Consider the following 53,669-nt stretch of genomic DNA (forward strand, 5'->3'; position numbering starts at 1 on the left):
GCGTTCGCCGCGCGGCTTGCCGAAGGGCTCCAGGGGCACAGTCACCCGGTCAATCTATCCCGGGGAACAAAAGCGGGGTGAAGTCCGCTTATGCTGGGGGTGCGGCGACCGCCGCGACCGCGTCACCCGCCACCCGTGGGGAAAGAAGACCCGTGAACCTGTTCCGACTGGACGCCAGCATCCTGCCCGCCACCTCCGGCAGCGCCGAGATCGCCGACCTGGCCGAGGCCGAGTGGGCCGCCGCCACCTGGGCACCGACCCGCTGCCCGCCGACGCCTGGGCCGCGGCCACCACCGGCGCCGCCACCGCCGAGGAGGACCGCAGCCCGGCCCAGCGCCGGGCGCTGGCCCTGGCGGCCGACCTGGCCGCCGAACTCCAGCGGGCCGATGCCGCGATCCTGGCCGTGCCGCTGTACAACTACGGCGTCTCCCAGCACTTCAAGACCTGGGTGGACCTGGTGATCGCGGGCGCCGGCCCCGCCACCCCGCTGCTGAAGGGGACCCCCACCGTGCTGGCCACCACCCTGGGCGGCGGCTACGGCCCCGGCGCCCCCCGCGAGGGCTGGGACCACTCCACCCCCTACCTGCGCCGCGTCCTGGCCGACATCTGGCAGGCCGAGCTGACCGTCATCAAGCGCGAACTGACCCTGGCCGCGACCACCCCGGGCATGGAGGACCTCAAGGACCTCGCCGAGCAGGAGCACGCCCGCGCCCTGGCCGGCGCCCGCGAGGTCGGCCGGTCGCTCGCCGCCCGCTGAGGCGCCCCGCCCAGGGGCGGCACGGTGCGGCGGCCGGGGCGGGGCTACTCGCCTCCGCCGCCTCCGCCGTCGCCCCCTCCTCCGCCGTCGCCGCCGTCATCGCCGCCCACCACCTCGCCGCCTTCGCGGCGGGGGGAGGGGATGTGCAGGGCCAGCACCCTGCCGGTGTCGCGGATGTCGGCGGGCAGCCCCGCCACCGCGCCGCCGCCCCGGGCGTGGGTGATCCGCTGGCGCGTGGTCCGCCCCAGCTCCTCGGCCAGGCCGGCGCCTTCCAGGAAGTCCAGCAGGAGCAGGGAGCGCTCGTCCATGGGGATCCGCTCCTCGGCGACGCCCCGGAGCCGGCCGGCCAGCCAGGCGCGCACGGCGACGTCGGGGTAGTGGCGCTCCTCCTGCCCAGGTCGGGTGCCGGTGCTGCGGAACAGCAGGTGGCGCGCCACCAGCGTTCGCCGGTGCAGGAAGAGGGCGTCGTGGCGGCGCCGCCGCAGCCACGCGTTCAGCGGCACCGGCTTCGGGCGGGGGCGACGCGGGGAGGCCGCCATGTGCGCCAGGTCGGCCAGGACGGCGTCGGCCCAGGGCAGGCCGGTGGGGGTGGGGTCCAGCAGGTGGATCAGGCCCACCCGGAAGTGGACCGGCACGCCCAGTACGCGCCGGCGCAGGGGGCCGACCCGCAGTCGGCGGCGCAGCGCCAGCTCGCCCAGTTCCGCGACCGCGCCCACGACCGCGGCCTGGTCGTAGTCGTGGACGTCGCCGTAGCGGTGGTGGGCCAGCAGGAGCGCCTCCTCGGGCAGGGAGAGGCCGGGCGGGGGAGGGGTCATCGCCACCGCGCCCGCCGCGCGTGCGCCCGCCGGCGCCGCCCCACCCTCACCCGGCGCGGCCTCCGCCTCGCCCGCCGGCGGGTCCTCGTCGGCGTCGTGCCAGTGCGCGCGCAGGGGGAACGCGCAGTACCAGCCGAGCCAGCCGCCCACCGCCAGCGCTCCGACGGCGTTCAGGACCTCGCCCCGGACCAGCATGACGATCCCGCCGATGAGCAGGCCCAGCGTCACCGGCACCAGCAGGGCCATGGCCAGCACCACCAGGGTGCGGGTCATGACCCTGCCCGCGCCCGCGGCGGCCTGCCCCGCGGCCGCCATGACCTCCCAGGAGCCCGGCGGCACCCCGGGCGGGGGCGCGGGCGCGGGCACCGGCGATGCGGGGGGCGCCGACGGCCGGGACGCCCCGGGAGCGGCGGGGGCGGCTGAGGCGGAGGGCGTGGCCGGGGGCCGGACGGCCGGGACCTCGGGCGGCGCGATCCTCCCCAGCAGGGCCCGCACGCCCGTCCAGGCGAAGAACCCCGCCGCGACCCACAGCGCCAGGGCGGCGAGCAGGCCGTCGGTGTCGGCGACCAGGTACCAGGCGAACGCGCCCCCTGCCCCCGCCAGCCCGAACAGGACCAGCCCGAGCGTGATCCGGAACCTCCGCATGCGCACCCTCCCCCGAGTGGGACTCGCACGGTTGGACGCGCGGCGGCGGCCCCGCGGTTCGCGGGGCGGCGGCCGGAACCGGCGGGTTTTGCGGAAACGGCAACGGCATTTGTCAGAAGCGCGCGCCGCCGCCGAATATGCGTTCAGCGCACCGGCATGAAGGAGGAGCGACACGATGAACATTAACGCGGAGGCGGGGCCGCGCCCGGCGGGCGACGTCGACGGCGCCGAATACGACGTGGTCGTGGTGGGCGGCGGCGCCGCCGGACTGGCGGGCGCCGTGGCCCTGGCAAGGGCGCGGCGCTCGGTCCTGGTGGTCGACGCCGGGCAGCCGCGCAACGCCCCGGCCGAGGGCATCCACGTCTACCTGGGCAGCGAGGGCCGCCCGCCCGCCCGGTTCCTGGCCAAGGGCCGCGCCGAGGTCGCCGCCTACGGCGGCGAGGTGGTGGCCGGCCGGGTGGAGGAGGTCCGGCGCCGCCCCGAGGGCGGCTTCACCGTGGCCGTGGCGGGCGGTGCGGCGGTGGGCGCGCGGCGGCTGCTGGTGGCCACCGGCCTGGTGGACGAACTGCCGCCCATCGCCGGCCTGGCCGAGCGCTGGGGCCGCGACGTCCTGCACTGCCCCTACTGCCACGGCTACGAGGTGCGCGACCAGGCCATCGGCGTGGTGGCCACCGGCCCGCTCTCGGTGCACCAGGCCCTGCTGTGGCGGCAGTGGAGTGCCGACGTGGTGCTGTTCACCAACGGCGCCCTCCAGGTCGGCGCGGCCGACGCCGAGCGGCTGGCCGCCCGCGGCATCACCGTGGTCGAGGGCGAGATCGCCGCCGTGGAGGTCCACGACGACCACCTGAGCGGGGTGCGCCTGGCCGACGGCCGCGTGGTGGCCCGCCAGGCACTGGCCGTGGGCGCCCAGGGGCGGGCGCGCGCCGACGTCCCGGCCGGCCTGGACCTGCCCGTCACCGAGGTCGCACGCGAGGGCCACGTGATGGGCACCCAGGTCAGCGCCGACCCCATGGGCGCCACCGGGGTGCCCGGGGTGTGGGTGGCCGGCAACGTCGCCAACGTGGTCGAGCAGGTCATCGGCTCGGCGGCGGCGGGCGTGCGCGCCGGCGCGGCCATCAACGCCGACCTGGTCGAGGAGGACACCGAGGCGGCCCTGGCCGCCTACCGCGCCGACCCGCTGTCGGCGCGCGGCGAGGCCGCGGCCGCCGCGCGCGTCGCGGGCGACGCCCGGCACGGCCTGTGACACCCGCCGCCCCCCAGACCCCGCACGACGGAAGGACACCGACCATGCACAAGCACACCGCCGCCGACGAGGACCACGCGGCCACCTGGGACGCCCGCTACCGCGAGAGCGACCGCCTGTGGAGCGGCGAGCCCAACGCCGCCCTGGTGCGCGAGGCCGCCGACCTGCCCCCGGGCACGGCCCTGGACCTGGGCTCGGGCGAGGGCGGCGACGCCATCTGGCTGGCCCGCCGGGGGTGGCGGGTGACCGGGGTGGACATCTCCCGGGTGGCCCTGGAGCGCGCCGCCGCCCACGTGCGCGCGGCCGGGGTGGCCGACCGCGTGGAGTTGCTGCGCCGCGACCTGGGCGCGGAGTTCCCCGAGGGGCGGTTCGACCTGGTCTCGGCGCACTTCCTGCACGCCCACGGGGGCCTGCCCCGCGAGGCCGTCCTGCGCCGCGCCGCCGAGGCGGTGGCGCCGGGCGGGGTGCTGCTGGTGGTGGGCCACTCGCGCAACGCCCACCAGCACCACCTGGCCGAGGCGCACGTGGTGCTGCCCACGGCCGAGGAGGACCTGGCGGTCCTGGAACTGGCCGAGGGGGAGTGGGAGGTGCTGGCGTGCGAGGAGTACGAGCACGCCTACACCGGCGCCGAGGGGGAGTCCACCCGGGTGGACACCGTGGTCAAGGTGCGCCGGCGCGCCGCCTGAGCGCCGCGCCCCGGTGCGGGCGGGCCGGCGCGCCGGCCCGCCCGCGCGCGTGTCAGCCGGCGGCGCGGTCGTAGGTGAGGAAGGCCGCGCCGCTGTCGAGGACGCGGTGGTGGGCCAGGTGCCACATCCGCGGCTCGAAGCCGGCCTTGCGGCCGAACAGGGGCACCCCGGCCCCGATGGTCATGGCCGACAGCTTCACGACCAGCCGGTCGATCTCGCCGTAGAGGGACCCGGCCAGGGCGCCGCCGCCCACCAGCCAGATGTCCTTGCCCTGCTGCGCCTTGAGGTCGCGCACGGCGGCCACCGGGTCGCCGGCCACGACCTCGACCCCGGAGTCGGGGTCGGCGCGCAGGGAGGAGGAGAACACCACGTGGCGCAGGTGGGGGTAGGCGTTGGCGATGCCGGCCGCCAGGCCCACCTCGTAGCTGTTGCGGCCCTCCACCACGGTGTCGAAGTGGGTGCCCGGGTCGGTGACGCCCAGGGCGGCGCGGGCCGGGGCGGGCAGGGTCTCGGGGTACTCGGCCGTGAGGTAGGCGGCGTAGTCCTGGGGGATGGGCCAGAAGCCGTCGGGGCCGGTGGGGTCGGCGCCGTCGGGGCCGGCGATGAACCCGTCGAGGCTGGCGGCGATGAAGTAGACGAGTTTGCGCATAGGATCGACCCCAATTGTTGTACTGCGGTTGAAGTGGTCTCAATGTAGTACTACACCCGGAGTGGCGTCAAGTGGGAAAACCGGTGGCCCTCGCCGGCCCCGCCGCCCTACACTCCCCAGCCGAGCGCCCGCACCCGGACCGAAAGGGGCAGCCCGTGGAGCCCGTGCCGCCTCCAGGCCAGGCCCGCCAGGCGGTGGAGGTGCTGCACGGCGTGCTGGGCGGTGCCCTGGCAGGCGCCTACCTGCACGGCTCGGCCGTACTGGGCGGGCTGGGCCCCCACAGTGACATCGACGTGTTCGCCGTGGTCGACCGGCCCACCACCCGCCCCGAGCGCCGCGCCCTGGTCGCCGGGCTCATGCCCCTCTCCGGCACACCGGCCCGCCCCGTGGAGGTCACCGTCGTGGCCGCCGCCCACGCCCGCCCCTGGCGCTATCCGCCGCTCCAGGAGTTCCAGTACGGGGAGTGGCTGCGCGCCGACTACGAGCGCGGCCACGTCCCCGACCCCCGGCCCGACCCCGACCTGGCGCCGCTGACCGCCCTGGTACTGAGCCACGGCCGCCCCCTCCACGGCCCCCCGCCCGCCGCCCTGCTCGACCCCGTGCCCCGCGCCGACCTGCGCCGCGCCCTGGCCGCCGGAGTGCCCGACCTGCTGGCCGACCTGGAGGAGGACACCCGCAACGCCGTCCTCACCCTGGCCCGGGTGTGGACCACCCTGGCCACCGGCGAGATCCGCTCCAAGGACGGCGCCGCCGCCTGGGCGCTGGAGCGCCTGCCCGCCCGGCACCGGCCCGTGCTGGCGCGCGCCCGCGCCGCCTACCGCGGCGAGCACCCCGACCACTGGGCCGACCTCGCCCCCGCGCTGCGCCCCTACGCCGACCACCTCGCCGGCGTGATCGCGGACCTGGCCCCCGCCGGCACCGGCGCGCCGGGCACCTGAGCCCGCCGCCGACCCGGGCTAGGCTGGCGCCGGTGCCGCGCGGCGCCCCACCGCCGGCCCGCCGGACCGCGACGGAAAGGACCTTTGTGACCGACCAGCTCGCCCCGATGCCCGCCGACTGGCAGCGCGCCCTGGCGATCGTCGCCCACCCCGACGACCTGGAGTACGGCGCCGCCTCGGCGATCGCCCAGTGGACCGCCCAGGGCCGCGAGGTCGCCTACGTCCTGGCCACCCGCGGCGAGGCCGGGATCGCCACCCTGGAACCGGAGAAGGCGGCCCCGCTGCGCGAGCGCGAGCAGCGCGCCAGCGCCGCCGTGGTGGGGGTCTCCTCGGTGGAGTTCCTCGACCACCCCGACGGCGTCCTGGAGTACGGTCCCGCGCTGCGCCGCGACATGGCCGCCGCCATCCGCCGCCACCGCCCCGAACTGGTCATCACCCTCAACCACCGCGACACCTTCGGCGGCACCTTCTGGAACAGCCCCGACCACAAGGCGGTGGGCCGCGCGGTGCTGGACGCCGTGGCCGACGCCGGCAACCGGTGGATCTTCCCCGACCTGGCCGAATCCGGCCTGGAGCCGTGGGAGGGCGTGCGGTGGGTGGCGGTGGCCGCCTCGCCCCGGCCCACCCACGCCGTGGCCGCCGAACCGGGCATGGAGCAGGCGGTGCGCTCGCTGCTGGAGCACCGCGCCTACATCGAGGCCCTCACCGACACCGACCCCGAGACCTACGCTCGGGAGTTTTTGGCCCAGACCACCGGCGGCGCCGCCGCGCGCTTCGGCGGCCGGCCCGCCGTGACGTTCGAGGTCTTCGCCTTCTGAGGCCGCGCCCCGGCGCCGGGTTCGGCCCCGGCGCCGGACGCGTTTCAGCCGCGGCGGGGCGCGCGGGCCACCGCCTTGAAGAAGGTGTAGTGGAACGTGCCGCCGTCCTCGGCGGTGCGCAGCAGGTCGGCCACGCCGCCGTCGAACTCGGCCGCGCTCAGCCGGCCCTCGGCCAGCACCGGCTCGCGCACCGCCGCCATCACCGGCGTGAACGTGCCGCGCACGAACCCGTTGACCAGGGCGGGACGGGTGGCGTCGGCGTAGACGGTGCGCGGGCGCACCGCCACCTCGGCGAAGCCGGCGCCGGCCAACAGCGGCTGGAGCCGGCGCCCGATCAGCGCGTCGCCCCCGGCCGCCGCCTGGAGGCGCGCCTGGGCGGCCACCACCGCCTCGGCGCGGGGGCTGGGCGGGTGGAAGACCGCCGACCCGTGGTCGCCCTCGATGACGGTGAGGGTGCCGCCCGGGCGCAGCACCCGGGCCAGCGCCGCCAGCGCGCCGCGCGGGTCGGCCACGTGCTCCAGGACGAAGCAGACGAAGACGTGGTCGAAGGCGGCGTCGGGGAAGGGCGGGTCGAACAGGTCGGCCCGGCACCAGCGCACGCGCGCGCCCGGGGCGGCGGCCGCCACGCGCTCGCGGGCCCGGCGCAGCGACACCGCCGAGCGGTCCAGGGCGGTGAGGTCGATGCCGGGGCTGCGGGCGAGCAGGTGCGCGGTCTGGGCGCCCACCCCGCAGCCCGCCTCCAGCACACGGCTGCCGGGCGGGTAGGCGGTGCCCTCGTGGAGGAGGCCGGCCAGGGTGTCGGCCTGGTCGCCCAGCCGCCGGGCCTCGTGGTCGGAGTAGCCGTGCACGTAGTCGACCGCCATCGCGATCGCCCCCTTTACCGTCCTGGTCGCGTGGTGCCCGGACGCGTTGGGCGGCCGGGCGATCACCACTGTGCTGGCACTATGGACCAATGAACAGGTCCAAATGCGCACCAAATGAGGGGGCCAAACCGGAGGGGGACGTCCCGGAGGAGGTCGTCCCCGAAGCGACCGGGCCGGAGGAGGGTGAGGGGTCCACGCCGTCGGGGGCCGACTTCCTGCAACTGGACCCCGCCCAGGCGCCCCGGGGCGGGCGCGCCGACTGGCTGGCCGAGCGGCTGCGCGCGGCCATCGGCGACGGCCGGCTGCCGGTGGGCGCCCGCCTGCCCCCCACCCGGGTGCTGGCCGCCGACCTGCGCCTCTCACGCGGCGTGGTGACCGCCGCCTACCAGCGGCTGGTGGAGGACGGCCACGTCGCCGGGCGCGGCCGGGCCGGCACCGTCGTGGTGGCCGCACCCCCCACCACGGGCGCCGCCGCGCCCGCGCCCGCCCCGCCGCCCGAGGCCGCGCAGCCGGCCGACCCCTTCGCGGGCGAGCCCGACGGCGCGGTGTTCGAGCGGCTGCGCGGCGCCCCGGCGCGCATCGACCTCACCCCGGGCGTGCCCGACCTGGCGGCGTTCCCCCGCGCGGCCTGGCTGCGCGCCGAACGCGCGGTGCTGGCCCGCTTGTCGGCGGCCGACCTGGGCTATGGCGACCCGCGCGGCGCCCCGGCGCTGCGTGCGGCCGTGGTGCGCTGGCTGGCCCGCAACCGTGGGGTGCGCGCCGATCCGGGCGAGGTGATCGTGGTCTCGGGGGTCGCCCAGGCGCTGGGCCTGGTCGCCCAGGTGCTGGGGGAGGAGGGGGTGAGGCGGGTGGGCGTGGAGGACCCCGGCTCCCTGGGGGTGCGCCAGCACCTGGCCCGCGCGGGCATGGCGGTGGCGCCCCTGCCGGTGGACGCCGAGGGTGTGTCGGCCACCGCGCTGGCGGAGTCGGGGGTGGGGGCGGCGGTGCTCACCCCGGCCCACCAGTTCCCCACCGGGGTGGTGCTCAGCGCCGCGCGGCGCGGCGCGCTGGCCCGGTGGGCGCGCGGCGGCGGGATCGTCGTGGAGGACGACTACGACGCCGAGCACCGCTACGGCCGCCCGCCGGCGCCGGCGCTGCGCTCGGTGCTGCCCGAGAGCACCTGCTACACCGGCAGCGTCTCCAAGCTGCTGGCGCCGGCGCTGCGACTGGGCTGGCTGCTGGTACCGCCCCGGCTGCACGCGGCGGCGGTGGCCGCCAAGCGGTTCGCCGACCTGGGCAGCGCGGTGCTGCCGCAACTGGTGCTGGCCCACCTGATGGACTCCGGCGACCTGGAGCGCCACTTGCGGACGGTGCGGCGCCGCCACCGGCGCCGCCGCGACGCCATGGTCGCGGCCCTGGCCGCCCACCTGCCCGACGCCGCCGTGCACGGGGCCGCGGCGGGCCTGCACCTGCTGGTCACGCTGCCGCCCGGGGCGGCCGACACCGCGCTGGCCTCGGCCTGCCTGGAGCGCGGGGTGAAGGTCCAGCCGCTGTCCTGGCACACCCAGCGCCCTCAGCCTCCGGGCCTGGTCCTGGGCTACGGCGCCCGGACCGCCACCGAGATCACCGAGGGCGTCGCCGCAGTCGGCGCGGCGCTGCGCGCCCTGCGCCCTCGGCGCGGCGGACGGGACAACGGGCAGGGGTAACTCCGCCACGCGTACGGCCCGCGCCCCCCGCACGGTCCGGTGGCCACCCGCCGTCGCCGCCGCGTCGCACGCCTCGGCCACCCGCCGCCCTCGGCGCCACCTCACCCACCCCGGCCACCCCCATCAGGACCGATGCCCGCCCGCCGGGGGACGGGCCGGTGAGCGGGTGGCCGTTACGCTGAACCCATGACGGGGCGACCGCGCAGTGCGGCCGCGCGGGCGGCCATCCTGCGGGCGGCGCTGGCGGAACTGGGGGAGCGCGGGTATGCCGCGCTGACCGTGGAGGGCATCGCCGCCCGCGCGGGCGCGGGCAAGCAGACCATCTACCGCTGGTGGCCCTCCAAGGCCGACGTGGTGCTGGACGCGCTGCTGGAGACGGCCGCCGAGCGCATCGCCGTGCCCGACGAGGGCTCGCTGCGGGCCGATCTGGACGCCTTCCTCGCCGCCACCTTCAGCCAGAGCGGGCAGCACGGCGTGCTGACCGGGCTCATGGCCCAGTCAGTACTGGACCCCGCCTTCGCCCAGGCGTTTCGCGAGCGGTTCCTGGCCAGCCGCCGCGCCGCGCTGCGCGGTCTGCTGGAGCGCGCCCGGGCGCGCGGCGAGGTCGACGCCGGTGCCGACCTGGACCTGCTCGTCGATGTCGTCTACGGCACCCTGTGGTACCGGATGCTGGTCGGCCACGCCCCTCTCGACGCCGAGGCCGGGCGCCGCCTGGCCGCCCTGGTGACCGACGCCGCGCGCCCGGGGCGCCCCGGCTGAGCCGGGGAAGCGCGCGACCGCGACGGGAGGGCGGGCGCACGGTGTCGCCCGCCACACCAGGCGCCGGTTGACCTCAACCTTGGTTGAGGCGGAAGGCTGGCCGCCATGGACAACGCAGTCACCGCCACCGCCGCCGCACCCGCCCGCGACGCCGACATCGCCGCGCTCACCGAGGTCGTCGCCGCCGTCGAGCACGCCCAGAACAACGAGCTTCCCGAGGAGTTCATCGGCCTGTTCCGCGCCGACGCGGTGTGGACCACCGGCCACGGCAAGCTCCTGGTCGGCCGCGACGCCATCGCCGCGTTCACCCGCCAGGTCCTGCCCGGGGCCTTCGGCCGGGACGGATCGGTCACCTTCGAGGTCGCCCACGTGCTGTTCCTGCGCCCCGACGTGGCCGCCGTCAAGGTCCGCCAGCGCTACTACACCAGGCGCCGGGGCGAGCCCGAACTGGACAGCGAGGGCACGCCGCTGTTCGTGATGACCAAGGAGGACGGCCGCTGGCTGCTCACCGCCTGCCAGAACACGGTCGTCCACGACGCCTGAGTCGCCGCCGAGGGGCCGCCCGGCCGCTGCCCCGGTCCCCGCCCCGGGGCTCACCGCGCGGCGGTGAAGTCCGGCGCGGGGGTGCCGGGGTGTCCCGCCCACGCGACGGGGCGGGCAGCCGGGGCGGCGGCGGGGGAGGGCAGCACCAGCGCCCGGCCGAAGCCGGCGGTGACGTGGGCCAGCACCCGCATCAGCGCCGGCAGCGTCACCGCCGCGAAGGCGCCCAGGCCGACGTTGACGGCCATCTCCACGGCCTCGCCCGACCCCAGGCCCGTCAGCTCGGCCAGCCCCCGGACGCCGGGGCCGTCGGGCAGCGCCCAGGAGTACAGCGGGAAGGCGAGCCCGGCCAGGGCCACCGCCCACCACGCCACGGCCAGGCAGAAGGTCGCCACCGCAACCGGGAACCGCAGCAGGACCCCCAGCGCGTCCAGCCAGCTCTGCCCGCACAGCAGCGGCGCCATCAGCCGCCGCCACGCCCCGGCCCCGGCCGGGGCCGCGCGGTGCGCCACGGCCGGCAGCGGCAGCCCCAGCGCCTCGGCGGCCATGGCGCGGTCCACCGCCGCGAACCCTCGGGCCACCAGCAGCGTCAGCGCCAGCACGAGCAGCCCCAGCACCACCACCAGGGTGCCCGCCCCCAGCGCGAGGCCCGTGACCAGCAGGCAGAAGGCCACCACCGACAACGGCAGCGACAGCAGGGTGTAGCGGGTGTCGGCGCCCAGGCGCCGCAGCAGTGCGTTCATGACCTCAAGGCTTCCACCGCGCGGCCGCCGGCGCAGGGGCCCGCGCCCCTCGAAGGGGGGTGGTGCGGGCTCCACCCCGCACCGGCGAACGGGGGCTGTCCTAGGCTGCTGCGGTGACACACGACACCACCCACCCCTCCCCCCGCCCCGGTGCGCCCGCCGCCCCCGCCGCCCCCGTGCGCTGGGGCGTCCTGGGCACCGGCGCCATCGCCCACCGGTTCATGACCGGCCTGCGCGCCCTGCCCGACGCCCAGGTGGCCGCCGTGGGCTCGCGCGGCGCCGCCACCGCCGCGGAGTTCGCCCGCACCTGGGACATCCCCCGCGCCCACGCCTCCTACGCCGACCTGGCCGCCGACCCCGGGGTCGACGTCGTCTACGTCGCCACCCCCCACAGCGTCCACCGCGACGCCGCCGTACTGTGCCTGGAGGCCGGCCGGCACGTGCTGTGCGAGAAGCCGCTGGCCGTCAACGCCGCCCAAGCCGAGCAGATGGTCCAGGCCGCGCGCGGCGCCGGGCGCTTCCTGATGGAGGCGATGTGGACCCGCTTCGCCCCGGCGATGGTGCGGGTGCGCGAACTGGTCGCCGAGGGCGCCATCGGCGAGGTGCGCATGGTCAGCGCCACCATCGGCGGCAGCGTGCCCTACGACCCCCGCAGTCGGCTGTTCGACCCCGCCCTGGCCGGGGGCGCCCTGCTGGACGTGGGCGTCTACCCGGTGGCGCTGGCCGGCGAGTTCCTCGGCGAGATCACCGGGGTGGAGGCGCGCGCCACGCCGGCGCCCACCGGGGTGGACGCCCAGGTGGCCGTGGTGCTCACCGGCGCCGGCGGCGCCCTGGGCCTGCTGGGCTGCTCGGTGCAGGCGCACATCCCCCGCCGCGCCGCCATTGTGGGCACCTCGGGCAGCATCGAACTGGCCGACTGGTACTGCCCCACAGGGCTGGTGCTGCACCGCGCCGGCGCGGAGTCGGAGGAGATGGCCTTCCCCCACATCGCCAACGGGTTCGAGTACGAGGCGGCGGAGGTGCAGGCGCGGCTGCGCGCCGGTGAGCTGGAGAGCCCGCTGATGAGCTGGGACGAGAGCCTGCGTATCGCCCGGGTGCTGGACGAGGTGCGGGCGCGGGTGGGCGTGGTCTACCCCGGCGAGTAGGGCGCGGCCCCGGCCGATCGCCCGGGGCGGCACCGCGGCGCCGCGCACGCCCGGCACCTCCGGCTCGGCACCGTGGGCCCGGCCGGCGGCCGGTCTCACGGTGCCGAGCCGCGCAGGAACAGGTCGACGGCGGTGGCGATGAGGTGGTCGAGCCGGCCGGCGGGGACCAGGCCCGTGTTGACCAGGGTGGTGATGCCGTTGACGGTGGCGAACAGGATGAGCCCGGCCTCCTGAGGATCCCCCTCCCTCAGGAGGCCCCGCTGCTGCCCCTCGCTGATCAGCGCGAGGATCGGCGCGAACGCCTCATCGGAGGCGCGGGCCACGCCCGGCGCCTCGGGGTGGTGCTTGGTGGAGTTCATCAACTCCAGCAGCGCGGGGTTGCCGGTCGCGAAGTGGGCGAACGCCGACGCCGCGCCGCGCAGTCGCGCGCAGAACTCGTCGGGGGTCTCGGCCAGCGCGCCGCGGATGTCCTGGCCCAACCGGGCGAAGCCGACCTCGGCCAGGGCGGTGAGCAGCTCCTGGCGGTCGGCGAAGTGCCGGCGCGGCGCCGCGTGGCTGACGCCGACCTCCCGGGCCAGGTCGCGCAGCGAAAGCTGGGCCACCCCGTGGTCGCGGACGCTGCGTTCGGCGGCCTCCAGCAGGGCGGCGCGCAGTCCGCCGTGGTGATACCTGCGTTCCTCCGTCTGGTGGGGCATGGCCCGCATCGTACCGCCCTCATCCCCCAATGTATCCGTTGACAACATTGTTGTCAGTGACTACTTTGCGGTCATGACCTCCTTCACCCTCGGCGACATCCCGGACATGACCGGACGCACCGTCGTCGTCACCGGCGCCAACAGCGGCATCGGCCGCGCCACCGCCGCGGCGCTGGCCGAGCGCGGCGCCCGCGTCGTCCTGGCCGTGCGCGACGAGCGGAAGGGCCGCGCCGCGGCCGCCGCCATGGCCGGGCACACCGAGGTGCGCCGGCTCGACCTGGCCGACCTCGCCTCGGTGCGCGCGTTCGCCCGCGACTTCACCGACCCCCTCGACCTGCTGGTCAACAACGCCGGCGTCACGGTCCCCTCACTGGCGCGCACCGCCGACGGCTTCGAGCGGCAGTTCGGCACCAACCACCTGGGCCACTTCGCGCTGACCAACCTGCTGCTGCCCCGCCTGCGCGGCCGCGTCGTCACCGTCTCCTCGCTGGCCCACCTCATGGGGTCGATCGACTTCGCCGACCTGAACTGGCACCGGCGCGGCTACCGCGCCTACCCGGCCTACGCCCAGTCCAAGCTCGCCAACCTGCTGTTCGCCGACGAGCTGAGCCGGCGCCTGGCGGCGGCCGCCTCGCCGGTGGTCTCGACCGCGGCCCACCCGGGCATCGCGGCGACCAACCTGGTGAACGAGGCGGGCGGCCGCACCCTGCGGTTCCGGCTGGAGAAGGCGCTGATGGGCGCGGTGGCCCACAGCGCCCGGGCCGGGGCGCTGCCCACGCTGTGCGCCGCCGTCGCCGAGGTCCCCTCGGGCGGCTACATCGGCCCCCGGCGCCTGATGGGCATGCGCGGGGCGCCCGCCCCGGCCCGCCGCGCGGCATCGGCCCGCGACGCCGACACCGCCCGGCGGCTGTGGCGCGTCTCGGAGGAGCTGACCGGCACCGCCTTCCCCCTGTGACCCGCCTGCCGCGACCCCCGCCCCCACCGGCGGCCGCCCACCCACCACGACCCCGAGGAGACCCGCGCATGACACCGCACGCCGACCGCGCCGACATCATCGAACTCTTCGGCCGCTACGCCGACATCGCCGACACCGGGGACTTCGACGCCCTGCCCCGCCTGGTGCACACCGACCCCTTCACCGTCGACTTCTCCTCGGTCGCGGGCATCCCGCCGACGCAGACGCCGCTGGACGCCTACGCCGAGGTCCTGCGCCGCTCCTTCGCGCCGTTCGCCGCCACCCACCACGCCATCACCGGCCACGTCATCGACCTCGACGGCGACCGGGCGCGGGCCCGCGCCCACGTGCGCGCCGAGCACTGGCTGCCCGAGGAGGCCGCCCAGGGCGGCCCCAACCGGTGGCTGGTCGTGGGCTTCTACGACAACGAGGCGGTGCGCACCGGCGAGGGCTGGCGGTTCAGCCGCGTCGCGCTCAGAGCCGTCTACCAGGAGAACGCCCACCTGCTGGGCGGCGCCGCCGGGCACCCCTCAAAGCACCTCTGAGGGCGGCGGGGCGCCGCCCGGCACGGGGTAGCGCCGGCGCACCAGGCCCACCGTGCGCGGCCCCGCACCACCGCCCCGTGCCGGGCGCCTAGGGCACCGGTTGGGGAGCCGCCTCGACGTCGGGGGCGGTGTCGGGCTCGGGGGCGTGGGCGCGGCGGTGCTGCTGGGGGCTGACCCCGTAGCGGCGCTTGAACGCCGCGCTCAGCGCGAAGGGGGTGGCATAGCCCACCCGGCGCGCGACGGCGGTGACCGTGACCTCGGGTTCGCGCAGCAGGTCGGCGGCCAGCGCCAGGCGCCACCCGGTGAGGTAGGCCATCGGCGGTTCGCCCACCACCTCGGCGAAGCGGCGGGCCAGGGTGGCGCGCGAGACCCCCGTGCGCGCCGCCAGGTCGGCCACCGTCCAGGGGCGGGCGGGCTCCTCGTGCAGCAGCCGCAGCGCCGGGCCCACCACCGGGTCGCCCTGGGCGCGGTACCAGGCCGGGGCCTCGGGCGCGGGCCGGGAGAACCAGGCGCGCACCGCCGAGATCAGCAGCAGGTCCAGCAGCCGGTCCAGCACGACCTCCTGGCCGGGCTCGTCGCGGTCGATCTCCTCGTCCAGCACCCCCACCAGCGGCGAGCGCCACGCCCCGGCGCCCAGCACCACCGCCGGCGGCAGCGCGGTGAGGATGCGCCGGCCCACCTCGGTGCCCAGGTTGTAGGTGCCCACCAGCAGCCGCGCCGCGCCCTGGGGGTTGGTGCCCCAGGTGCGCGTGCCCAGCCACGTGGTCTCGGCCAGGGGGCCGCCGTCGGCGGCGGCGCAGTGCTGGGCGGAGGTGTGGGGCCCCTGGGGGCCGATGACCACCCGCACGGGGGTGTCGGGGGAGTCGGCGAAGGTGTAGGGGTGGGGGCCGCGCAGCAGCGCCACGTCACCCGGCCCCAGGTCCTGGGGCGCGGTACCGGCGGCGCGCAGGTGGGCGCGCCCGTGCACGACCGCCACCAGCGACAGCGGCGCGCGGTCGGCCACGCGGATGGACCAGGGCGGGTCCACCGCCACGCGCAGCAGGAACGCCCCGCGCGCACGGGGGCCGTCGAGCAGGCCGGCCAAGGGGTCCATGGCCGCAAGCTTAGACGCGCGCGTATGGCGGTGAGCGGGTGCGCCATGTCGCCGCGGCGGCCTGACCCGCTTGACTGGGGGACATGACGACGACTTCCACCCCATCCGACACCGCCGGGCCCGCCCCGGACCGCCCCGTCCTGGTCCTGGGCGGCACCGGCAAGACCGGCCGCCGCGTCGCCGCCGCCCTGCGGGCGGCGGGGGCCGCCGTGGCCATCGGCTCGCGCTCGGGCACCCCGCCCTTCGACTGGACCGACGAGTCCACCTGGCCGGCGGTGCTGGCCGGCGCCGGCTCGGCCTACGTGGCCTACTCTCCCGACGCCGGGTTCCCCGGCGCCGCCGAGGTCATCGGCCGCTTCGCCCACCGCGCCGCCGACTCAGGGGTGGGCCGCCTGGTGCTGCTGGCCGGGCGCAACGAGGAGGGCGCGCTGCGCAGCGAGGAGGCGATGCGCGCGGCCGGGGTGCCCTGGACGGTGGTGCGCGCCGCGTTCTTCGCGCAGAACTTCAGTGAGGACTTCATGGTGGAGCAGGTGCGCGCGGGCGAACTCGCGATGCCCGCCGCCGACGTGCCCGAGCCCTTCGTCGACGCCCAGGACGTGGCCGACGTCGCCGCCGCGGCCCTGCTGGAGGAGGGCCACACCGGCCGCGTCTATGAGGTGACCGGGCCGCGCCTGCTCACCTTCACCCAGGCGCTGGCCGAGATCAGTGCCGTCACCGGCCGCCCGGTGGCCTACCGGGCGCTGGATCCGCAGGAGTACGTCGCGGCCATGGTCGCCGGGGGTGCGCCCGAGGAGCTGGCCCGCCCGCTGACCGGGGTGTTCACCGAGATCCTGGACGGGCGCAACGCCCACCTGGGCGGCGGGGTGCGCGAGGCGCTGGGGCGCGAGCCGCGCGACTTCGCCGACTACGCCGCCCGCGCCGCCGCGGCGGGGGCCTGGGCGTCGGCGGGCGAGCCGGCGGAGGCCGGCCGTGGCTGAGGTGGCGCGCACCGGTGTGCTGGTGGCGGCGATGGTGGCCACGGGCTGGTTCGCCGGGCTGTTCTTCGCCTTCCAGATCGCGGTGATGCCGGGGCTGGCCCGCTGCGGCGACCGGGTGTTCGTGTCGGCGATGCGGGCGATGAACACCGCGATCCTCAACCCGCTGTTCGCGGTGGCGTTCGTCGGCTCGCCACTGGCGCTGGCGGCGGCGGGCCTGCTGCACCTGGCCCCGGCCCAGCGCCCGGCGCTGGTGTGGATCGCGGCGGCGTTCGTGCTGGTGGTGGGCGTGGTCGTGGTGACGATGACCCGCAACGTCCCCCTCAACGACGCCCTGGAGCGCGAGGGCGCCGCCGCCGAGGACGACGAGGCCGCCGCCGCTGCGGTACGCCGCCGCTTCGCCGGCCCCTGGACGCGCTGGAACGCCCTGCGCACCGCCGCCTCGGCCCTGGCGCTGGCCTGCCTGGCGGCGGCGCTGGCCGCCTAGGCGCGCCCGCCGGGCGCTCAGGCGTGGGGGTTGGCGGTGCGGTTGTAGTGGTCGGCGATCTCGTCGCTGGTGGTGATCCAGGCCTCGGGCTGGGCGGTGAGGTAGGCCAGCGCCTGGTCCAGGTACTTGGCGCGGAACGCCTGGCCGGTGACGAAGGGGTGCAGCGCCAGCGCCATCACCCGCCCGCCGGTGCGGGCCTCGGCGCGCAACTGGTCGAACTGGTCCTTGACGACCTGGACGAACTCCGGCCCGGTCAGCCCCCGGGGGAAGAGCATCAGGTCGTTGAGCTCAACGCTGTAGGGGACGCTGATCAGCCCGGGCACCTTTAGCGGGTAGGGCTGGTCGTCGTTGGTCCAGTCCAGCACGTAGTCCAGGCCCAGTTCGGCGAGCAGGCCGGGGGTGTGGAAGGTCTCGGTGAGGCCGGGGCCCATCCAGCCGCGGGGGCGGCGCCCGGTGGCGCCGGCGATGGTGTCGACCACCTCGGCGAGGAAAACGCGCTCCTCCTCGGGCTCCATGCCCGCCTGCGGGATCGAGTTGGTGCGCCCGTGCGCCAACCAGGCCCAGCCGCGTTCCACCCCGGCCCTGACGATCTGGGGGTTGTGGTGGACCACGTCGGAGTTGAGCAGTGCGCTGGCCCGCACACCGTTGCGGTCCAGGATCTCCATGATGCGCCAGACCCCCACCCGGGCGCCGTAGTCGCGCCAGCCGTAGTTGAGGGCGTCGGGCACCAGGTCAGCGGTTCCGGCCCAGATGCTGGTGGAGGGGCGGTCGATGAGGAAGTGCTCGATGTTGAGGCCGACGTAGACGGCCACCCTGGCGCCGCCCGGCCAGCTCAGCGGCGGGCGCTCGGTGATGGGGCTGTAGTCGAAGAGGACGTTGTCGTGTGCCATGGCTTCATGCTGGTCGGGGGACGCGGGGGGGAACAAGATCGACCTGCTCTATGATCGGTGCGCCCCGTTCACCGATCACGCCGGGAGTGTAATGTGGAGCGGCACGAGATCGAGGCGTTCCTGGTCTTGGCCGAGGAACTGCACTTTCGGCGCACCGCCGAGCGGCTCGGCCTGGCCCAGGGCCGGGTGAGCCAGACCATCAAGAAGCTGGAGCGGCGGCTGGGCGTGCAGCTGTTCGAGCGCACCAGCCGCCGGGTGGCGCTGACCCCGGCCGGCGCGCGGCTGCGCGACGACCTGGCCCCGGCCTACCTGCGCGTCCGCCAGGCGGTGGCGCGGGCGGTGGCCGCCGGCAAAGGCTTCACCGGTGAGCTGCACGCGGGCTTCTCTTCCCAGTGGGCCGGCGACCTGCTGTACCAGGCCGCCGAGGTCTTCACCAAAGCCCACCCCGAGTGCGCGGTGCGCGTCCACGAGGTGCCGCTGACCGACCCCTTCGCCGCGCTACGGGCCGGGCAGGTGGACCTGCAGCTCACCGAGTTCCCCGTGGCCGAGCCCGACCTGGAGGCCGGCCCGGTGGTGTTCTCCGAGCCGCGCGCCCTGCTGGTGCCCCACCGCCACCCCTTCGCCCGGCGGGCGTCGGTGTCCTTGGAGGACCTGGCCCGCACCCCGCTGGTGACCCTGTCGGGCGACATCCCCGACTACTGGCGCGAGCACCACTACCCCTCGCGCACGCCCCAGGGGCGCACCGTGGTCCACGGCACCGCCGCCGACTCCTGGGCCGAGGTGCTGGCCCTGGTGGCCACCGGGCGCGGCGTCTCCCCGGCGGCGCTGCGCGCCGCCCAGTACCACTCGCGCCCGTGCCTGGCGTTCGTACCGCTGCGCGACGCGCCGCCGGTGGAGTACGGGCTGGTGTGGCCCCGCCGGTGCCGCACCGCGCGGGTGCGCGCCTTCTGCGCCACCGTGCTGGAGCGGCGCGCGGCTCAGGACGACACCCCCGCCCCCGCGTCCCCGACCGGCGAGGGCGTGCCCGCCGGCGCCCGCCCGCTCACTCTGAGCCGGTGAGGGGCAGCCGCAGCGCCGAGGGGCGGACGGGGTCGTGCAGGACCTCTACCTCAACGGGGCGCATCTGGGTGCCCAAGCGCCGGCCGGTGCCCAGGTTGCGGTCGTAGCGGGGGAAGGCGCCCCCGGCCAGCAGCAGCGCCAGGCGGTGCCCGGCGGCGAAGCGGTGGGCCAGGGGCCACATGTCCACCTCGGCCACCCGCACGCGGCCGGGCTCGGCGGGGGGCAGGCGCACGATGCCGTCGCTGACGTGGGTCATGGCCCCCTGGGGGTCCACGTCGCACAGCCGCGCGTAGACGTCGGCGCTGGGGCCGTCGGCGCGCACCGCCACGGCGGCGCTGAGGCGGCCCCGGGCGGTGAGGCCGCGCTCCAGGCGGGGACCGGTGAAGGTCAGCACGTCGGGGCGCTGGGCCAGGGGGCGGCTGTCGGGGGCGCCGCCGCCGTAGAGGACGGGCCCGCCCAGCGCGGGGGTGGGGTCGGCGGGGTCGTAGCAAAAGCGCGAGGGCGGGGCGGGTGCGGCGGGCGGGCGGGTGTCCAGCCGCCCGCCGGGGTGCAGGTGCCAGGCGCGGTGGGCGGCGCCGGCGCCGGGCCAGTCGGGCAGGTCGGTCCAGCCCCCGGCGCCGGTGACGAACACCCGCACCGCAGGCGGGGCCGGGGCCTCGGCGCCGCGCAGGGCGTGGTCGAGCACGGCGAAGGCCGCCTCGCGGTACTCAGGCGTGAACAGCCCCCACCCGTGGGGCCAGGGCCCCACCAGCAGCCGCACGTCGCGTCCCGCCGCGCGCAGCGCCGCGTACCCCTCCAGCACCCCCGGCAGGAACACGTCGTGCCAGCCGCCGGCCAGGTGGACCAGGGGCGGCAGGTGGGCGGCGTTGGCGCGATGGTCGCAGGCCGCCCAGGCGGGGCCGGGCCCGCTGTTGGCCACCCACTCCTGGAAGAAGGCGATGGGCCGCCCGGCGGCGGCGCGGTCGGCTTGGTCCAGGGGCAGGTGCGCGGCGGCGCGGGGCGCGCGGCGGGCGGCGGCGCGGGTGGCGTGCAGGCCGCGCCAGGTGCCCGGGTCGGTGCGCCCGCCGGTGACGCGGCGGGTCTGGTCGGCCCACCGCAGCCAGTCGCCCAAGGCGAAGGCGCCGCCCCGGTAGAGGGCGCCGGCGTAGAACTCGGGCGGGGCGTCCTGGATGAGGGCGGCCCGCCACTCGGGCACGGGGCGCCGCGCCATCTCCCACTGGGCGTAGCCCAGGAAGCTGGCGCCCCAGGTGGCGAAGGCGCCGGGGAACCAGGGCTGGGCGCGCAGCCACTCCAGCAGGGCGTCGGTGTCGCCGGGGTGCAGCCGCCAGCCGGTGAAGCGGCCGCTGGAGCCGCCGGTGCCGCGCAGGCTGACGGCCAGCGCCTGGTAGCCGCGCTCGGCCAGCAGCCGCATCAGCCAGGTCAGGGGGCGCCGGCCGTAGGGGGTGCGCAGCAGGACGAGGGGGGCGGAGGGGGCGTCGGCGGGGTGGGCGCGATCGGCGCGCAGCCGGCCGCCCTCGGGCAGGGGGACGGCCAGGCCGCGGTGCAGGCGCACGCCGCCGCGCGCGGTGGGGCGGCCGAAGGCGCTGCGCAGGGACAACCGGGCTCCTGACGGAAGGGGGGCGGGCGCCGGGGCGCGGGCGCGGGGGTGTCAGCCGCGGGCGGTGCGGGCGGGCTCGGCCAGGACGGTGTCGAGCAGGCCGGGGAAGCGGGACTCCAGGTCGTCGCGGCGCAGGGTGATGTAGAGGCGGCGGCCGTCGCGGCGCTGGCGGATGACGCCGCTCTCGCGCAGGGTGCGCCAGTGGTGGGTCATGGAGGACTTGGGGACCTCGGGCACCACCTCGCCGCAGAACCGCTCCTGTCCGGAGGCCAGGGCGCGGGCGATGCGGATGCGCACGGGGTGGCCCAGGGCGGCGAGCACGTCGACCAGCTCGATGTCGGCGGTGTCGGGGTGGTGGAGCGCGGCCATGGTGCCACTGTACGCCGCTGCCGTGGCGGCGGCCGGGGGCGGCGGTTGACACCCCCGCCCAACTGTACGAGGATCACGTACCAACCAAATATACGAATTTCCCGTACTTTCGTACATTCGGTTTTCCCCGGTCCGCGCCCCGGACCGCCCGACCCGACCCCTGAGGACCCCATGGCCGCCGCCGCACCCGCCCCCCACCCCGACCCGCTGGCCGACCCCCTCTCCGACGCCGCCCTGGCCACCTCGCTGGAGGGCGGCTTCACCAGCCGCCACGCCGACGCCGGACCCGTGCGCCTGCACTACGTCGAGGGCGGCGCCGGCACCCCCGTGCTGCTGCTGGGCGGCTGGCCCCAGACCTGGTGGCAGTGGCGCCGCCTCATGCCCGGCCTGGCCCGCCGCCACCGCGTCCTGGCCGTGGACCTGCGCGGCATGGGCGCCTCGGCCAAGCCCGCCGCCGGCTACGACAAGAAGACGATGGCCGGCGACATCCGCGCCCTGTGCGAAGCCCTGGACCTGGGCCCGGTGCACGTGGTGGGCCACGACATCGGCGCCATGGTCGGCTACGCCCTGGCCGTGGAGCACCCCGCCGCCGTGGCGCGCCTGGCCCTGCTCGACGTGCCCCACCCCCACCCCGGCTGGCTCACGATGCCGCTGCTGCCCGGCGACCCCGACCAGGCCAACGCCCCCGCCGCCGGGCGCGAGGGCGCGTTCCTGTGGTGGTTCGCCCTCAACCAGGTGCGCGGCCTGCCCGAGCGGCTGCTGGCGGGGCAGGGCATGCGCGCGGTGGTGGACTGGCTGGCCGACTACCTGGCCGCGGACCCCGCCGCGCTGGACGAGCGGGCGCGCCGCGTCTACGCCCGCGCCTACGCCGACCCCGAGGCGATCCGCGCGGGCAACGCCTGGTACCAGGCGTTTGGCACCGACATCGCCCACTCCCGCGCCCACACCCCGGTGCGCGTGCCCCTGCTGGCGCTGGGCGGGGAGCGGGGCAACCACGCCGACCTGGCGCGGTGGGCACCGGGCGCGGGCACCGACGTGCGCGTGGCCGCCATCGCCGACTGCGGCCACTACCTGCCCGAGGAGCGGCCCCAGGAGGTGCTGGCGGCTCTGGCCGGCTTCCTGGACTGAGGTCCCCGACCCCGCACCGGGGCGGGGCGGCTAGCGGTAGGAGTCCACCAGGCGGGCCAGGTGGCGCCCGGCGATGCGCAGCGGCTCCTCGCTGCGCGCGACCTGGGCCGCCATCTCGGCCCCCTCCAGGGTGTTGACCACGGTGTGGGCCAGGTCGGCGGCGTGCTCGGGGGCCAGGCCGCCGGTCGCCAGCCGGTCGGCGACCAGGGCGCGCCAGTGGGCGAACGCCTCGGCGGCGGCGCGCTGGATGTCGGGCAGTTGCCCGGCGCTCTCCAGGGCGGCGGTGGTCACCGGGCAGCCGTCCAGCCAGTCCGACTCGCGCAGGCCCCGCGCCAGCTCCTCGGCGCAGGCGGCCACCGCCTCGGCGGGGTCGTCGTGGCGGGCCAGCACCTCGCCCAGCAGGTCGGCGAACTCGGCGTCGCCGTGGCGGATGGCCGCCACCGCCAGTTCGCGCTTGCCCCCGGGGAAGAAGTGGTAGACCGACCCGAGCGTGGCCTGGGAGGCCCGGGAGATCTCCTTGAGTCCGGTGGCGGTGTAGCCCTGGCGCTGGAGCAGCCGGGAGGTGGCCCGGACGATGCGCTCGCGGGTGCCGGCGGCGTGCGGGGGAGTCATACCGCCATCCTACTGAATAGAACGTTCACTCTAGAGGTGTGCTAGCGTCACCCTTGCCTGATTAGAACGTTCTTTCTAGGAGCATCCATGAACGCGCCCGCACCCGCCGTCACCGTCATCGGCCTGGGACCCATGGGCCACGCCATGGCGGCGGCCTACCTGGAGCACGGCTACGCCGTGACCGTGTGGAACCGCACGCCCGCCCGCGCCGACGACCTGGTCGCCCGCGGCGCCCACCGCGCCGCCACCCCCGCCCAGGCCCTGGAGGCCAACCCGCTGACCGTGCTCAGCCTCACCGACTACGACGCCCTGGACGCCGTGCTGGAGCAGGCCGCCCACGCCGACCTGACCGGGCGCACACTGGCCAACCTCACCTCCGACACCCCCGCGCGCGCCCGCGCCGCCGCCGCCCGCCTGGCCGAGCGCGGCGCCGCCCACATCACCGGCGGCGTCCAGGTGCCCCCGCCCCTCATCGCCACCCCCGGCGCCACCGCCTACTACAGCGGCCCACCCGAGGCCGTGGAGGCCCACCGCGCCGCCCTGGAGGTGCTCACCGAGGTGGACTACCTGGGCGCCGACCCCGGTCTGGCCGCCCTGTACTACCAGATCGGCATGGACATGTTCTGGACGGCGCTGGTGGGCTACGTCCACGCCCAGGCGGTGGCCCGCGCCAACGGCATCAGCGCCGCCGACTTCCTGCCCCACGCCCGCAAGACCCTGGACATGGGCTACTTCCTGGACTTCTACGCCCCCCGCATCGACGCCGCCCACCACGTGGGCGACGTCGACCGCATCACCATGGGCGCGGCCAGCATGGCCCACGTCGCCGACACCGCCGCCGAGGCCGGGGTGGACACCGCCCTGCCCCAGGCGGTGCTGGCGGCGTTTAGCCGGGCCGTGGAGCAGGGCCGCGGCGCCGACAGCCTCACCCGGCTGATCGACGTCCTGGGCGCGGCGGACTAGCCCCGGGCGGCGGCCCGGCCCCCGGCGCGGCGCCGCACCACCGGGCGCCGCACCGCCGGGGCGCCCTCCAGTTCCAGCAGGAAGCGTTTGCTCTCCAGCCCGCCGCCGTAACCGGTCAGGTCGCCGTCACTGCCCACCACCCGGTGGCAGGGCACCACGATGCCCACGGGGTTGCGGCCGTTGGCCGCGCCCACCGCCCGCACCGCCGCCGGGCGGCCCACATCGGCCGCCAACTGGGCGTAGGTGCGGGTGGCGCCGTAGGGGATGGCCAGCAGCGCCCGCCACACCGCGCGCTGGAAGTCGGTGCCCGCCAGCGCCAGGGGAGCGGTGAAGGCGGGGCGCCGCCCAGCGAAGTAGTCCTCCAGCCACGCGGCCACCGGCGCCAGCAGGCCCTCCCGGCGCGGACCGAAGGACTCCTGGGGCGGGCGGTGGCGCTGGCCCGCCATGTAGAGGCCGGCCAGCGCCACGCCCTCGGCCACGAGGGTGAGCGGGCCCAGCGGGCTGTCCACCACGGTGTGGGCGCGCGGACCGGGGCCGGCGGGGCTGCTGTGTCGCATAGGCATGCCGGCATTGTGGCGCGAGCGCGCCGGCGGCGCTGGCGGGAATCGGACGCCGCCGTGGCGGGTCCGCCCCGCACGGCTTCCCGGCCTGGCGCCCGCGCCCGGCCGGACTCAGCCGCCGGTCGCGGGCGCCAGGCCGGCGGCGAAGGCGCGCAGGGCGGCGGCGGTGGCCTCGTCGGCCGGGAAGAACGACTCGATGACCAGTTCGGAGACGGTGACGTCCAGCGGGGTGCCAAACGTCGCCACCGTACTGAGGAACCGCAGCTCGCCGCCGCGTGCGCGCAGGCGCAGCGGCAGCGCCACCTCCCCGGCGGGCAGCGCCTCGGGGTCGGGCTCGTCTTCCGTGCCGGGGTAGTCCGACAGCTCCCGGTGCAGGGCGCGCAGGTCCTCGTCGGCGGTGTGGTCGATCTGGCGGTGCAGGCGGTGCAGCAGGTGGGCACGCCACTCGCCGAGGTTGGCGATGTTGGGCGCCAGGCCGCGCGGGTGCAGGCTCAGCCGCAGCACGTTGACGGGCGGCTCCAGCAGTTCGGGGTCCACCCCCTCCAGCAGCACGGCGACGCTGGCGTTGGCCTCCAGCAGGGTCCAGGCGCGGTCGACCACGACGGCCGGGGAGGGCTCGTGGCCCTTGAGGATGACGCCCAGCGCCTCGCGCACCGGCGCCATCGGCCGGCCCTCCAGGGGCTGGGCGGAGTAGACGGGGGCGTACCCGGCGGCCAGCAGCAGGTGGTTGCGTTCGCGCAGGGGCACCTCCATGCAGGCGCTCAGCCGCAGCACCATCTGGCGGCTGGGCCGGGAGCGCCCGGTCTCCACGAAGCTGAGGTGGCGCGCGGAGATGTCGGCGGCGATGGACAGGTCCAACTGGCTGATGCGCCGCCGCTCGCGCCACTGGCGCAGGAGCGCTCCAATGCTGCTGCCGGTGCTGCCGGTGGTGGCGTTGCTGGTGCTGTAGCGCTGGTCGGCCGCCGTGGTGGTCACCGCCGCCCCTTCCCCCTGGTCGCCGCCGCACGGCCGGACCCGACCGCGCGCCGACCAGCATGACCGACGGGAGCGCACCGCGTCGATTACCCCCGGGGTAAGCGTCCTTCGGACACCCCGGTTACGCGGCCGCGCTGGCCGCCCCCGCGCGCCTGAGCGGGGGCACCGAGGTGAGGCGCAGGTTCGGGCTCGCTGCCGTCGTTCCTCGGGGCGGATGGCCGGGGTGGCGACGTGGGCGGCGACGGCGGCGGGACCGTTTTCACGGGCGACGGGATGCGGCTTTCCGTCAGATCGGCGATTCGCAGTCGCACCTCGTCGCGAAAGAGGCTGCTTTCGTCTCACCATGTGAGATCCGTGAGGACCGGTGTACCATTTGCCCAGGTTTGGGAACGGGGCGGTGACGGCAATCGCGGGTGAATGCGGGGATCGGCAGCCAAGAGGCCCCGCGCCTGAGCCGCATTCGCCTGCGGAGGCCGCCCCCGCGCCGAGCCGGTGCCGCCCGCCCGAACCACCCGCCGCCCCGTCGCTTACTTCGGCCACTGGTGCGCGGTCCGACGTCCGCCCGCCCGACCATCCGCTGCCGTCGCTGCCCCCGTTGCCCGCCCAACCACCGGTGCGCGGCCCGATGATTGCCGCCCTGGGCCGTCCGCCGCCCTCGCCGCCTCTGTCATCATGGGCGGCGATCGGCCACCACGGGCGGGCGGAGGTGCGCATGGCCGAACCGCTGCGCGAGGACGACCCCACCCGCGTCGGCCCCTACCGCCTGGAGGGCCGTCTGGGCGGCGGCGGCATGGGGCGGGTCTACCTGGGCCGTTCCCCGGGCGGGCTGCGGGTGGCCGTCAAGGTCGTCCGCCCCGAACTGGCCGAGGACGCCGGGTTCCGCCACCGCTTCGCCCAGGAGGTGCGGGCCGCGCGCCGGGTCGGCGGGTTCCACACCGCCCAGGTCGTGGCCGCCGACACCGACGCCCCGCGCCCATGGCTGGCCACCGCCTACATCCCCGGCCCCTCCCTGCACGAGGCCGTCGAGCGGTTCGGCCCCCTGCCCGCCGCCGCCGTCGCCCTCACCGGCGCCGGACTGGCCGAAGGGCTGGCCGCCGTGCACGCCCGCGACCTCGTCCACCGCGACCTCAAACCGGCCAACGTGCTGCTGGCCCACGACGGGCCGCGCCTCATCGACTTCGGCATCGCCCGCGCCCTGGACACCGCCTCCGCCACCGTCTCGCGCACCCTGCTGGGCACCCCGGCGTTCATGTCGCCCGAGCAGGCGCGCGGCCAGGCGGCCGGGCCGCCCAGCGACGTGTTCTCCCTGGGCGGGGTCCTGGCCTACGCCGCCACCGGGCGCGGCCCCTTCGGCACCGGCCCCGCCCACGCCCTGCTCTACCGGGTCACCAGCGAGGAGCCCGACCTCACCGGCGTGCCCGAGGAGCTGGTCGGGCTGATCGGCGCCTGCCTGGCCAAGGACCCCGGCGCGCGGCCCGCCGTGGCGGCGCTGACGGGCGACTTCGCCGCCCTGGCCGGTCCCGCCGCCCCGGGCGGTGCGCGCACCGGCTGGCTGCCCGAGGACGTGACCGAGGTCATCCGCCGGTGCGAGACCCTGGTGATGACCGCTCCCGTGCGGGGCCGCACGCCCCGGAAGGGGTGGTTCGCCCGCCGGCGCGGCGCCTCCGGTGCCACCGGCGCCGCCCCCGCCGCCGGCACCGGCCCCCGGCGCGGGGGCACCCGGCTGGAGGTGGCCAACCTCGGCGGAACCGAACTGGTGGTGGTCATCGACGGCGCGGCCGTGGGCGCGGTGGAAGCGGGCGCCCAGGAGTCCTTCCCGCTGGCCCCCGGCGAGCACACCCTTCAGGCCCGGGCGGCGGGCGGGGCCACGGCGCTGCGCCGCCTCACCCTGGAGCCGGGCGGGACCGCGCGCGCCGCCTTCGAGGCCCCCGGGGGCGGTACCGCGCCCCACCACGTCGAGACGGCGGTGTTCACGCCCTCGCGCGGCGCGGCGGTCGCGGGCGCCACCGGCCGGTTCACGGCGGGCAGCACCGGGCTGGGGGCGGGCGTGGGCGCCGCGATGGGCGCGTTCTTCTTCGTCAGCGACATGCTCTCAGGGCAGGGCGGCCTCAACGAGTACGGGTGGGCGGGGATCTTCATCGCGGCCCCGGCGGTGGCCGTGATCGTGGGCGTCCTCTTCGGCGCGGGCGGCATCCTGTTCGGCGCCCTGTCGGGGCTGTCGGAGACCCGTGGCGGCGCGGCCCGGGACCCCCGGCACCGCCTCGCCCTGGACGCCACCCGGTTGAGCTTCCGGCGCGGCGCCGAGGGCGCGGCCCTCCACGTGGCCTGGGCGGGCGTGGAGCGGGTGGGCCTGGTGGAGGACCCGCGCGGTGCCGCCCTGGTCGTCTGGTACGCCCCGGGCCGCACCCCGCCCGCCGGCGCGGAGCGGCTCGACGGCGGCGCGGTGGTGTGCCGCCTGCGGGAGGTCGGCGCCGCGGGGGCGTCCCAGCGCCGCCGGCTGCGGGCGGCCCTGCGCTGGTTCGCCGGGCGGCGCTATGCGCAGGCCGACGCCTAGCGGCGGAGCGGGGCAGGCGGCGGCGCCCGGGTGGGGTGCGCGGCCGGTGAGGACGGCGGCCGGGCGCGGGGGCGGTTTCCGTTTCGCGTTTCCTTGGTTGCGAGGCGTTGGTTGCGGACTCTCGGTGGAGTCGCCGGCCGCGCCCGGACGGTGCGGAACCCCGGCGTACCCGCCTCCGCACCCGCGAGCGCGCCCTGACCTGGGCCGAAGGCGAGGCCGCCCCTGCCGCCTCCGCGTTCGCTAGGCGTCCCCCGCCGGCAGGGCGCCGCCCAGGGTGGCGGCCACGGCCTGGGCGAGAACCTCGGGCGGGGGCGGGCCGGCGTGGCGGTCGGCGAAGAGGAGGTGGGCGGCGCCGATCAGGGCGGGCGCCAGGGCGGCGGTGTCGGCCCCGGCGGCGACGCGGCCGCGGCGCTGCTCCTCAGCGAGGTAGGCGCCCACCATCTGGGCCGCCTCGTTCAGCAGCGGGATCCCGGCGGGGGTGGTGGTGCGCAGCAGGGCGCGCAGCCCGTCGCGCGAGACGACCAGGCCCACCACCGCCACGGCCACCGGGTCCATGAGGTCGCCCAGCGCGCGGGTGAGGTTGGCGGTCACGGTGGCGCTGCCCGCCGCGCCGCGCAGCGCCTCGGACACCGGCTCCAGGCGGGCGATGCGCCGGCGCACCAGTTCGGCCAGGAAGGCGTCGAAGTCGGCGAAGTGCCGGTGCAGGACGCCTTTGGCCAGCCCGGCCTCGGCGGTGACGGCGCGGCTGGTCAGCGCGCTGGGGCCCTCGCGCACCAGGACGCGCTCGGCCGCGGCCAGCAGGCGTTCGCGGGCGTCGTGCAGGGCCACCCCGGTGGGCATGGCGCTTCCTTTCTCGGCGGCCGGCTCGGCGGCCCCCTGGACGAGTGGGCAATCGCCCATTTAGAGTGGGCGCATGGTCACTCTACCTTCGCAGGGCGGCTCCGCCCTGCCCCCCGCCCACCAGGCCCGCGACATGGCCCAGTCCTTCGGATCCGACGCCGAGCGCTACGACCGCGCCCGCCCCGCCTACCCCCCGGCCCTCATCAGCGCCGTCGTGGCCGCCAGCCCCGGCCCCGACGTGCTGGACGTGGGGATCGGCACCGGGATCGCCGCCCGGCAGTTCGCGGCCGCCGGCTGCCGGGTGCTGGGCGTGGAGGTCGACGAGCGGATGGCCGCCTGGGCGCGGCGGCGCGGCCAGGAGGTCGAGGTGGCGGCGTTTGAGGACTGGGACGCGGCCGGGCGCACCTTCGACGCGGTGGTCGCCGCCCAGACCTGGCACTGGATCGACCCGGCGGCCGGGGCGGCCAAGGCGGCCCGCGTCCTGCGCCCCGGGGGCCGCCTGGCGGTGTTCTGGAACGCCGAGCGGCCCCCCGAAGACCTGGCGGCCGCCTTCACCCGCGTCTACGCCCGCCTGCTGCCCGACTCCCCGCTGGCCCGCCGCCACGCCGGCGGCGGGGACTACGGGCCGCTGTGCGATGCCGCCGCCCAGGGCATGGACACCTCGGGCGCCTTCGGCGAGGTCCAGCGGTGGTCCTTCCCCTGGGAGCGGCGCTACACCCGCCAGGAGTACCTGGACCTGCTGCCCACCAGCGGCGTGCTGGCGCGCCTGCCCGAGCCGGAGCGCCGCCCGGTGCTGGAGGCCGTGGGCGCGGCGATCGACGCGGCCGGCGGCGCGTTCACCATGGGCTACACCGCCCAGGTCGCCACGGCCGCCCGCACCCCGGCCCCCTGACCGCCCCCACCGGCACGCGCGAACCCGCCGCCACCACCCTCCAGGGCTGAACCCCGGGGCGCTCAGTCCCCGGGGCGGGCCGATCACCCGCCGGGCTCCGGTTCCTCTGGCCCGGCGGCCGCCGCCAGCCGCCGGGCCAGCACCCGGCAGCGCTCGGCCGCCTCCGGGGGCTCCAGTGCCTCGAAGTCGTGGCCCAGCACCAGCATGTGGGCGATGACCCGGTCCAGCCCGGCCGCGCCGCTGAGCACCTCGCAGCGCCGGGGTCCGCGCTCGCGCACCACCGCGGCCGAGGCCGGTACCTGGGCGCGCACCTGCTCGGCGGGGGCGTGCACGAGGAACCGGGCGCTGTGGGGGTAGGCGCGGGCGGCCACCCCCTCCTGCACGTAGCGCGCCGCCTCGGGCGCTGGGCGCGGGGTGAACCGCCAGGTCCGCGCGCGCACCCGGCTCATCCGGTCCACCCGGAAGCTGCGCCAGTCCCGGCGGCCCAGGTCATAGGCCAGCAGGTACCAGCGCCGCTCGGAGGCGACCAGCCGGTAGGGCTCCACGCGGCGGCGCTCGGCCCCGCCCCCGCCGGCGCCGGAGTAGTCGAACTCGACCTCCACCTCGTCGCGGCAGGCCCGGGCCAGGACCATGAGCACCTCGGCCGCCACCGCCGGGGGCGCCCCGAAGGTCTCGGCCGCCCCGCGCAGCGCCCGCACCTGGGCGCGCAGCCGCGCGGGCAGCACCCGGTCCAGCTTGGTCAGCGCCCCCAGCGCGGCCTCACCCGCCCCGCCGGCGCCCCCGCCGGCCGCGGCCAGCAGCGCCGCGACCGTGGCCAGCGCCTCCTCGTCGTCCAGCAGCAGCGGCGGCAGGTCGCGCCCGGCCCCCAACCGGTAGCCGCCGCCCATCCCCTGCCCGGCGTGCACGGGGTAGCCCAGCGCGCGCAGCCGCTCCACGTCGCGGCGCACGGTGCGCGGGGTGACCCCCAGCCGCTCGGCGAGTTCGGGGCCGCTCCACACCCGCCGCGCCTGGAGCAGGCCCAGCAGCCTCAGCACCCGCTCGGTGGTGCCGCGTTCGCCCCCCTCGGCCGCGCCCATGGCGCCACCCTGCCACACAAGCGGACCGTTCCTGTCCTCCAGGGGTGCCACGCTGGCACTATGGACGCAGACGAAGGCGGCGCGGCGCCGCCCTGCGCCCCGTCCACCGCCACCGCGAACGGAGCCCCACGATGACCCGCCACATCCAGATCACCTTCGACGCCCGCGACCCCTGGGGGCTGTCGGCCTTCTGGTGCCAGGCGCTGGGCTATGTGCACCCGGCCCCGCCCGGGGTGGAGCTGGAGGAGGGCGCCGACGCGCGGGCGGCCTGGGACGCGTTCCTGGGGCGGGTGGGCGTGCCCGCCGAGCAGCGCGAGGAGAAGTCGGCCGCCGAGGACCCCCAGGGGCAGGGGCCGCGGCTGTTCTTCCAGCGGGTGCCCGAGGGCAAGACCGCCAAGAACCGCGTGCACCTGGACGTGCGCGCGGCCCCGGGCCTGCACGGCCAGGAGCGGATGGCGGCGCTGGAGGCCGAGTGCGCGCGGCTGGTGGCGCTGGGCGCGGCGCGGCTGCGCCGAGTGGAGCCCGAGCCGCCGCTCAGCGCCGGGTTCATCGTGATGGCCGACCCCGAGGGCAACGAGTTCTGCCTGGACTGAGATACCGGCCCCCCGGGGGGTGCGCGCCCCTGGGTGTGCGCGCCGCCCCCGGGGGGCTCAGGCCGCCGGCGGCGCGGCGGCCGTTGCCAGCGCCGGGCCGCTCACCACCTCCGCCCGGGGTCGAGGGCCCGGCGGGTGGCGTCGTCCATGAAGTCCTCGACGTCCTGGTTGGCGATCGAGAGGTTGACCAGCATGGACCCGACCGTGCCGGGGTCCACCCGGAAGGCGCACCCGATGGGGCCGTCCACGGGCACGGCCAGGAGCCGGTGGGCGGGGTCGCGCATGGCGGCCGCGTCGGCGATGACCACGACCTGGTCGGCCTCGCCGAGCACCGCCATCACCTGCTCGAAGGTCGCGCCCTCAAACACCGGGTCCTCCACCACCTCCAGGTAGTCGGTGAAGTCCTCGATGGGGCCGCGGTCGCCCGGCCGGTAGACCGCCTCCAGCAGCGCCTCCCAGGCGGCGTCGTCGCCGAAGTCGGTGCGCACGATCAGGTCGGTGTCGTCCTGGGGGAGCAGGGGCAGCGCCCGGGCCGGCGGCGTGTAGCGGGGCAGGAGGTCCAGCCGCTCCAGGTAGTGGCCCACCGGGTCGGGCAGGCCGGCCTCCCACACATCGAGGTCCTCGCCCTCCTCGGGCGCCCACTCCGGGGGGATGGGCGCCCACTCCGTGTAGTCCTCGAAGGTCAGGGCCAGCTCGCAGTGCACCATGAGGTAGGCCAGGGCGGCGCCCCGGGGCGTGATCCGGAACAGGGCGGGGTCCGCGCCGGGGCGAAACGCCCGCAGCGGGCGCAGGCCGGGGGTGGCCGCGGTCCGGTCGGTGGCCATCAGCACCAGGTCGGGGACCCACGTGGCCGCCGCGCTTAGGGCCGCGTTGACCTCCTCGGGCGTGGCCCCGCGCCAGGCGGGGGCCTCGACCACCACCAGGCGCCGGGGGATCGCGCCCTCCTGCGGGGCGGGGGCCGGGGCGGCGCCGCCCGCAACGGTGACCATGCCGGGCAGTTCGCCCATGCGCTCCAGCATGTCGCGCCAGGCGGCGTCGTCGTGGTCGGTGCGCAGGAGCAGCATGCCGGGCACGCGGGTGCCCTCATCGGCCGGGGGCAGGGGAAGTGCGGGAGGCATCGGCAGACCTCGCGGTGAGGGGGCGGGTAGACCGTCTGTTTCTATCCGCCCCCGGTGACAGAAACCCGCCCGGCGCCGCCGTGCCACCGCCCGCAGCCGCCCCGCCCGGTTCCCGCCCCGCCCGCGCGGTGGCCCCCGGGCCGCACCCGCCCGCCCCGGTCCGGCGCACCCCCGGTGATCGGGCATGATGCTGCCAGGAGAGCCGCGCGCCGGGCACACCGGCGGCGGCCGGGCAGTCGCGCGCGGCGGCGCGCGGGGAAGGCGGTGCGGGGGCGGTGGGGGAGCGGGGCGGCACCGGGCCGGGCGTCCTGGCGCGCGCCGCGCGCACGGGCACCGGTGTGCTGGCGGGCGCCCTCACCGGCGCCGCCGGAGCCCTGTGGCTGGTCGCGGCCGCCGCGCTGGGCGCCGCATGCGCCTGGCCCCCCGCCCGCGAGCGCGCCCGCGCCTGGCTGGCCGCGGGCACCGCCGCTGTCCTGGCCCTGGAGCGGCGCCGCCTGGAGGCGCTGCTGGGCCGCGCGGTGGCCCCCGCCGGCCGCACTGGGCGCGCCCTGGCCTACCTGGCCCTGCGTGCCGCCACCACCGCCCTGGCCGCGCCCCTGCTGGCCGGGACGCTGATCCTGGCCGCACTCACGCTGGGCGGATCGCTGTTCGAGGCGGCCACCGGCACCGCCACCATCGTGGACCTGTCCCTGCCGTGGGTTCGGCTGAGCACCCTCAGCGTCACCATGGGCCTGGGGGTGGGGCTGCTGCTGGCGCTGGCCGTGGCGGCGGCCGGGGCGGGGTGGGCGGCCCTGGACCGGGCGGCGGCCGGGCGCCTGCTGGGCCCCAGCGCCGCCGACCTGCTGGCGCTGCGGGTGGCCGAGCTGAGCGCCACCCGCGCCGGGGTGCTGCGCGCCATCGACGCCGAGCGCCGCCGCATCGAGCGCGACCTGCACGACGGCGCCCAGCAGCGCGTGGTGGCCCTGGCGATGCTGCTGGGCCGCGCCCGGCGCGGCGCCGTCTCCGCTGGGGGCACCGACCTGCTGGAGCAGGCGCACCGGGAGGCCCAGCGCCTGGCCGCCGAGCTGCGCGAGGTCGCCTGGAAGGTCTACCCCACCGCCCTGGACGAACTGGGCCTGCACGCGGCCCTGCGGGGGGTGGCCGAGCGCTCGGTGCTGCCGGTGGAGCTGGACTACCGGGTGGCGGCGCCGCTGGCGCCGGAGGTGGAGACGGCGGTGTACTTCGTGGCGCGCGAGGCCATCACCAACGCCGCCAAGCACGCCCGCGCCCGGTGTGTGGCGGTGGCCGTGCGCACCACCGGCTCCGAGGTGGAGCTGGTGGGGCGCGTCGACGGGGGGGGCGGGGCCGGTGGGGGCGGCAGCGGGCGGGGGGGGGGGGGCGGCGCCCCCCCCGGCCCGGTGGTGGTCGGGGGGGGGGCGCGACGACGGGGTGGGCGGGGCCGATGCGCGCGGCAGCGGACTGGTGGGCCTGGCCCGGCGGGTGGCGGCCCTGGACGGCCGCCTGGAGGTCGACAGCCCCGCCGGCGGCCCCACCGTCCTCACCGCGCGCCTGCCCACCGAGGTGAGGGAGGAGGGCTAGGGCGCGGTCGCCGCCGGGCCGGGCCCGCCCGGGGTGCCCGGGCCGGGCGCGGCCGCGCCGCCGCCCCCGGCCCCCTCCTCCTTCTCCTCATCGGGGTCGTGGAGCATGCCCGGCTCGGTACGGGCCACGATGCGGGTGCCCACCAGGTCGCCGGTGACGTTGCACATGGTGCGCACCATGTCCAGCACCGCGTCGATGCCGGCCACCAGCGCCACCGCCGCGAACGGCAGCCCGGCCTGGGTGATGGTCAGCGACAGCATGATCAGCCCGGCGCCGGGCACCCCGGCGGTGCCGATGGAGGCCACCACGCCCACCAGCACCACCATCGCCAACTGCTCCAGGCTGAGCTGCACCCCGGCGACGTTGGCGACGAACACCGTGGCCGCGCCGACGTAGATGGCGGTGCCGTCCATGTTGACGGTGGCCCCCAGCGGCAGGGTGAAGCTGGAGACGCCCTCGTCCACGCCCATGCGCCCGGCGCAGCGGGTGGACACCGGCAGGGTGCCGTTGCTGGAGCGGGTGACGAACGCCATCACCATCGCCTCGCGCGCGGCGGCGAAGAACCGCAGCACCGGCACCCGGAACAGGGCCAGCAGCAGCGCGTAGACCACCACCTGCACCCCCACCCCGCCGTAGACCACCCCGGTCAGCTCCAGCAGCGGCAGCAGCGCCTGGGGCCCGGTCTGGCCCAGCACCACGGCGATCAGCGCGAACACGCCCACCGGGGCGTACTCCAGCACCCCGCGCACCACCCGGAACACCAGCTCCACGCCGGCCTCCACCGCGCGCGCCAGCAACTCGCCCATGGCGGCCGTGCGCTCATCGGTGGCGGCGCGCATGAACGCCAGCGCCAGCCCGGCGGTGACGGCCGCGAACATCACCGCCAGCACGTTGCCCTCGGCCAGGGCGGCGAAGGGGTTGTCGGGGACGATGTTGAGCAGGGTCTCGGTGACGGGCGGCGCGGGCTCGGGGTCCTCACCGCCCGCCGGCGGCTCCAGGCCCGCCCCCGGGGCCGCGGCCAGCCCCAGCCCCAGTCCCACCACGACCGCCACGGCCGAGGTGAGCAGGTAGTACACCATGATCTTGGCGCCGATGCGGCCCAGGCGGGCCGGGCTCAGCGAGGACACCCCGGCGATCAGGGTGAGCAGGATCAGCGGCATCACCAGCATCTGGAGCAGCCGCAGGAACACCTCGCCCAGCGGTTGGATCACCGTGATGGGCTCGCCCACGGCCAGCCCGGCGACGGCGCCGGCCACCAGGGCCACGGCCATCTTCCAGATGAGGGGGATGTCCAGGTAGCGCCGCCACAGCGAGCGGCGGGCGGGCGCGGGGCCGGCGGCGGGCGGTGCGGGGGAGGGGATCATGGTCGCCTTCCTGGGTGCAGACGGGCACGCATGCCCGGTGCGCGCGGGGCCGGTGGGCCGCCGGTCGCGCCGGGTTGCCTTGCTGCCTTCCCTCCCGCGGCCCTGCGCCACGCACCCGCCGCCCAATCGCTACCGATCCTTGACCGTGCGTGGGCGCCCGTGCGCCCCGCGCGCCCGGCGCGGGCGCATCTCAGGGGCGGCGGCGGGTGCGGTAGGAGCGCATCTTGTGGCGGGCGCCGCAGATCTCCATGGAGCACCAGGTGCCGTTGTTGGCGGGGGAGCGGTCGTAGAAGACGAAGCGGCACTCGGGCGCCCGGCAGACCTTGAGGCGGGCGCGGCGCCCGGTGAGGTCGGCGGCGGCCAGGCAGGCCAGCGCCCGCGCGGCCACCCCGTCGGCCGCATCGCCCTCGCCCTCCCCGACATCCGCGCCGCCCCCGGCGGCGGGCGGGTCCAGGTCCACCTGGCCGGGGCCGCTCCAGCGCGGGGGGCCGAGCAGGTCGCGGGCGTGGCGGGTGAGGGCCGCGCGCGCCTGGGCGTCGGCGGGGTCGGCGAGGTAGGCGCGCACGTCCTCGCGCACCGCGACCAGGCGCGCCAACCGCTGGGGCGAGGGCACCTGGGCCGGCTCGGGCGCCGCCGAGGGGGTGCGTGCGGCCAGCCAGGCGGCGGCGCGGTCGGGCCGGGCCAGGGTGTCGGTGCCGTGCAGGAACGCCGCGGTGTTGCACAGCTCCTCCACGGCGCGCAGGTCCTCAGGTGCGGGCGGGCGGGTGTAGGCGGCCATCCCCCAACGTTACCGACTGCGGAAGAACACTGGTAACGTTACCGGCATAGCTATCCAACCGGTAACACGGAGGCGGGAGCCATGGACCCCACACCCCTCAACCAAACTCTGGACACCCCCCAGGGCACCGTGCGCTGGACGCGCCTGGGCCAGGGGCCCGCCGTGGTCCTCGTCCACGGCACCCCCTTCTCCTCGGCTGTCTGGCACGACATCGCCCCCGCCCTGGCCCGCACCCGCACCGTCTACCTGTGGGACCTGCCCGGGTTCGGCGCCTCGGACCAGCACCCCGGCCAGGACGTGTCCCTGGCCGCCGGCCAGGCCGCCCTCACCCGCCTGCTGGCCCACTGGGACCTGCCCGCACCGCCCGCCGTCATCGCCCACGACATCGGCGGCGCGGTCGCCCTGCGCACCGCCCTGCTCGACGGCGTGGCCTATGAGCGCCTGGCCCTGCTGGACGCGGTGGCCACCGGCACCTGGGGCACCGACCTGTTCCGCCTCGTCGCCGCCCACGCCGACACCTTCGCCGCCCTGCCCGCCCCCATGCACGAGGGCCTGGTGCGCGCCTACATCGCCGGGGCCTCCCACCGCGGCCTGCACCCCCGCACCGCCGACACCCTGGCCGCCCCCTGGCTCACCGAGCGGGGCCGCCCCGCGTTCTACCGCCAGATCGCCCAGGCCCAGGAGCGCCACACCCGCCAGATCGAACCGCTGCTGGGCGGCCTCGCGTGCCCGGCCGCCGTGGTGTGGGGCCGCCAGGACACCTGGCTGCCCCTGGAGCACGGCCGCCGCCTGGCCGACGCCCTGCCCCACGCCCGCCTGGAGGTCATCGAGGACGCCGGCCACCTGGTGCAGGCCGACGCCCCCGCCCGGCTCACCGCCCTGCTGCTGGACTTCCTGGCCGGCTGAGCCCCCGGCCCGCACCGGCGCCGGCGCGGGAGCGGACGGAAAACCGGGTGCGTCTCGGGTGCGGGGCACGCCAGGATGCCCCCATGCCCGCCACACCCGCACCCGCGCCCGCGCCCGCCGAACGGCCCGTCGCCCTGGTCACCGGCGCCGGGCGCACCCGCGGCATCGGCGCCGCCATCGCCCGCGACCTGGCCGCCCACGGATACGACGTCGCCTTCACCCACTGGAGCGCCTACGACGCCCGCATGCCCTGGGGCGCCCAACCCGGCGCCGCCCAGGCCATCGCCGCCGACATCACCGCCGCCGGCGCCCGCGCCCTGCCCATCGAGGCCGACCTGGCCGACCCCGACACCCCCGACCACCTCATCGCCCGCACCGCCCACCACCTGGCACCCCCCACCGCCCTGGTCATGGCCCACTGCGAATCGGTGGACTCCGCCATCGACACCACCACCCCCGACAGCTTCGACCGCCACATGGCCGTCAACGCCCGCGCCGCCTGGCTGCTCATCCGCGCCTACGCCCGCGCCTTCACCGGCCCCCACGGCATGGGCCGTATCATCGCCCTCACCAGCGACCACACCGCCCACAACCTGCCCTACGGCGCCAGCAAGGGCGCCCTGGACCGCATCACCCTGGCCGCCGCCCGCGAATTGGCCCACCTGGGGGTGTGCGCCAACGTCGTCAACCCCGGCCCCGTCGACACCGGCTGGATGAGCCCCGAACTGGCCCAGCGCATGCGCGCGGCCACCCCCCTGGGCCGCCTGGGCACCCCCGCCGACTGCGCCAACCTCGTCACGTTCCTGTGCTCGCCCCAGGGCGGCTGGATCAACGGCCAACTCCTGCACAGCAACGGCGGCCTGGCACCTTAGCCGCACCGCCCACCGGCGCCGCGTGCGATCATGGGATGCTGTGTCGCTGCGTGAACTCCTGGTCCTGGGCACCGCCGGCGCGGTGCCCACCCCGCGCCGCAACCACAACGGCTACGCCCTGCGGTTCGACACCCACACCATCGTGTTCGACCCCGGCGAGGGCACCCAGCGCCAGATGCGCCTGGCCGGGCTCAGCGCCCACGCCATCACCCGCATCTGCCTCACCCACTTCCACGGCGACCACTGCCTGGGCGTGCCCGGCCTCATCCAGCGCATCGCCCGCGACCAGGTGCCCCACCCTGTGCGCGCCGCCTTCCCCGCCGAGGGCACGGGCTACTGGCACCGGCTGCGCCACGCCACCCCCTACACCGGCCGGCCCGCGCTCATCGCCCAGCCCCTCAGCGGCCCCCACCCCCGCCTGGAGGGCGAGGACGACCTCACCCTCACCGCCCGCCCGCTGCGCCACTCGGTGCCCTGCTACGGCTACCGCGTCGCCGAACCCGACGGCTGGACCATGCTGCCCCACCTGCTGGCCCGCCACGGCATCACCGGACCCGACGTGGGCCGCCTCAAAGCCCAGGGCCACCTGGACACCCCGCGCGGGCGCGTGCGCCTGGCCGACTGCGCCCGCCCCCGCCGCGGCCAGGTGGTGGCCTTCGTCATGGACACCGCGCCCTGCCCCGAGGCGGTGGACCTGGCGCGCGGCGCCGACCTGCTGGTCATCGAGTCCACCTACCTGGAGTCCGAGGCCGAACTGGCCGCCGCCTACGGCCACCTCACCGCCGCCCAGGCCGGGCGCATCGCCGCCCAGGCCGGCGTGCGCACCCTGGTGCTGACCCACATCTCCGAGCGCTACGAGCCGGGCGACGACCCGCGCTTCCTGGCCGAGGCCGCCGCCCACTTCAGCGGCACCCTCCACCTGGCCGCCGACCTGGACCGCATCCCGCTGCCCCCGCGCCGCTGACCCCGCCCCCGCGCGCGGAGGTCCGTCAGGCCCCGCGCGCGGCCCGGCGCAGCCGCGAGCGCACCGCCCGCTGGGCCACCGGCCCCAACTCGTTGAGCGCCTCGGCCATCGCCCCCAACTGCTCCAGCGCCCCCAGCGCCCGCTCGGCCCCCTCGGCGTCAGCGCCCTCATACAGCTCCAGCCCCACGAACCCGGCCGCCAGCGCCCGCGCCAGACCCCCCACGTCCACCAGCCCCGCCACCGGGGTGGGCGCCAGCACCCGCTCCAGCACCGCCTCCAGCTCCTCGGCCCACAACTCCAGCCCCGCCGCGCTGGCCTGGGCCAGGCGCGGGTTGGCCTGGGCGGCGGCCAGGAGCTGGGCCAGCGCCCCCACGGTGCCGGCGGCCCGCTCGCGGGCGTGCACGCGCCGCCCCACCTCAAGCAGCTCACCCAGGGTGGCCGCCGCCTCCAGCTCACCGCGGTAGGACTCCACCCGCTGGCGGGCGCCGTGGCGGCAGGCCGCCGCCAGCAGCTCCTCCACGCTGCCGAAGTGGTAGAAGATCAGCGCCTGGTTGACCCCGGCCGCCGCCGCCACGCCGCGCGCCGACGTCTTGGCCAGACCCGACTCCACCAGGCACCGCAGGGCGCCCTCCAGGAGCCGGGTGCGGGTCTCCTCGCTCATGCCCGGCACTATACGCGCCGCTCCTCGCGCCGGGGCCGCACGCCCGGACCCGGCCGGTGGCGCTCCAGCGCCACGTAGCGCACCGTGAACGACCCCTCGTAGCCGAACACCGCGCCCAGCACCGGGTGGCTCACCCGCACGCTCACCCGGAAGCACCCGGCCGCCTCGTCGTAGGACTCGCGCACCAGCGCCGCGCCGCTGAGCAGGCCCGGCAGGCCCACGTCCAGCGGCCCCTCGCGCAGCCGCTGGGCGCCCGAGCGGATCACCAGCGCCCCATGGGCGTCCACGCCGGGGTGCAGATCCACCGCCAGGTGGTGGTGGGTGCCCAGGTAGTCCACGACGCACCCGCGCTCGGGGCTGTAGACCATGGCGGCGTCGAAGCGCCGCGCGCCGCCGGGCAGGGCGAAGGTCCGCACGAACGACACCGCCTGGCGCCCGAAGGAGTCGCGGTAGGGCGTGTTCTCGATGGTGAAGGCCACGCCGCGCCCGGTGCGCGGCACCAGGATGTTGCGCAGCGCCCCCACCAGCAAGAACGGCTGCACCCAGGCCCCGCCGCGCCAGATCCGGTCCATGGTGCCCCGCCCCAGGCACGCCTCACCGGTGGCCAGGCCGGTGGAGAAGCGCCGCCGCAGGCGGGGGTGCAGCCGGTCGAAGTCGGCGCCCAGCGCGCGGCGAAACAGCGGCTCCTCCGCACCCGCGGGCGCGGCCCCGGGCGCGCTCACCGCCGGCCTGCGTCCGCGCCGCCCGCGCCGGCCGCGCCGGCCGGGGCGGGAGAGGCGGGGCGCTCGGGGCGGCGCCGGCAGCGCCGGGCCGCCGGGGTGCCCGGTGCGGGCGGCACCAGCCACACCGCCGCCGCACCGGCCAGGGCCAGCGGCCAGGGCGCCCCCGCCGCCAGCACCGCGCACGCGCCCGCCCGGACGCCGGCCTCGGCCACGGCGCGCACCGCCAGCGCCTCCGGAGTGGTGCCGCGCTCGCACCACAGCCGCAGCCGGTCGAAGGACCAGGCGGTGGCCCAGCCCAAGAGCGGCCCCAGCAGCCACCGGTCGGCCAGGCGGCCGGCGGTGCCCCCGCGCACCCGGTAGCGGTAGGCGGTGGCGAAGTCCACGCCGCCGCCCTCCAGCGGGGTGTAGCGCCAGTGGCCGGCGCCCGAGGCGATGGGGCAGTGGCGCTGGTGGCTCCAGAACCGCAGCGCCGAGACGGCCGCGCCCGCGCTTCGGCGTTCGGCGGTGGTGCGGGCGTGGCCGGTGAGGGTCAGGGGCGGGCGCCCGGTGGTGTAGGTGAACCGCTGGGCGCCCTCGGGGTCGGCTCCGGGGTCGGGGGTGATGGCGGTGAACCGCAGGTCCCAGCGCTGGTGCTGGGCCAGGTCGCGGGTGCGCCGCCACACCAAGTCCAGGGGCGCCTGGATGCGGGTGGCGATGTAGAGGTGCACGGGGGAGGGCCTCCTCGCGGAGTTGAGCGAGTGCTTTGAGCGATTGCTCAAGTGGGAGCCTACGCCGGTTTGAGCATCCGCTCAATCCCTGCGGTGGGGGCGCCCGGCGGCACGCGCGGGCGCATCGCGGGTAGGAGGGGAGGGCAGGCGCGGACACGGCGACGGCGAAAGGGGGAGCGGCATGGACGGCGAACCGGCCGAACTGGAGGAGCGCGGGTGGCGGGCCCTGGCCCAGGGCGGCGCGGCGGCCGCCGGCTTCTACCGCGAGGTGCTCGACGCCGACCCCCTCATGCTCCTGCCCGGCGGGCTGCGCCTGGCCGGGCGCGAGGCCGTCATCGCCGCCATGGGCGGCCCGCCCTGGAGCACCTACCGCCTGGAGGAGATAGACGTACTGCGCCCCGCGCCCGACACCGCCGTGGTCGCCTACGCCGCCACCGCCCAAAGAGGCGCCGCACCCGCCTACTCCGCCCTCATCAGCAGCCTCTACGTGCGCCGCGCGGGCGCCTGGCGCCTGGCCTTCCACCAGCAGACGCCCCGCTGAGCACCCCGCACCGCCCCCGCACCGCCGCCGCGCGGGGGAGAGGGGGGGAGCGGGGGAGCACCGGTGTGGCGGAGCCCACCCCCACCCCGTTTTGGAACCACCAGTGCAAAACCTGCTAGGGTCACCGCCATGGCCCGACCCAAGACCTTCGACGAGGACCAGGCCCTCGAAGCCGCCATGCACACCTTCTGGGCCAACGGCTATGAGGCCACCACCACCCAGGACCTGTGCGAGGCCACCGGCCTGGCCCGCAGCAGCATCTACAACACCTTCACCAGCAAGCCCGACCTCTTCCGCCGCGCCCTGGCCCGCTACATCCAGCAGACCACCCACGCCCAGACCGCCGTCCTGGAGGACGAGCACCGCCCCGCCCTGGAGCGCCTGCGCACCCTGCTGGACATGATCGTCGACGCCGAGACCGCCCACCGCCCCCAGGGCCGCAGCCGGGGCTGCCTGACCGTCAACACCACCGTGGAGCGCGCCGGGCGCGACGCCCCCACCGACCAGATGCTGGACCGCGACCGGCAGCGGCGCCTGGAGTCGCTGCGCGCCGCCCTCGCCGCCGGCCAGCGCGCCGGCGAGATCACCACCCGGCGCACCCCCGACCAGGCCGCCCAGTTCCTCAACGCCGTCATCGCCGGCATGCGCGTGGCCGGCCAGGGCGGCGCCGACCGCGCCACCCTGGAGTCCATCGCCGCCACCGCCCTGGACGCCCTCACCCCCTGACCCCCCGCCCCGCGCGCCCACCCCCGCTCCCACCGCCCACCCCGCCCGCCCCCGCGGCCCACGCACCGGGCGGTGCCCGACCACGCCCCAATTCTGAACCGAACAGTCCAAAACAGGTGCGGCCCCCACCCACCCCGACCCCCCAAGGAGCCCCATGCCCCGCGCCGTCCACATCCTGGCCCTCGGCATCTTCGCCATGGTCACCAGCGAATTCGCCGTCGCCGGACTCATGCCCCACATCGCCCGCGACCTGGACGCCACCATCCCCCAGATCGGCTACCTCATCACCGTCTTCGCCCTGGCCATGGCCCTGGGCGGCCCCCTCCTCACCCTCGCCCTCCTGCGCCTGCGCCCCCGCACCGCACTCCTGGCCCTCTTCGCCCTCTTCCTCACCGGCAACATCCTCGCCGCCACCGCCACCGACTACACCACCATGGCCGCCGCCCGCATCATCACCGGCGCCGCCTCCCAAGCCTTCTTCGGCGCCGCCCTCTCCCTGGGCGGCCAGCTCGCCCCCACCCACCTGCGCGGCCGCGCCATCGCCCACATCCTCAACGGCCTCATGCTCGGCACCCTCCTGGGCCTGCCCGCCGCCACCCTCATCGGCGAACACCACGGCTGGCGCGCCGCCTTCTGGGCCATCTCCGCCCTCACCCTCGCCGCCGCCACCGCCACCCTCGCCCTCGTCCCCAACGGCCAGACCACCACACCCCCCGGCGGCCTGCGCACCGAACTCCGCGCCCTCACCCGCCCCCGCCTCTGGCTCGCCCTGGCCACCAGCACCCTCATCATCGGCGCCACCTTCTCCGCCTTCAGCTACCTCACCCCCATCCTCACCCAGGCCACCGGCCTGGCCCCCGCCACCGTCCCCTGGCTCCTGGCCGCCTACGGCGCCGCCACCGTCATCGGCAACACCGTCGTCGGCCGCCTCGCCGACCGCCACACCCTGCCCGTCCTGCTCACCGGACTGGCCGCCAACACCGCCTTCCTCACCGCCTTCGCCCTCCTGGCCCACCACCCCATCCCCGCCGTCACCGCCATGCTCGGCATCGGCCTGGTCGGCGTCACCATGAACCCCGCCATGGTCACCCGCGTCCAGCGCACCGCCAACGACCGCCCCCTCATCACCACCGTCCACTCCTCCTTCATCACCCTGGGCGTCATCATCGGCTCCGCCGCCGGCGGCCTGGCCATCACCACCCACGGCCTCACCGGCCCCCTCTGGCTCGGCGCCGCCCTCGCCCTCACCGGAATCGCCACCCTCATCCCCGACCTCACCCGACCCACCACCACACCCCCCACCACCGCGTCCGCACCCGCACCCCGCTGACCCGCCGGCGGGGGCCGCACCCACCCCGCGACCCCCGCCCCACCACCCCCAATGCTTTACTCAGCCCCATGAGCCACCCCTACACCACCAGCACCGCCTTCCTCGAAGCCCTCACCCACACCGGCGTCCAATACCTCTTCGCCAACCTCGGCAGCGACCACCCCGGCCTCGTCGAGGCCTACGCCCGCGCCCGCGCCGACGGCACCGACCACCGCTTCCCCCGCCTCATCATCTGCCCCCACGAAAGCGTCGCCTTCTCCGCCGCCCAAGGCCACGCACAAATCAGCGGACGCCCCCAAGCCGTCATCGTCCACGTCGAATGCGGCACCCAAAACATCGGCGGCATGATCCACAACGCCGCCAAAGGCCGCGTCCCCGTCCTCGTCTTCGCCGGCGCCTCACCCGCCACCCAGCACGGCGAACACACCGGCAGCCGCAACGAGTTCATCCAGTGGATCCAAGACGTCCACGACCAGCGCGGCATCGTCCGCGGCTACACCAAGTACGACAACGAGATCCGCACCGGCGCCAACGTCAAGCAGATCGTCCACCGCGCCATGCAGATCGCCACCAGCCACCCCGCCGGCCCCGTCTACCTCGTCGGCGCCCGCGAAGTCATGGAAGCCCCCCTCGACCCCCACACCGCCGACAACCCCGCCTACCACCTCACCCGCTACACCCCCACCGCACCCCCAGCCCTGGACCCCGCCACCACCGACACCATCGCCCACGCCCTGGCCACCGCCCACAACCCCCTCATCGTCACCTCCTACCTCGGCCGCAACCCCGACGCCGTCCCCGCCCTCACCCGACTGGCCGAACACCTCGCCATCCCGGTCCTGGAATCGGTCCCCATGCGGCTCAACTTCCCCGCCGACCACCCCCTCCACGCCGGCTACCAGTGGAACACCCAGACCCCCAACCCCGTCCTCACCCGCGCCGACACCATCCTCGCCATCGACACCGACGTCCCCTGGATCCCCCTCAACAACGCCCCCCACCCCCACGCCCGCATCTTCGCCATCGACACCGACCCCCTCAAAGAGCAGATGCCCCTCTGGCACATCCCCGCCGAGGTCTTCGCCCGCGCCGACGCCGCCACCGCCCTGGACCAGCTCACCGACCACATCCGCCACCACCACACCGTGCCCACCGACACCGTCGAGCAGCGCCGCAGCGCCCTGGCCGCCGAACACGCCGCCCGCCGCGCCGACCTGTCCGCACGCGAGCAGCAGGACGCGCCCCCCGGCACCGTCAACCCCGCCACCCTCGTCGCCCACCTGCGCGACCTGCTCGCCCAGCAGCAGGAAGAGGCCATCGTCCTCACCGAGGCCATCTCCAACTACCTCACCGTCAACGAGCACCTGCGCGCCAACCGCCCCGGCTCCCTCATCGGCTCCGGCGGCGGCTCCCTGGGCTGGCACGCCGGCGCCGCCATCGGCGCCAAACTCGCCCGCCCCGACGCCCTCGTCGTCAGCCTCGTGGGCGACGGCTCCTACCTCTTCGGCGTCCCCGCCTCCGCCCAATGGGTCGCCCGCCGCTACAACACCCCCACCCTCACCGTCATCTTCGACAACCGCGGCTGGAAGTCCCCCAAACTCTCCACCCTGGGCGTCCACCCCGACGGCGCCGCCGCCCACCACGACGACTTCAACGTCTCCTTCGAACCCGAGGCCGACCTGCCCGGCATCGCCGCGGCCGCCGGCGGCGCCCACGCCCGCACCGTCACCAGCGCCCAGGAGCTGCCCACCGCCCTCAAAGAGGCCCTGGAGGCCGTGCGGTCGGGCCGCTCGGCCGTACTCAGCGTGCACGTCCCCGCCGTCTGAGCCCCGGGGGAGAGGCCCCAAGATCCCCCCACGCCCTCAGAAGGCCGGCAGGGGCGTCGCCCACCCGCACCGGCGGCGCCCCGCAGCACCCGCGCCGAGCGCCCGCACGCGGGCGCGGCCCCGCGCACGCGCGGCGGGGGAGCGGCGCCCCTGGCCGGAGCGGGTGGACCGCTCGACAACCGCGCCGACCGCGCCCCGCGCGGCGGGGGAGCGGCACCACCCGGCCCGCGCCCCGCACCGCGCCCGCTACGGTCCCACCGGCGCCCCGGACGCCATGGCCTCGGCGATCCACGCGTAGGGCAGCGCCTCCGGGTCCTCCTGCGGCGCGTCCCCGTTGATCACCCCCACCAGCTCCATGTACCGGCCGTGGGTATCGCCGTAGACCGGCTCGGTCGAAGCGGCGTCCTCCTCGGCGATCCGCCGCAGCAGCTCGGGCACCTGCCGGTACATCTCCGCCATCCGGTCGCGCAACTGGGGCGTCAACCGGGCGCCCGACACCGCCGCGGCCCCCTCCATGAACCGCGTCACCGCCTGCTGCGCCCGCGCCGAGCGCGGTGACTCCCCGGCGCGGTAGGCCGCCAGCACCTCCTCCACCAGCGCCGTCCCGCTGCCGTACATGAACTCCTGGAACGCCGCACCGGCCACCACCCGCCCCTCACCGCTGGAGTAGGTGCGCTCCAGGTAGGACCGCACCGCCGCGCGGAATTTCGCATCGCCCACCAGGTCGGCCAACTCGATCCACGCCTCCAACTGGGCGGCGGTGGGCTCCTCGGGCAGCACCGGGCGCATCCTGCGCAACCGCTCCACGAATCCCTCGGGGACGCTCAGGCCCGCGCCCACCTCGTTCCAGAAGTCGTCGATCACCCGCTCGCGCTCCTCATCGGTCATCGACACCAGCTTGTGCATCAGGTCGGCCTGGGCGGGGGTGGCGCCCTGGCGGATCAGCGTGCGCAGCACCGCCCGCCGCGCCCGCAGGACGCGCTCCTGGCCCTCCACCACCTCCAGGTGGGTGGTGAGCAGGTCGTGCAGCGTCGTCCCGCCCTCCAGCAGGCGGCGGATGTGCTCCAGGTCGGTGTCCAGCTCGCGCAGGGTCCGCACCAGTTCCAGGCGGGCGATGGCGCCGATGTCATACATCCGGTGCCCGGCCGCGTTCACACCCGCCGGCGCCACGATCCCGGCATCGGCGTAGAACCGCACGGCGCTCACGCTCAGGCCGCTGCGGTGGGCGGCGTCTCCGATGGGGTACAGCTCCTCGTCGCTCATGAGGGCCACTGTGCCGCCTCAAGCCGCTTGAGGCGCAAGTCCGCGGTGGGGGAGAGGCGGCACCCCGCGAGAAGCGTACGTTTCCGCCATGTGGAAACAGGGGTGCGGCGGCGGGAGGCCGGGGGAGCGGCGGCCGGAGACAGACCTGGAGGGTGCATGCGAAGCGGTGGTGATCACCGGGGGCCGGGGATGCCGTTCGCGTTCGAACACCGGCGGCGCGCGCTGTTCGACCGGGCCGATCCGGGAGCGGAGGCCAGAACCGGCGCCGGCGCGCCGCGGCCGCCCGACGACAGGGCGATCCACGGGCGGCGCGAACCGGTGAGCCGCCGGAGCGCGCGGTCGACGGCGCCCGGACCTCCGGTGCGGCGCGACCGAGCGCAGCGCGAGCGCCACGGGGAGCGCCACGGAAGGTTGTGCCGCGCCGACGGGGGACCCGGGGGAGGCCGGTTCGACCCGATAACAGCCTCAACTTTACATAATGTGCATTATCGGCGCTTTGTCGGAGGGTGCGGAGAGGGGCTGCAACGGGCGCAAACCCCGCACATGTCCCGCACGTACACCCCACGGCCCCGGCATCGCGCCGGATCGACCCCGGCGGCCGCGCCGGTGCGCTCGCAGCCCGCGCGGGCCGCACACCTGAGAGCCGAAACAACACGTGACGCCTTCGGTGACGCCCGGACCGGCGCCCGGATGATCTTGGCGGTTCAGGGCAACCGGATGGCGATGGTTCGCGCGAATCCAACGCCGACCGACCACCGAACTCGACCGGATTCGGCCCTTCGGCGGCTTTCCGCTCCCGGATACCGGCCGCCGGCGCCCACCGAAGCCCTCGCGGCGGCCGCGACCAGCCCGCGTCGGAACCCGCCGGCCCTGGCTGGGCCCCGGCGCGTGCGGCGGTCCCCGACCGGGCCGCGCCGCCCGGCCGCATGACCCGAGCATTGCCCATATTTGATGCATAAAATGCGTTATGCATCATTTTGGGGGATTTTGGACCGGTTTGCACCACCGGGATTCCGCGCCCACCGCTCACCCGGCCCGGCCTCGCGGACCACCCCGCCCCCTCAGCGACGACGCCCGGCCACCGCCCCCTCCGGCTCCGGCGGCCCACGCCCCCACACCGCGGCCCAGCGACGCCCACTCCCCCGCCCGCGTTGCCCCGCCCACCCAGATCACCACGTAACGGCCACAAGCGGTCACGACTTGGTCAAAACCCAGTAAGCCCCGCCCCGCCGGGGGATCCTCAAGAAGTGTCCAACAGCACCAGCACCTCGCCCGGCGACCGCGCCGCCGAGGACCCGCCGCCCCGCGACCCCTCCGCCGCCTCCACCCCCGCTGACCAGGACGTCCCCGCCGCCGCCCCCCTGCCCCCCGCACCCGGCGACCCCGACCACCACACGCCCCCACCGCCGCCGGCGCCCCAACCCCCGCCCCGGACACCCGCGCCCACCCGCACCACGGCCCCCACCCCGGCCGCCCGCACCCCGACCCCGCGGCTCCACGGCATCGACCTGGCCCGCGGCCTCGCCGTCCTGGGCATGTTCGTCATCCACGTCGGCATCGGCTGGACACTGCCCGACGGCACCAACCCCCTCACCGACCTCGTCTCCGGCCGCGCCGCCGCCCTCTTCGCCCTCCTCGCCGGCGTCTCCATCGCCCTCATCTCCGGCGGCCCCACCCCCGCCACCGGCCACGCCATGGGCATCGCCCTGTGGCGCGTGGTCATCCGCGGCCTGGCGATGCTCCCCCTGGGCGTCGCCCTCACCATGCTCGACACCCCCATCGCCGTCATCCTCGCCTACTACGCCGTCTTCTTCGTCCTGGCCGTCCCCCTCATCGACGAACGCTGGCGCATCGTCGCCGGCTGCGCCGCCGCCCTCGCCCTCGCCGGCCCCACCGCCTCCTTCTGGCTGCGCCGCATGATCGACCAAGGACCCCTGCGCGACGCCGCCGCCACCCTCAACACCTACGACCCCCTCGTCGCCTGGTCGGGCAGCGGCCTCCTCGACCTCCTGCTCACCGGCTCCTACCCCGCCCTCACCTGGCTCCCCTACGTCCTGGCCGGACTCGCCATCGGCCGCCTCAACCTGCGCTCCATCCGCGTACGCGCCACCCTCACCGCCGCCGGCGCCGCCCTGGCCGCCACCGCCTACACCGCCTCCTGGGCCGCCATGGACCTCATGGGCGGCCGCCAACGCCTCGACGCCACCTACAACGCCGCCGCCATGGCCGACCACGGCGGCCACCCCGACACCGCCTCCGCCTTCGCCACCGGCTTCACCGGCACCATCCCCACCCACGACTGGGTGTGGCTGCTCACCGCACTCCCCCACAGCGGCACCCCCCTGGAGATCCTCGGCGCCGGCGGCACCGCCATCGCCGCCCTGGGCCTGTGCCTGCTCCTGGGCGACCTCCTGCGCGTCCCCGCCTACCCCATCGCCTCCGTGGGCGCCCTCGCCCTCACCGTCTACGTCGCCCACGTCCTGCTCATCTGGGCCGCCGAAACCGCCCTCCTGGAGGCCACCCCCCTCGCCTTCCTCACCGCCGACCTGCCCGCCACCGTCCTGTGGGGCTCCCTTGCCCTGGCCACCCTCTGGCGGCTCCTCCTGGGCCGCGGCCCCCTCGAAGGCCCCCTGCACGCCCTCTCCACCTGGGCCGCCCGCCGCATCCCCTGAAAACACCCGCGAACCGGCCCGCCCCCGGCACGCCGCACGTGAACCCCCCGCCCCCATCGGGAATGCTGGACCCCATGACCGCCAGCCCCCTCACCGTCGGCGACGCCGTCGAGGACTACCTCATCGCCCGCCAACCCGCCAAGCCCTCCCCCCACACCATCGCCGCCTACCGCCGCGACCTCACCACCGTCCTGCGCCTGGCCGCCCACGCCCACAACACCCACCCCGATCAGCTCCTGCTCACCGACCTCACCCCCGCCCTCCTGCGCCGCGCCTTCGCCGCCTTCGCCGCCGACCGCGCCCCCTCCAGCGTCGTCCGCGCCTGGTCCACCTGGAACGGGTTCTTCGGCCACCTCGTCGCACAAGGCACCGTCGAGGGCAACCCCATGCCCGCCGTCGACCGCCCCCGCCTCAAACCCCACCAGCCCAAACCCCTCATGGGCGAAGACACCCCCGAACAACTCCTCGCCGCCCTGGCCGCCGGGTGCCGCCGCGCCCGCGACCCCTGGCCCCAACGCGACTTCGCCGTCCTGGCCCTGGCCCTGCTCACCGGCCTGCGCTCGGCCGAAATGCTCAGCCTGCGCATCGACTCCATCTCCGGACGCCCCGGCGAACGCCGCATCCGCGTCCACGGCAAAGGCGGCACCACCCGCTCCCTGCCCATCGAACCCCCGCTGGAAGCCCTCATCGACGACTACCTCGCCACCCGCACCCAGCGCTTCTCCACCCGCCTGCACGGCGCCGACCCCCTCCTGGTCGACAACCGCGGCAACGCCCTGCGACGCGGCGGCCTGCAATACCTCGTCCGCCAGTGCTACAAGCACGCCGGCATCCACGACCGCGTCGCCCGCGGCACCCTCGTCCACGCCCTGCGCCACACCTTCGCCACCCGCCTCGCCGAAGACGGCGCCTCGGTCACCGAGATCATGCACCTGCTGGGCCACACCTCCATCACCTCCTCCCAGACCTACATCGACACCACCGCCGCCGCCCAGCGCGAGGCCGCCCGCGCCAACCGCACCTACACCGCCCTGCGCCGCCTCACCCAACCCCCCGAACCCGCCACCCGCACCGACCCCGCCCCCCGCTGACCACCGCCCCACCACACCCATTGGCTACTCTTTCCGACGTGTCCGCGACGATGACGATCTCCACGGTCAACGTGAACGGGTTGCGCGCCGCCGCCAAGAAGGGCTTCACCGCCTGGCTGGCCGCCACCGACGCCCACGCCGTGTGCCTCCAGGAGACCCGCGCCACCCGCGACCAGCTCCCACCCGACCTGGCCCGGCCCCCCGGCTGGCACCTCCTGCTCGCCCCCGCCGCCGACCGCGGTCGCGCCGGCGTCGCCCTCTACACCCGCCAACCGGCCCAGGCCCACCGCATCGGCTTCGACGCCGGCGAGTTCGCCCACTCCGGCCGCTACCTCGAAGCCGACCTCGGCCCCCTCACCCTGGCCAGCCTCTACCTGCCCTCCGGCGACGCCGGCACCCCCCGCCAGGACGAGAAGCACCGCTTCATGGACGCCTTCCTGCCCTACCTGGCCCGCCGCGCCCGCGACGTCCAGGCCCAGGGCCGCCACCTGCTGGTCTGCGGCGACTTCAACATCGCCCACCGCCCCGCCGACCTGAAGAACTGGCGCAACAACCGCACCCACTCGGGGTTCCTGCCCGAGGAGCGCGCCTGGTTCGACCGCCTGCTGACCGAGGCCGGCTACACCGACGTGGTGCGGGCGCTGCACCCCGACGCCGAGGGCCCCTACTCGTGGTGGTCCTACCGCGGCCGGGCCTTCGACAACGACACCGGCTGGCGCATCGACTACCACCTGGCCACCCCCGGCCTGGCCGCCACCGCCGCCGACGCCCGGGTCGAACGCGCCGCCTCCTATGACCTGCGCTGGTCCGACCACGCCCCCGTCACCGTGACCTACACGCCATGAGCGCCGCCGACCCGCGCGAGGCCCGCGCCCCCGAACCCGCCGCCCAGCGCTCCGCCGCCGCCGAGGAGCCTCCTGAGAGCCTGCCCATCGTGCTGGTGCACGGGCTGCGGATCTCGGCGAGCATGTGGCGGCCCCAACTGGAGGAGCTGACGCGCCAGGGGCGGCGCGCCATCGCCTGCGACCTGCCCGGGCACGGCACCCGCCGGGGTGAGCCCTTCACCCTGGGCAGCGCCGTTCAGGCGGTGGTGGACACCGTGGAGTCGCTGGGGCCGCGCGCCTTGGTGGTGGGGTTGAGCATGGGCGGGTTCGTGTCCATCGCCACGGCCGCGGCGATCCCCCACCGGGTGGCGGGGCTGGTGGCGGCCGGGTGCACGGCCCGCCCCGACCAGACGCTGAGCCAGGTGTACCGGATCCCCACGGCGCTGCTGGACCGGCTGCCCGACCGGGGGCAGTCGGTCAACGAGCGGTTCCACCGGCTGCTGCTGCGGGGCGAGGGCGCCCAGGCGGTCCTGGACGGGGGGCTGGCGATGGAGGCGGCGCGCGACGCGATCGACGAGATCACCGACATGGACGTGCTGGGGGCGCTGGGGTCCTATCCGGGGCCGGTGTGGCTGGTCAACGGGTCGCGCGACCACTTCCGCATCCATGAGAAGCGGTTCCTGGACGCGTGTGCGGACGGGCGGCTGATCAACGTGCCGCGGGCCGGGCACATGGTTAACCTGGACCAGCCGGAGAACTTCACGAAGATCATCGCCGATGCGGCGGATGTGGCGCTGCTGCGCCGGCGCCACGCACGGGCTGATCCGGTGGAGCCGTCGCGGCTGTCGCGGGGCACTCCCCCGCCGCCGGAGGCCGGCGAGCGCTGAGGGGGCGGGGTGGAGACCGCCCCGGGATAACCACACCGGTCGGTATAATCGGGGTGGCCCTGTCCCGCCCACCGACCGCGAGGCCGCCCATGCCCACCCCGCCCACCCCGCCCACCGCGCGCCCGCTAACCCCCGCCGCCCGGCGCGTCCTGGACTCCGCGCACGAGCTGTTCTACACGCGCGGCATCAACACCGTCGGTATGGACCTGCTGGCCGAGCACGCCGGCATCACCAAGAAGACCATCTACGACCGGTTCGGCTCCAAGGACGCGCTCGTCGTCGCCTACCTGAGCGAGCGCGACCGGCGCTGGCGCGCCTACCTGAACGGCCGCCTGGCGCCCCTGCCCGACGCCCGCGCCCGCGTCCTGGCCACCTACGACGCCCTGGGCGAGTGGCTGGCCGGGCACGGCCGGCGCGGCTGCGCCATGGTCAACGCCTGCGCCGAACTGCCCGACCCCGAGCACCCCGGCCGGCGGGTGGCCCGCGAGCAGAAGGAGTGGACGCGCGGGCTGTACCGGGACCTGGCCGCCGGCACGGGCGCGGCCGACCCCGGACCGCTGGGCGACGCCCTGCTGATGCTGCACGAGGGCGCCACCGTGGCCTTCACCGTGCTGGGCGCGACGGACTCGGCCGCCACCGCCCGCCGTGCCGCTGACGCCCTACTCCCCTCATCTTGAGGAGGTGGGTGGTGGGGAGGGCTGGTGTTTCGGAGGTTGGTTTTTGGTATTGGCATATTGGTTCTACTTTTAAACGGACGCCTTTACGGCGTAGATTCCTAAATGAACGATTCCGGGGCGGGATGTCCCGTTTCCTGTGCCGGCACACTCACCCTCCCCACGCACACCCCCGCCGTCCCTCCTCTCCGCCTCCCCCCTGTGCGGCCGCCCCGGGCTCCCCCACCTCGCGGGACGCCGTGCTCCCGGCCCCTCTCCCCCACGTGCGCGGACGGCGGTGCGGCGGGGCGGTGTGCACTCCCCCGCCGCACCGCCCAAACTCTTTTACTCTGCTAAAAGATTCGGTGGTCGGCGGGTCCGGGCAGTTGCAGCACCTTGCCGTCGGATTCCCGGCGCGGCGGGCTGATGCCCTGGTAGTAGGGCGTGATGGCCAGATGCGCCGCCGCGACGAGCACCGCGAGGCCGCCCAGGATGCCCAGCACCACCCCCACGACCACGGCGGCCTGGCCCGCGAGGACGGCGGCCGCGAGCAGGAGCGCGCCGGCGCCCAGCCCCGCCAGTCCCTGGAGTGTGCGCCGGCGGCGGACCACGGTCGTGAGGTCGCTCAGGCTGCACACCTCCACGGTGAACCTCTGGCCGCAGACGTGGCAGGTGAGGGGATGGGCGGCCCAACCGGTGGCGGGGCGCTGGACCTGGGTGACGGCGGCGTTGGTGATGTCGTTGGCGCGCCCTGCGTGGGCCAGGCGCAGGGTGGCGACGGGTGCGGGGCGAGGGGGCATCGTCGGGTGACCTCCGTGTCGGGGGGTCCCCGCCGCGGGCGGTCCGCGGGGGGCGGTACCGGGGCGGGTTCAGCGTAGGGGGCGGCGGAGGGGCGGTCCAAGCCGGCGGGCCGCGCCCGGGGGCATCGCCACCGTTCGCCGCGCTCCTCCGCGCCCCGCGCATCAACGCGCCGGCGGGTCCTCCTCCGCCTCCCGCGGCGGCCCGGCGCCGGCGTCGCCCTCCCCGGGCCGCCGGGGCTCCTC

At 76.6% G+C, this 53,669-nt stretch carries 56 protein-coding genes and 1 pseudogene (2 of these 57 running past the window's edge); 33 read left to right on the plus strand and 24 right to left on the minus strand.

What is annotated here, in order from left to right; all coding sequences use genetic code 11:
- Positions 1 to 45, minus strand: partial view of a TetR/AcrR family transcriptional regulator gene (locus LG943_RS03335; RefSeq protein WP_270070663.1) — the 5' end (the start) only. Its footprint begins 570 nt before the window's first position; the window shows 45 of its 615 coding nt (coding positions 1-45); its start codon is at positions 43 to 45; its stop codon lies off the left edge, out of view.
- A gap of 187 nt (positions 46 to 232) precedes the next feature.
- Here LG943_RS03335 and LG943_RS03340 point away from each other — a divergent pair, with 187 nt between their 5' ends.
- Positions 233 to 757, plus strand: coding sequence for an NAD(P)H-dependent oxidoreductase (locus LG943_RS03340; RefSeq protein ID WP_270070664.1), 525 nt, complete (start codon positions 233 to 235; stop codon positions 755 to 757).
- A 44-nt stretch (positions 758 to 801) separates the two neighbouring features.
- Here LG943_RS03340 and LG943_RS03345 read toward each other — a convergent pair whose 3' ends face one another.
- Entirely contained in the window at positions 802 to 2,217 is a 1,416-nt protein-coding gene (locus LG943_RS03345) for a GPP34 family phosphoprotein (protein ID WP_270070665.1), read from the minus strand.
- Positions 2,218 to 2,392: 175 nt separating this feature from the next.
- On the opposite strand from LG943_RS03345, the gene LG943_RS03350 reads away from it, so the two are divergent.
- Both LG943_RS03350 and LG943_RS03355 read left to right on the plus strand, forming a co-directional pair.
- On the plus strand, positions 2,393 to 3,460 hold the full coding sequence (locus LG943_RS03350; protein ID WP_270070666.1) for an NAD(P)/FAD-dependent oxidoreductase: 1,068 nt from the start codon (positions 2,393 to 2,395) through the stop codon (positions 3,458 to 3,460).
- Between the two features lie 44 nt (positions 3,461 to 3,504).
- Positions 3,505 to 4,146: an SAM-dependent methyltransferase gene (locus tag LG943_RS03355; protein ID WP_270070667.1), complete on the plus strand. Its 642-nt coding sequence runs from the start codon at positions 3,505 to 3,507 to the stop codon at positions 4,144 to 4,146.
- Positions 4,147 to 4,198: 52 nt separating this feature from the next.
- Here LG943_RS03355 and LG943_RS03360 read toward each other — a convergent pair whose 3' ends face one another.
- Complete coding sequence (locus tag LG943_RS03360; protein ID WP_270070668.1) at positions 4,199 to 4,795, minus strand: dihydrofolate reductase family protein; 597 nt, start codon at positions 4,793 to 4,795, stop codon at positions 4,199 to 4,201.
- 155 nt (positions 4,796 to 4,950) lie between these two features.
- On the opposite strand from LG943_RS03360, the gene LG943_RS03365 reads away from it, so the two are divergent.
- Entirely contained in the window at positions 4,951 to 5,733 is a 783-nt protein-coding gene (locus LG943_RS03365; protein WP_270070669.1) for an aminoglycoside adenylyltransferase family protein, read from the plus strand.
- Between the two features lie 86 nt (positions 5,734 to 5,819).
- A complete protein-coding gene (locus LG943_RS03370; protein WP_270070670.1) occupies positions 5,820 to 6,551 on the plus strand; it encodes a PIG-L deacetylase family protein in 732 nt (243 codons plus the stop codon).
- 44 nt (positions 6,552 to 6,595) lie between these two features.
- Here the strand turns inward: LG943_RS03370 and LG943_RS03375 are convergent, their stop codons facing one another.
- Positions 6,596 to 7,414 (minus strand): methyltransferase domain-containing protein, encoded by an 819-nt coding sequence (locus tag LG943_RS03375; RefSeq protein ID WP_270070671.1) that lies wholly within the window; start codon positions 7,412 to 7,414, stop codon positions 6,596 to 6,598.
- Between the two features lie 89 nt (positions 7,415 to 7,503).
- On the opposite strand from LG943_RS03375, the gene pdxR reads away from it, so the two are divergent.
- The 3 genes from pdxR (at position 7,504) to LG943_RS03390 (ending at position 10,401) form a co-directional block, all read left to right on the plus strand.
- Positions 7,504 to 9,099, plus strand: a complete 1,596-nt coding sequence (pdxR, locus tag LG943_RS03380) for a MocR-like pyridoxine biosynthesis transcription factor PdxR (protein WP_270070672.1) — start codon at positions 7,504 to 7,506, stop codon at positions 9,097 to 9,099.
- A 186-nt stretch (positions 9,100 to 9,285) separates the two neighbouring features.
- Positions 9,286 to 9,858: a TetR/AcrR family transcriptional regulator gene (locus LG943_RS03385; protein ID WP_270070673.1), complete on the plus strand. Its 573-nt coding sequence runs from the start codon at positions 9,286 to 9,288 to the stop codon at positions 9,856 to 9,858.
- A 105-nt stretch (positions 9,859 to 9,963) separates the two neighbouring features.
- Positions 9,964 to 10,401 (plus strand): SgcJ/EcaC family oxidoreductase, encoded by a 438-nt coding sequence (locus LG943_RS03390; RefSeq protein WP_270070674.1) that lies wholly within the window; start codon positions 9,964 to 9,966, stop codon positions 10,399 to 10,401.
- Positions 10,402 to 10,451: 50 nt separating this feature from the next.
- Here LG943_RS03390 and LG943_RS03395 read toward each other — a convergent pair whose 3' ends face one another.
- Positions 10,452 to 11,141, minus strand: a complete 690-nt coding sequence (locus tag LG943_RS03395) for a sensor domain-containing protein (protein WP_270070675.1) — start codon at positions 11,139 to 11,141, stop codon at positions 10,452 to 10,454.
- 113 nt (positions 11,142 to 11,254) lie between these two features.
- Between LG943_RS03395 and LG943_RS03400 the strand changes: the two genes are divergently transcribed.
- Positions 11,255 to 12,286 carry a Gfo/Idh/MocA family protein gene (locus LG943_RS03400; RefSeq protein WP_408648534.1) on the plus strand — a complete coding sequence of 344 codons (1,032 nt, stop codon included), beginning with the start codon at positions 11,255 to 11,257 and terminating at the stop codon, positions 12,284 to 12,286.
- 95 nt (positions 12,287 to 12,381) lie between these two features.
- Here the strand turns inward: LG943_RS03400 and LG943_RS03405 are convergent, their stop codons facing one another.
- Positions 12,382 to 12,981 (minus strand): TetR/AcrR family transcriptional regulator, encoded by a 600-nt coding sequence (locus LG943_RS03405; RefSeq protein WP_270070676.1) that lies wholly within the window; start codon positions 12,979 to 12,981, stop codon positions 12,382 to 12,384.
- A gap of 73 nt (positions 12,982 to 13,054) precedes the next feature.
- Between LG943_RS03405 and LG943_RS03410 the strand changes: the two genes are divergently transcribed.
- Both LG943_RS03410 and LG943_RS03415 read left to right on the plus strand, forming a co-directional pair.
- Entirely contained in the window at positions 13,055 to 13,936 is an 882-nt protein-coding gene (locus LG943_RS03410; RefSeq protein WP_270070677.1) for an oxidoreductase, read from the plus strand.
- Positions 13,937 to 14,004: 68 nt separating this feature from the next.
- On the plus strand, positions 14,005 to 14,481 hold the full coding sequence (locus tag LG943_RS03415; RefSeq protein WP_270070678.1) for a nuclear transport factor 2 family protein: 477 nt from the start codon (positions 14,005 to 14,007) through the stop codon (positions 14,479 to 14,481).
- An 88-nt stretch (positions 14,482 to 14,569) separates the two neighbouring features.
- Here the strand turns inward: LG943_RS03415 and LG943_RS03420 are convergent, their stop codons facing one another.
- Entirely contained in the window at positions 14,570 to 15,574 is a 1,005-nt protein-coding gene (locus LG943_RS03420; RefSeq protein WP_270070679.1) for an AraC family transcriptional regulator, read from the minus strand.
- A gap of 83 nt (positions 15,575 to 15,657) precedes the next feature.
- On the opposite strand from LG943_RS03420, the gene LG943_RS03425 reads away from it, so the two are divergent.
- Both LG943_RS03425 and LG943_RS03430 read left to right on the plus strand, forming a co-directional pair.
- Complete coding sequence (locus tag LG943_RS03425; protein ID WP_270070680.1) at positions 15,658 to 16,551, plus strand: NmrA family NAD(P)-binding protein; 894 nt, start codon at positions 15,658 to 15,660, stop codon at positions 16,549 to 16,551.
- On the plus strand, positions 16,544 to 17,035 hold the full coding sequence (locus LG943_RS03430) for an anthrone oxygenase family protein (RefSeq protein ID WP_270070681.1): 492 nt from the start codon (positions 16,544 to 16,546) through the stop codon (positions 17,033 to 17,035). The genes LG943_RS03425 and LG943_RS03430 overlap by 8 nt, the downstream gene beginning before the upstream one ends.
- Before the next feature lie 17 nt (positions 17,036 to 17,052).
- Here LG943_RS03430 and LG943_RS03435 read toward each other — a convergent pair whose 3' ends face one another.
- A complete protein-coding gene (locus LG943_RS03435) occupies positions 17,053 to 17,925 on the minus strand; it encodes a polysaccharide deacetylase family protein (RefSeq protein WP_270070682.1) in 873 nt (290 codons plus the stop codon).
- A gap of 93 nt (positions 17,926 to 18,018) precedes the next feature.
- On the opposite strand from LG943_RS03435, the gene LG943_RS03440 reads away from it, so the two are divergent.
- On the plus strand, positions 18,019 to 18,984 hold the full coding sequence (locus LG943_RS03440) for a LysR family transcriptional regulator (protein WP_270070683.1): 966 nt from the start codon (positions 18,019 to 18,021) through the stop codon (positions 18,982 to 18,984).
- Here the strand turns inward: LG943_RS03440 and LG943_RS03445 are convergent.
- A complete protein-coding gene (locus tag LG943_RS03445; protein ID WP_270070684.1) occupies positions 18,968 to 20,581 on the minus strand; it encodes a CocE/NonD family hydrolase in 1,614 nt (537 codons plus the stop codon). The two genes, LG943_RS03440 and LG943_RS03445, sit on opposite strands and share 17 nt — an antisense overlap.
- A gap of 51 nt (positions 20,582 to 20,632) precedes the next feature.
- Positions 20,633 to 20,950, minus strand: coding sequence for an ArsR/SmtB family transcription factor (locus LG943_RS03450; protein WP_270070685.1), 318 nt, complete (start codon positions 20,948 to 20,950; stop codon positions 20,633 to 20,635).
- Positions 20,951 to 21,121: 171 nt separating this feature from the next.
- Here LG943_RS03450 and LG943_RS03455 point away from each other — a divergent pair, with 171 nt between their 5' ends.
- Entirely contained in the window at positions 21,122 to 22,078 is a 957-nt protein-coding gene (locus tag LG943_RS03455; RefSeq protein WP_270070686.1) for an alpha/beta fold hydrolase, read from the plus strand.
- A 30-nt stretch (positions 22,079 to 22,108) separates the two neighbouring features.
- Here LG943_RS03455 and LG943_RS03460 read toward each other — a convergent pair whose 3' ends face one another.
- The gene (locus tag LG943_RS03460) at positions 22,109 to 22,690 is read right to left on the minus strand and encodes a TetR/AcrR family transcriptional regulator (protein WP_270070687.1); all 582 of its coding nucleotides are present in this window, start codon (positions 22,688 to 22,690) and stop codon (positions 22,109 to 22,111) included.
- 87 nt (positions 22,691 to 22,777) lie between these two features.
- Here LG943_RS03460 and LG943_RS03465 point away from each other — a divergent pair, with 87 nt between their 5' ends.
- On the plus strand, positions 22,778 to 23,653 hold the full coding sequence (locus LG943_RS03465; RefSeq protein WP_270070688.1) for an NAD(P)-dependent oxidoreductase: 876 nt from the start codon (positions 22,778 to 22,780) through the stop codon (positions 23,651 to 23,653).
- On the opposite strand, the gene LG943_RS03470 is transcribed toward LG943_RS03465, so the two are convergent.
- Together LG943_RS03470 and LG943_RS03475 are read right to left on the minus strand one after the other, a co-directional pair.
- A complete protein-coding gene (locus LG943_RS03470) occupies positions 23,650 to 24,216 on the minus strand; it encodes a methylated-DNA--[protein]-cysteine S-methyltransferase (RefSeq protein ID WP_270070689.1) in 567 nt (188 codons plus the stop codon). The two genes, LG943_RS03465 and LG943_RS03470, sit on opposite strands and share 4 nt — an antisense overlap.
- A gap of 108 nt (positions 24,217 to 24,324) precedes the next feature.
- Positions 24,325 to 25,188 (minus strand): helix-turn-helix domain-containing protein, encoded by an 864-nt coding sequence (locus LG943_RS03475; RefSeq protein WP_333486320.1) that lies wholly within the window; start codon positions 25,186 to 25,188, stop codon positions 24,325 to 24,327.
- A 712-nt stretch (positions 25,189 to 25,900) separates the two neighbouring features.
- Here LG943_RS03475 and LG943_RS03480 point away from each other — a divergent pair.
- Positions 25,901 to 27,742: a serine/threonine-protein kinase gene (locus tag LG943_RS03480; protein ID WP_270070690.1), complete on the plus strand. Its 1,842-nt coding sequence runs from the start codon at positions 25,901 to 25,903 to the stop codon at positions 27,740 to 27,742.
- A 240-nt stretch (positions 27,743 to 27,982) separates the two neighbouring features.
- On the opposite strand, the gene LG943_RS03485 is transcribed toward LG943_RS03480, so the two are convergent.
- On the minus strand, positions 27,983 to 28,582 hold the full coding sequence (locus LG943_RS03485) for a TetR/AcrR family transcriptional regulator (protein WP_270070691.1): 600 nt from the start codon (positions 28,580 to 28,582) through the stop codon (positions 27,983 to 27,985).
- 73 nt (positions 28,583 to 28,655) lie between these two features.
- Between LG943_RS03485 and LG943_RS03490 the strand changes: the two genes are divergently transcribed.
- Positions 28,656 to 29,474 carry a class I SAM-dependent methyltransferase gene (locus LG943_RS03490; RefSeq protein ID WP_270070692.1) on the plus strand — a complete coding sequence of 273 codons (819 nt, stop codon included), beginning with the start codon at positions 28,656 to 28,658 and terminating at the stop codon, positions 29,472 to 29,474.
- An 83-nt stretch (positions 29,475 to 29,557) separates the two neighbouring features.
- On the opposite strand, the gene LG943_RS03495 is transcribed toward LG943_RS03490, so the two are convergent.
- Positions 29,558 to 30,550, minus strand: a complete 993-nt coding sequence (locus LG943_RS03495) for a helix-turn-helix transcriptional regulator (RefSeq protein WP_270070693.1) — start codon at positions 30,548 to 30,550, stop codon at positions 29,558 to 29,560.
- Positions 30,551 to 30,681: 131 nt separating this feature from the next.
- Here LG943_RS03495 and LG943_RS03500 point away from each other — a divergent pair, with 131 nt between their 5' ends.
- On the plus strand, positions 30,682 to 31,143 hold the full coding sequence (locus LG943_RS03500) for a VOC family protein (RefSeq protein ID WP_270070694.1): 462 nt from the start codon (positions 30,682 to 30,684) through the stop codon (positions 31,141 to 31,143).
- Between the two features lie 101 nt (positions 31,144 to 31,244).
- On the opposite strand, the gene LG943_RS03505 is transcribed toward LG943_RS03500, so the two are convergent.
- A complete protein-coding gene (locus LG943_RS03505; protein ID WP_270070695.1) occupies positions 31,245 to 32,261 on the minus strand; it encodes a DUF6924 domain-containing protein in 1,017 nt (338 codons plus the stop codon).
- A gap of 725 nt (positions 32,262 to 32,986) precedes the next feature.
- Between LG943_RS03505 and LG943_RS03510 the strand changes: the two are divergent.
- A pseudogene (locus LG943_RS03510) lies at positions 32,987 to 33,301 on the plus strand (histidine kinase); the annotation flags it as partial.
- A 388-nt stretch (positions 33,302 to 33,689) separates the two neighbouring features.
- On the plus strand, positions 33,690 to 33,839 hold the full coding sequence (locus LG943_RS03515) for a hypothetical protein (protein WP_270070696.1): 150 nt from the start codon (positions 33,690 to 33,692) through the stop codon (positions 33,837 to 33,839).
- On the opposite strand, the gene LG943_RS03520 is transcribed toward LG943_RS03515, so the two are convergent.
- Together LG943_RS03520 and LG943_RS03525 are read right to left on the minus strand one after the other, a co-directional pair.
- Positions 33,836 to 35,203 carry a dicarboxylate/amino acid:cation symporter gene (locus tag LG943_RS03520; protein ID WP_270070697.1) on the minus strand — a complete coding sequence of 456 codons (1,368 nt, stop codon included), beginning with the start codon at positions 35,201 to 35,203 and terminating at the stop codon, positions 33,836 to 33,838. The genes LG943_RS03515 and LG943_RS03520 overlap by 4 nt on opposite strands.
- Before the next feature lie 190 nt (positions 35,204 to 35,393).
- A complete protein-coding gene (locus tag LG943_RS03525; RefSeq protein WP_270070698.1) occupies positions 35,394 to 35,981 on the minus strand; it encodes a CGNR zinc finger domain-containing protein in 588 nt (195 codons plus the stop codon).
- A gap of 81 nt (positions 35,982 to 36,062) precedes the next feature.
- On the opposite strand from LG943_RS03525, the gene LG943_RS03530 reads away from it, so the two are divergent.
- From LG943_RS03530 to LG943_RS03540, 3 genes are all read left to right on the plus strand, one after another.
- A complete protein-coding gene (locus LG943_RS03530) occupies positions 36,063 to 36,887 on the plus strand; it encodes an alpha/beta fold hydrolase (RefSeq protein WP_270070699.1) in 825 nt (274 codons plus the stop codon).
- A gap of 83 nt (positions 36,888 to 36,970) precedes the next feature.
- A complete protein-coding gene (locus LG943_RS03535) occupies positions 36,971 to 37,759 on the plus strand; it encodes an SDR family oxidoreductase (protein WP_270070700.1) in 789 nt (262 codons plus the stop codon).
- 40 nt (positions 37,760 to 37,799) lie between these two features.
- On the plus strand, positions 37,800 to 38,723 hold the full coding sequence (locus LG943_RS03540) for a ribonuclease Z (protein ID WP_270070701.1): 924 nt from the start codon (positions 37,800 to 37,802) through the stop codon (positions 38,721 to 38,723).
- A gap of 25 nt (positions 38,724 to 38,748) precedes the next feature.
- Here the strand turns inward: LG943_RS03540 and LG943_RS03545 are convergent, their stop codons facing one another.
- The 3 genes from LG943_RS03545 to LG943_RS03555 are packed head-to-tail and all read right to left on the minus strand — an operon-like array spanning position 38,749 to position 40,813.
- Complete coding sequence (locus tag LG943_RS03545; RefSeq protein WP_270070702.1) at positions 38,749 to 39,384, minus strand: TetR/AcrR family transcriptional regulator; 636 nt, start codon at positions 39,382 to 39,384, stop codon at positions 38,749 to 38,751.
- Positions 39,385 to 39,392: 8 nt separating this feature from the next.
- Positions 39,393 to 40,106 carry a DUF4166 domain-containing protein gene (locus LG943_RS03550; RefSeq protein ID WP_270070703.1) on the minus strand — a complete coding sequence of 238 codons (714 nt, stop codon included), beginning with the start codon at positions 40,104 to 40,106 and terminating at the stop codon, positions 39,393 to 39,395.
- Complete coding sequence (locus LG943_RS03555; protein ID WP_270070704.1) at positions 40,103 to 40,813, minus strand: hypothetical protein; 711 nt, start codon at positions 40,811 to 40,813, stop codon at positions 40,103 to 40,105. Before LG943_RS03555 ends, LG943_RS03550 begins: the two co-directional genes overlap by 4 nt.
- A gap of 181 nt (positions 40,814 to 40,994) precedes the next feature.
- Between LG943_RS03555 and LG943_RS03560 the strand changes: the two genes are divergently transcribed.
- The 4 genes from LG943_RS03560 to LG943_RS03575 all read left to right on the plus strand — a co-directional run bounded on the left by LG943_RS03560 (position 40,995) and on the right by LG943_RS03575 (position 45,236).
- Positions 40,995 to 41,354 (plus strand): DUF4440 domain-containing protein, encoded by a 360-nt coding sequence (locus tag LG943_RS03560; RefSeq protein WP_270070705.1) that lies wholly within the window; start codon positions 40,995 to 40,997, stop codon positions 41,352 to 41,354.
- 129 nt (positions 41,355 to 41,483) lie between these two features.
- Positions 41,484 to 42,080, plus strand: coding sequence for a TetR/AcrR family transcriptional regulator (locus LG943_RS03565; RefSeq protein WP_270070706.1), 597 nt, complete (start codon positions 41,484 to 41,486; stop codon positions 42,078 to 42,080).
- 154 nt (positions 42,081 to 42,234) lie between these two features.
- The gene (locus LG943_RS03570; protein ID WP_270070707.1) at positions 42,235 to 43,410 is read left to right on the plus strand and encodes an MFS transporter; all 1,176 of its coding nucleotides are present in this window, start codon (positions 42,235 to 42,237) and stop codon (positions 43,408 to 43,410) included.
- Between the two features lie 68 nt (positions 43,411 to 43,478).
- Positions 43,479 to 45,236 (plus strand): thiamine pyrophosphate-requiring protein, encoded by a 1,758-nt coding sequence (locus LG943_RS03575; RefSeq protein WP_270070708.1) that lies wholly within the window; start codon positions 43,479 to 43,481, stop codon positions 45,234 to 45,236.
- A gap of 246 nt (positions 45,237 to 45,482) precedes the next feature.
- Here LG943_RS03575 and LG943_RS03580 read toward each other — a convergent pair whose 3' ends face one another.
- Positions 45,483 to 46,499 (minus strand): MerR family transcriptional regulator, encoded by a 1,017-nt coding sequence (locus LG943_RS03580; RefSeq protein WP_270070709.1) that lies wholly within the window; start codon positions 46,497 to 46,499, stop codon positions 45,483 to 45,485.
- A gap of 1,247 nt (positions 46,500 to 47,746) precedes the next feature.
- Here LG943_RS03580 and LG943_RS03585 point away from each other — a divergent pair.
- The 5 genes from LG943_RS03585 (at position 47,747) to LG943_RS03605 (ending at position 52,650) form a co-directional block, all read left to right on the plus strand.
- Positions 47,747 to 49,171 carry a heparan-alpha-glucosaminide N-acetyltransferase domain-containing protein gene (locus tag LG943_RS03585; protein ID WP_270070710.1) on the plus strand — a complete coding sequence of 475 codons (1,425 nt, stop codon included), beginning with the start codon at positions 47,747 to 47,749 and terminating at the stop codon, positions 49,169 to 49,171.
- Positions 49,172 to 49,245: 74 nt separating this feature from the next.
- Entirely contained in the window at positions 49,246 to 50,262 is a 1,017-nt protein-coding gene (locus LG943_RS03590; protein WP_270070711.1) for a tyrosine-type recombinase/integrase, read from the plus strand.
- Positions 50,263 to 50,312: 50 nt separating this feature from the next.
- Positions 50,313 to 51,107 (plus strand): exodeoxyribonuclease III, encoded by a 795-nt coding sequence (locus tag LG943_RS03595; RefSeq protein WP_270070808.1) that lies wholly within the window; start codon positions 50,313 to 50,315, stop codon positions 51,105 to 51,107.
- Positions 51,108 to 51,229: 122 nt separating this feature from the next.
- Entirely contained in the window at positions 51,230 to 51,973 is a 744-nt protein-coding gene (locus LG943_RS03600) for an alpha/beta fold hydrolase (RefSeq protein ID WP_408648536.1), read from the plus strand.
- An 89-nt stretch (positions 51,974 to 52,062) separates the two neighbouring features.
- Entirely contained in the window at positions 52,063 to 52,650 is a 588-nt protein-coding gene (locus LG943_RS03605) for a TetR/AcrR family transcriptional regulator (RefSeq protein WP_270070713.1), read from the plus strand.
- A 329-nt stretch (positions 52,651 to 52,979) separates the two neighbouring features.
- Here the strand turns inward: LG943_RS03605 and LG943_RS03610 are convergent, their stop codons facing one another.
- Both LG943_RS03610 and LG943_RS03615 read right to left on the minus strand, forming a co-directional pair.
- Positions 52,980 to 53,426, minus strand: coding sequence for a hypothetical protein (locus tag LG943_RS03610; RefSeq protein WP_270070714.1), 447 nt, complete (start codon positions 53,424 to 53,426; stop codon positions 52,980 to 52,982).
- Between the two features lie 162 nt (positions 53,427 to 53,588).
- Positions 53,589 to 53,669: the final stretch of a helix-turn-helix domain-containing protein gene (locus LG943_RS03615; protein ID WP_270070715.1), read on the minus strand. Its footprint extends 552 nt past the window's final position; only the last 81 of its 633 coding nucleotides appear in the window; its start codon lies off the right edge, out of view; the stop codon is at positions 53,589 to 53,591.

This window comes from Streptomonospora mangrovi (assembly GCF_027604915.1).
Taxonomy (GTDB): Bacteria; Actinomycetota; Actinomycetes; order Streptosporangiales; family Streptosporangiaceae; genus Streptomonospora; species Streptomonospora mangrovi.

Excerpts from the sequence above, each read along its gene's own strand:
- LG943_RS03345 (WP_270070665.1), bottom strand. The coding sequence starts at position 2,217 with ATGCGGAGGTTCCGGATCACGCTCGGGCTGGTCCTGTTCGGGCTGGCG.
- LG943_RS03350 (WP_270070666.1), top strand. The coding sequence starts at position 2,393 with ATGAACATTAACGCGGAGGCGGGGCCGCGCCCGGCGGGCGACGTCGAC.
- LG943_RS03355 (WP_270070667.1), top strand. The coding sequence starts at position 3,505 with ATGCACAAGCACACCGCCGCCGACGAGGACCACGCGGCCACCTGGGAC.
- LG943_RS03360 (WP_270070668.1), bottom strand. The coding sequence starts at position 4,795 with ATGCGCAAACTCGTCTACTTCATCGCCGCCAGCCTCGACGGGTTCATC.
- LG943_RS03375 (WP_270070671.1), bottom strand. The coding sequence starts at position 7,414 with ATGGCGGTCGACTACGTGCACGGCTACTCCGACCACGAGGCCCGGCGG.
- pdxR (WP_270070672.1), top strand. The coding sequence starts at position 7,504 with ATGAACAGGTCCAAATGCGCACCAAATGAGGGGGCCAAACCGGAGGGG.
- LG943_RS03385 (WP_270070673.1), top strand. The coding sequence starts at position 9,286 with ATGACGGGGCGACCGCGCAGTGCGGCCGCGCGGGCGGCCATCCTGCGG.
- LG943_RS03390 (WP_270070674.1), top strand. The coding sequence starts at position 9,964 with ATGGACAACGCAGTCACCGCCACCGCCGCCGCACCCGCCCGCGACGCC.
- LG943_RS03395 (WP_270070675.1), bottom strand. The coding sequence starts at position 11,141 with ATGAACGCACTGCTGCGGCGCCTGGGCGCCGACACCCGCTACACCCTG.
- LG943_RS03405 (WP_270070676.1), bottom strand. The coding sequence starts at position 12,981 with ATGCCCCACCAGACGGAGGAACGCAGGTATCACCACGGCGGACTGCGC.
- LG943_RS03410 (WP_270070677.1), top strand. The coding sequence starts at position 13,055 with ATGACCTCCTTCACCCTCGGCGACATCCCGGACATGACCGGACGCACC.
- LG943_RS03415 (WP_270070678.1), top strand. The coding sequence starts at position 14,005 with ATGACACCGCACGCCGACCGCGCCGACATCATCGAACTCTTCGGCCGC.
- LG943_RS03420 (WP_270070679.1), bottom strand. The coding sequence starts at position 15,574 with ATGGACCCCTTGGCCGGCCTGCTCGACGGCCCCCGTGCGCGCGGGGCG.
- LG943_RS03425 (WP_270070680.1), top strand. The coding sequence starts at position 15,658 with ATGACGACGACTTCCACCCCATCCGACACCGCCGGGCCCGCCCCGGAC.
- LG943_RS03435 (WP_270070682.1), bottom strand. The coding sequence starts at position 17,925 with ATGGCACACGACAACGTCCTCTTCGACTACAGCCCCATCACCGAGCGC.
- LG943_RS03450 (WP_270070685.1), bottom strand. The coding sequence starts at position 20,950 with ATGGCCGCGCTCCACCACCCCGACACCGCCGACATCGAGCTGGTCGAC.
- LG943_RS03455 (WP_270070686.1), top strand. The coding sequence starts at position 21,122 with ATGGCCGCCGCCGCACCCGCCCCCCACCCCGACCCGCTGGCCGACCCC.
- LG943_RS03460 (WP_270070687.1), bottom strand. The coding sequence starts at position 22,690 with ATGACTCCCCCGCACGCCGCCGGCACCCGCGAGCGCATCGTCCGGGCC.
- LG943_RS03465 (WP_270070688.1), top strand. The coding sequence starts at position 22,778 with ATGAACGCGCCCGCACCCGCCGTCACCGTCATCGGCCTGGGACCCATG.
- LG943_RS03470 (WP_270070689.1), bottom strand. The coding sequence starts at position 24,216 with ATGCCTATGCGACACAGCAGCCCCGCCGGCCCCGGTCCGCGCGCCCAC.
- LG943_RS03480 (WP_270070690.1), top strand. The coding sequence starts at position 25,901 with ATGGCCGAACCGCTGCGCGAGGACGACCCCACCCGCGTCGGCCCCTAC.
- LG943_RS03485 (WP_270070691.1), bottom strand. The coding sequence starts at position 28,582 with ATGCCCACCGGGGTGGCCCTGCACGACGCCCGCGAACGCCTGCTGGCC.
- LG943_RS03490 (WP_270070692.1), top strand. The coding sequence starts at position 28,656 with ATGGTCACTCTACCTTCGCAGGGCGGCTCCGCCCTGCCCCCCGCCCAC.
- LG943_RS03495 (WP_270070693.1), bottom strand. The coding sequence starts at position 30,550 with ATGGGCGCGGCCGAGGGGGGCGAACGCGGCACCACCGAGCGGGTGCTG.
- LG943_RS03500 (WP_270070694.1), top strand. The coding sequence starts at position 30,682 with ATGACCCGCCACATCCAGATCACCTTCGACGCCCGCGACCCCTGGGGG.
- LG943_RS03505 (WP_270070695.1), bottom strand. The coding sequence starts at position 32,261 with ATGCCTCCCGCACTTCCCCTGCCCCCGGCCGATGAGGGCACCCGCGTG.
- LG943_RS03520 (WP_270070697.1), bottom strand. The coding sequence starts at position 35,203 with ATGATCCCCTCCCCCGCACCGCCCGCCGCCGGCCCCGCGCCCGCCCGC.
- LG943_RS03525 (WP_270070698.1), bottom strand. The coding sequence starts at position 35,981 with ATGGCCGCCTACACCCGCCCGCCCGCACCTGAGGACCTGCGCGCCGTG.
- LG943_RS03530 (WP_270070699.1), top strand. The coding sequence starts at position 36,063 with ATGGACCCCACACCCCTCAACCAAACTCTGGACACCCCCCAGGGCACC.
- LG943_RS03535 (WP_270070700.1), top strand. The coding sequence starts at position 36,971 with ATGCCCGCCACACCCGCACCCGCGCCCGCGCCCGCCGAACGGCCCGTC.
- LG943_RS03545 (WP_270070702.1), bottom strand. The coding sequence starts at position 39,384 with ATGAGCGAGGAGACCCGCACCCGGCTCCTGGAGGGCGCCCTGCGGTGC.
- LG943_RS03560 (WP_270070705.1), top strand. The coding sequence starts at position 40,995 with ATGGACGGCGAACCGGCCGAACTGGAGGAGCGCGGGTGGCGGGCCCTG.
- LG943_RS03565 (WP_270070706.1), top strand. The coding sequence starts at position 41,484 with ATGGCCCGACCCAAGACCTTCGACGAGGACCAGGCCCTCGAAGCCGCC.
- LG943_RS03570 (WP_270070707.1), top strand. The coding sequence starts at position 42,235 with ATGCCCCGCGCCGTCCACATCCTGGCCCTCGGCATCTTCGCCATGGTC.
- LG943_RS03575 (WP_270070708.1), top strand. The coding sequence starts at position 43,479 with ATGAGCCACCCCTACACCACCAGCACCGCCTTCCTCGAAGCCCTCACC.
- LG943_RS03580 (WP_270070709.1), bottom strand. The coding sequence starts at position 46,499 with ATGAGCGACGAGGAGCTGTACCCCATCGGAGACGCCGCCCACCGCAGC.
- LG943_RS03590 (WP_270070711.1), top strand. The coding sequence starts at position 49,246 with ATGACCGCCAGCCCCCTCACCGTCGGCGACGCCGTCGAGGACTACCTC.
- LG943_RS03595 (WP_270070808.1), top strand. The coding sequence starts at position 50,313 with ATGACGATCTCCACGGTCAACGTGAACGGGTTGCGCGCCGCCGCCAAG.
- LG943_RS03600 (WP_408648536.1), top strand. The coding sequence starts at position 51,230 with ATGTGGCGGCCCCAACTGGAGGAGCTGACGCGCCAGGGGCGGCGCGCC.
- LG943_RS03605 (WP_270070713.1), top strand. The coding sequence starts at position 52,063 with ATGCCCACCCCGCCCACCCCGCCCACCGCGCGCCCGCTAACCCCCGCC.
- LG943_RS03610 (WP_270070714.1), bottom strand. The coding sequence starts at position 53,426 with ATGCCCCCTCGCCCCGCACCCGTCGCCACCCTGCGCCTGGCCCACGCA.